Genomic DNA, 57,671 nt, shown 5'->3' with positions numbered 1-57,671 from the left:
TATTACTCTTATCGTCTACGCGTTCTTAGGAAGAAGCTTCGGCGCTAACAATATTGATGCGAAGAGCATCGATCAAACGTTACAAGTATTGCAACAAAACTTTGTTATCTCACCTTTCCTACTCATTATACCCGTAGTCGTTATGGTATTGGTCGCTAAAAAAGTCCCTGCCATACCAGCGATTCTCGTCGGTATTATTTTAGGATTTTTATCACAAGTCTTTATTCAAGGTGGTTCTGTATCAGCATCTGTCGGTGCACTCCAAGCTGGATTTGTTATAGACACTGGAAACAAACTAGTAGACGAACTATTTAACCGCGGTGGCTTAGATTCGATGATGAATACAGTCTCTATGACAATTGTCGCTATGACTTTCGGAGGAGTATTAGAACATACAGGTATTCTTCGCTCAATTGTAAATCAGATTTTAAAGTTAGCGAAATCAGCAAAAGGGCTTATCGCTTCTACTATCGCATCTTGTTTTGCAACAAACCTTACTTGCTCTGAACAATATATTTCAATTGTTGTCCCTTCAAGAATGTACGCAAATGCATACACAGAAAAAGGACTACATTCAAAAAACTTATCCAGAGCATTAGAAGATGGCGGAACATTAACTTCTGTCTTCGTTCCTTGGAATACGTGCGGTGTATTTATTCTCGCTACACTTGGCGTAGGTGCATTTGAATATGCCCCTTATGCTATTTTGAATTTCATCGTACCTATTATCTCAATCATTTATGGTATAACAGACTTCACAATTGTAAAACTATCAGACATTGAAAAAGCAGAACTACTAAAGAAACAAAAAGCTCAACTAGAAGCTTAAAAATAGCGGTAAATTCAGTTCATATAGTGCGCGAGGTCGCCCTTGTTGATAGGGCATTTCCTCGCCGCAAATATGAGCATACCCGTAATCAACTAATTTCTTTAACAACCTTTCTGTCGATCTTCGAGTCACTTGTAAGTACTCAGAAAGATCAGCTGCTGTAAACTTCAATGACGGGTGCGATTGACTAAATTGAATGATTTTTGACAAGTTGGCCGGACTAAGCTTTGTTTCCTTCGCTATTTTCATTAGTTCCGGATTATCATTTTTCAAACTTTGTACTCTCTGTTCTTTCGGGAACGGACCAAACAAATCTTTATCACTTGTTAGTATATAAAAACAACGATCTATTGGATTGTTCTTTGCAAAACTTTGAGCAATTTTTGCATTTTGCTCCGCTTCTTTCACGGTTTTCCCATAACCAAATCCAATAGCTATCGTTCCTTCTACGCTCGCAAACAAGTTATCTATCGCATTTGTTTTAATAATTGATTCGATATCACCACGAGTTGTATACAAAATGCATGTCATTTCATCCACTTGTTTAAATGAACCACGTAGTTCTTTTGAAATGACATCTAGTTTTTCAAGCAAACTCGTTCGTAATTCTAAGGAAGAAATAATACAAGCACCAACAGTAGCTGAATAGCTTTTTGCTAACTCAGCTTTTATTTTTGCATCTTTTAGCCCATGTATAATGGATTGTGTTGGATCAATCATACGCTCTGAAGGAACACCTATTTTTTGAAGCTCGTCGTAAACAGCGTGAATACTAGTTAAAGCTAAATGAGCCTCTCCAGATTGATATTTAGCTACATGAAAATCGATAACTCTATTTATCTCATCTTTACTCCACAGCATATTTTCATAATCCAACACTTGCGGGCTTTCTTTTATACCGATATCATGGAACACATTTGTAATAAACGAGCGGTCTACTAAATCGATGGAAATGTTATGTGGTTGAATACTTTGATGATACATGATAGAAAGAATTGAAGATGCGACAGTTGTCTCGTCTTGCTGTAAGTATGTACTTGGAATTCGTAATTGTTCTCTTATTTCTTTTGCCATATAATAAGGTAAAGCACCTGAGAAAAAGATGACATCACAAGGCTTTAAACACTTTAATAGTTCAGAAGATTCCGCCGGATGAAGGTAAATATATGGATCAATTTCTATTCCTTCTAATTTTTGAGCAATAGGAAAAAGGTTCTCCATAAACTCCTTTGAACCGACAACTGCAATTTTTATCATCATTTTCTCTAACTCCTTATCATTAATTAACGACTATTTAACGTCAACTATATCAAATGTATAAAACTATTGTAAACAGGAAGGGGTTTCTATTCAATGAAAATTACAGCTATTCATCTTTACGCAATTCGTTTACCGCTTCGCAATCCGTTTGTTATTAGTTATGGCTCTTATTCTGATATGCCCTCTATTATCGTCAAAATGGAAACGGATGAAGGTATTATCGGTTACGGTGAAGGCGTTGCTGATGATCACGTCACAGGTGAATCATGGGAAAGTACTTTCCATACTTTAAAACATACGCTAACCCCTGCTCTAATCGGGCAAAATCCAATGAATATCGAAAAAATACACGACATGATGGACAATACAATTTACGGTGTTCCAACAGCGAAAGCCGCAATTGATATTGCTTGTTTTGATATAATGGGCAAAAAACTAAATCAACCTGTATATCAATTAATTGGCGGGCGCTACCATGAAGAATTCCCTGTCACTCACGTTTTAAGTATTGCCGATCCAGAAAACATGGCTGAAGAAGCTGCTTCTATGATTCAAAAAGGTTACCAATCTTTCAAAATGAAAGTTGGTACAAATGTAAAAGAAGATGTAAAACGTATTGAAGCTGTACGAGAACGTGTAGGAAATGACATCGCTATTCGCGTTGATGTAAACCAAGGCTGGAAAAATAGCGCAAACACATTAACAGCACTACGTTCATTAGGACATTTAAACATTGACTGGATTGAACAACCTGTTATCGCGGACGATATTGATGCCATGGCTCATATTCGTTCTAAAACAGACCTCCCGCTTATGATTGATGAAGGATTAAAAAGTTCTCGTGAAATGCGCCAAATTATTAAATTAGAAGCTGCTGATAAAGTAAATATAAAACTAATGAAATGCGGCGGCATATATCCAGCTGTAAAGCTCGCTCATCAAGCTGAAATGGCCGGCATTGAATGCCAAGTAGGATCAATGGTCGAATCATCTGTTGCCTCTTCCGCAGGATTCCATGTCGCCTTCTCAAAGAAAATCATTACGAGCGTAGAGCTAACAGGACCATTAAAATTCACAAAAGACATTGGAAACTTACATTACGATGTACCATTCATTCGCTTAAACGAAAAGCCGGGACTCGGCATTGAAATAAACGAAGATACATTACAAGAACTAACCGTCTTTCAAGACGTTGTACGCTAAAGGAGGACTATCATATGACGGTTCTATACGAAGGAACATTAAAACAAAATAACGAATCATTTCACGTTGCATTACTATCACTAGAGCACATCAAACAAATTTTATCACTACAAAACATCGTAGTTGAAGCACTAGAAGATAAAAGTCGTTTACAACCACTCTCACAAGAAGAATTTCAATACATTCTAGAAGGAAACGGCATGATGATTGGTGCTTTTATCGAAAACGAACTCATCGCATTTCGCGCTCTACTCGTCCCTCCTATCGATGATGAACATTTAGGGCTCGATATTGGTTTGCCAGAAAGTGAGCTACACCGCGTCATCTATCAAGAAATCTCAAACGTTCATCCGAACTGCCGAGGAAATGGGATGCAAAAAATATTAGCAAACGTCATCATGGACGAATTACAAAAAGAAGATAGCAAATATGATTATGTATGCTGCACCGTTGCTCCTTTTAACATCCCGAGTTTGAAGGATAAGTTTGCGCAAGGGATGGAGATTGCTGCGCTAAAGGAGAAGTATGGTGGTAGTCTGCGGTATGTTTTTATGAAGAAATTGCGCGGAGATAAAGAAAGCGATTGGACGGATATTCAAAGTATTCTAATGAGTGATGCTAGTGGACAGCAGGCTTTGCTTTCGGAGGGGTATCTTGGGTATGAGATGGAGAAAACAGCAGATACTTTCATTGTGAAGTTTGGGCGATAATCTATATACTCGAAAAGAGGAGATGTCTGCTGTGACCTCTTTTCTTTTCGATTTGTTGAACAATCCTGTAGTAAATGAAATTATATCAACGATTTTTCGAATATATCTATCATAACTTACAATATATCAACGATTTTTAAAATATATCTATCAAAACTCACAATATATCAACGATTCGACAAGAAATATCGATTTACAGACAAAAATCGATATCCCTTCCTAAACCGTCATCTTCCAACTAGATAACGCTAACCAATTCTCCATTTCTTTATAATCAGGCATTATCTTCCCGACAAGACGCCAAAAAGAGCGATCATGATTTAAATGAACCATATGACACATTTCATGAACGACTACATAGTCAATTACTCGCTGTGGTGCCATTGCTAGCTTCCAATTGAATGTTAGTTGTAAATTCGAATCGCAAGTACCCCAAGTACGACTACTATCTGTAATACGAATAGAACGTGGTTTTGTTTTGAAATTACTTTGATGCGCTTTAATACTCTTCTCTACTAAAGATTTACACTGCTTATAGTAAAATCGTTTTAAAGCTTGTTGTATTTTCTCATCCTTAAGCTCTTTCACATAAATATGTAACTTATCCCCTTCAAAAATCGCATTGTCTTGCTCAATGCTTGCATCTTGGGAAATCTGTATCGGATACGTACTTCCTAAATATAGAAAGCCCTCTCCTTGATCATAGTCCTTTTCCTGTGGTCCAAGCGCTCTCTCCTGCATTTCCTTACGTGTTGCCTGAATCCAATCCCACTTCTCCTCTAGCAACTGGACTAAGTATTCAACAGGTGTTCCTTTCGGAGCTTGCACTTCCACATTTCCATACGAATCCACAAAAAGACGCACGGACTTTTTCTTCTTATAAGTTATATGAAAATTAATTGTCTCACCTAAATATGTATGTACCATTTCATCACCTAGCATAGTATTTTTACAAATAAAAAAGAGTAGGATACGAACGTCCTACTCTACCTATTATATCATTTACTGCTTTAGCAAGCTTATTATCCTCTATACTTTACACCTAATCCCTTAATGAAATTCCTTGCGTATCTATCGCCGCACTCTTTGTAATTTTTATGGCCTTTCTTTCTTAATAGAGCGCCTAACTCTCCTTTTGTTACCGTAACGCCTACGCTATCTAATATATCAAGTACATCCTCACTCGTTAAAGATAGTGCGATTTTCATTTTCTTTAGAAGAAGGTTATTGGCACTCTCCTTGCTCTGTACAGGTGCAGGCTGCCCTGGTTTCGGATCTTGCTTTCCTCTTTTTAAAGTAATAAATCCATTTAAAAATGCCTCTAACATCATCATATCGCATGTTTTTACGTACTCATCTTCAGCTACCTCATCATTTTCAGCTTCATGCTGAGGAGCTCTCTTTATTTTGGTAAGCATATCAACTACGTCTTCTTTCGTTACTTCTACGCCACCTAGTTTAAAGATTTCTACCATATCTATATCTCTTATATCTAAAGCGTATCGTACTCTTTTTAATATATCGTTGTTGCTCATTGCCATTGGGTTTCCTCCTGAAATGTTGATTATTTATTCAGCGGTTAAAGTTTATGCTATAACCTACTTTAAATTATCATGTTTAATCTAACCTTTTAGTTATTGTCCGCTAAATTAATACTTTAACATTTTAAAGATATGTTTTATAGTCTTACCCGAACTTTTCTCTATCATTGTATCTACAGCGCTCTTACATGTTTTTTATATGCCTATAAAAAGATTTCTCTCTTAACATTAACTAAAAGAAAAAAAACAGTGTTTTGATTTCTCAAATACACTGTTCTTTTCCAGCTCTGCACTTATTTTCAACTCACTCATGTCATGCACTACATATGAAATGATTTAACTGCTTAAAAGTTAAACCGTCTCACTATCCTGAGCCACACCAACACTATCCTCAAACTTATCCAACAAAGCACGCACCTCATCAGTCGATTTCGTACTCATCAATTGATTTCTCAATTCAGCAGCTCCAGGGAAGCCTTTTACATAAATTTTGAAGAAGCGGTGAAGCCCTGTGATTGAGCGTGGCAGTACTTCTGCATATTGATCTTGAAGATCAAGTTGTAGTCTTAAAAGATCTAGGTGCTCTTTACTGCTATGCTCTCTTGGCTCTTTTTCAAAAGCAAATGGATTTTTGAAGATGCCTCGTCCGATCATTACGCCATCAATACCGTATTTTTCAGCAAGTTCCAGCCCCATTTTACGATCAAGGATGTCTCCATTGATTGTTATTAACGTATTTGGTGCGATACGGTCACGTAATTTTTTTATTTCCGGAATTAGTTCCCAATGCGCATCTACTTGGCTCATTTCCTCTCTTGTACGTAAGTGAATAGAAAGGTTTGCAATATCTTGTTTGAAAATGTGCGTTAACCAATCTTCCCATTCGCTTAACTCTTTAAAGCCAAGTCTTGTTTTTACGCTGACAGGTAGTCCACCCGCTTTTGCTGCTTGGATAAGTTCTGCTGCAACGTCTGGACGTAGAATAAGGCCACTACCTTTTCCTCTTGATGCTACGTTTGGTACAGGGCAACCCATATTAATATCGATGCCTTTAAATCCTAACTCTGCCATACCAATACTCATTTGACGGAAATATTCAGGATTATCTCCCCAAATATGCGCCACGATTGGTTGTTCATCTTCTGTAAAAATTAAACGGCCACGTACACTTTTCATACCCTCTGGATGACAATAGCTATCCGAGTTTGTGAACTCCGTGAAGAATACGTCTGGGCGACCAGCTTCACTTACTACGTGACGGAACACAACGTCTGTCACATCTTCCATTGGTGCAAGTACGAAAAATGGTCGTGGTAATTCACGCCAAAAATTATCTATCATTTCAAATTCAAATCCTCTCACTATGAATACAATTTCAAAATCTCAATTTATAATTTGTGAAAATCAGCAATATTTATTTTAACTAAAATCGCTTATGAATGGTATTTTTGTAAACCAAAAAGCAGGTGGTATAGATTTCCCCTATATCAACTGCTTTCCTATTATACCAACTTAAGCCAAGCCACACACTCCACATGCGTCGTATGCGGGAACATATCAACAGGCTGTACTTCCTGCGTTTTATATCCGCCTTCTTCTAGTACTTTTAAATCACGTGCTAATGTTGCTGGGTTACACGATACGTATACGACGCGGTTTGGCTTCATGTCGATGATTGTATTTAGTAATGCTTCGTCACAGCCTTTACGCGGTGGGTCTACGACCATTGTGTCGGCGATTACGCCTTCTTTGTACCATTTTGGAATGACTACTTCTGCTTCTCCTACGCCAAATTCAGCGTTTGTCATGTTGTTTAGTGCTGCGTTTCGGTTTGCGTCTTCGATTGCTTCTGGGACGATTTCAACGCCGTACACTTTTTTCGCTTTTTGCGCTAGGAATAACGAGATTGATCCGATTCCGCAATAGGCATCGATTACTGTTTCGTTACCATTTAATTTTGCGTATTCTAACGTTTTATCGTAAAGCACTTTCGTTTGCTCTGGGTTTACTTGATAGAATGAACGTGCTGAAATCGCAAATTTAATGTCACCGATAAAGTCATAAATATATTCTGATCCGTATAATACTGTCGTTTTGTCTCCGAAAATTACGTTTGTACGCTTCGTATTTACGTTTTGAACGATTGATTTTACTTCTGGGAATTTCGCTGCAATTTCTTCAATGATTGCTTTTTTGTTCGGCAATTCTGCTGTACGCGTAATGAAGACAAGCATAATTTCCCCTGTTACTTGTCCGTAACGAGCCATTACGTGACGAAGTGTTCCTTTGTTACGCTCTTCGTTGTACGCAGTGATACCGTGCTTTTCACAAATACGTTTTACTTCTTGGATTAATGTATCGTTTTCTTCTGCCTGAATTAAGCATGATTCCATATTAATGATGTCATGCGTTCCTTGGCGATAAAAACCAGCTACAAGTCCGCCTTCACGTTCTCCGATTGGTACTTGTGCTTTATTACGGTATACCCACGGATTTTGCATGCCAAGTACAGGATGAACAGGAACATCAGCTAGTCCTCCAATGCGTTGCATAACGTCACGTACTTGCTTTTCTTTCGCCTGTAATTGTCCCTCATATGATAAGTGCTGAAGCTGACAACCGCCGCACTGATTATATACTGGGCATTCAGCATCTTTACGATATGGACTTTCTGTATGAAGCTTCATTAAACGACCAAATGCGAAGTTTTTCTTCACTTTAATAATTTTAATTTGCGCTTCTTCACCTGGTAATCCGTTTTTAACGAAAATAGGATAGCCCTTTACTTTCGCAACACCGGCACCATCATGTGTTAAATCTTCAAATACTACATCTATAAACTCGTTTTTCTCAACTGGTGGCGTCATTTTAGTACTCATTTTCCGACCTCTCTTTTTCATAACACTGCGTTACATTTTATCATACTTATATGGTCTTTTTCTATTGGAAGAAAAAAAGCTATTGACGATACTTCTCTGTTAATGTTACGCTACTACTAATTTAATACGGACGATGTTACCTCATATATACTTGATAATATGGATCGAGAGTTTCTACCCGGCAACCTTAAATTGCTGGACTATGGGGAAAACTAATGAATATTAGCCTATGCGCAAAAAAGGACTCATATTGATTAGCTTTCTCTCATAGATGAAAGTGAATCCATATGGGTCTTTTTTTATTTTTATTTTTCTAAAAGGTCAGACATCTTACGTATGACATAAAACCTCGTTCTTTTATTTTTAGTAATATAACGAGCGTTTTATGTACAAACTTTATACGAACTTCTGAAAGGGGCAACTACATGCAATATGTAATGAGCATTATCGGTATTCTTGCCGTGTTAGGTTTATGTTTTGCTTTGTCAAACAACAAAAGTAAAATCAACTTCCGTGCAATTGCAATTATGATTGGTTTCCAAATTTTAATCGGTTGGTTTATGTTTGCTACAAAGATTGGTCAACAAATCATTATTTTCATTAGTAAAGTTTTCAACAAACTAATTAAACTTGGTACGACAGGTGTCGATTTTCTCTTTAATGGAATTCACAGAGATTTTGTCTTTTTCTTAAACGTATTATTAATTATCGTATTTTTCTCAGCACTACTTTCAATCTTTAGTTATTTAGGTGTTTTACCATTCATCGTTCGCGTTGTCGGCGGTGCTATTTCAAAAATTACTGGTTTACCACGTGTTGAGTCATTCCACGCAGTAAACTCTGTATTCTTCGGTTCAAGTGAAGCGTTAATCGTTATTAAAAACGATTTACAGCATTTCAATAAAAATCGTATGTTTATCATTTGTTGTTCTGCGATGAGCTCCGTTTCTGCTTCTGTTACAGCATCATACGTAATGATGTTAGATGCAAAATACGTACTGGCAGCTCTTCCGCTAAACTTATTCTCAAGCTTAATCGTTTGTTCGTTATTAACACCAGTTGATACGAAGAAAGAAGATGAAGTGATTCAGAAATTTGATAGAACTCTATTCGGAGACAGCTTTATCGGCGCAATGATTAACGGTGCGCTTGATGGTTTAAAAGTAGCTGGTATCGTTGCCGCATTAATGATCGCCTTTATCGGTGTGATGGAAGTTGTAAACTACGTAATTAGTGCAGCTTCAGGCGCAATGGGACATGCTGTTACTTTACAACAAATATTCGGTTACGTACTTTCTCCATTCGCATTCTTAATGGGTATTCCAACTCAAGATATTATCCCAGCTGGTGGTATTATGGGTACGAAGATTGTTTTAAATGAGTTTGTAGCAATCCTTGATTTAAAAGACACAGCTACAACATTAGCTCCACGTACAGTTGGAATCGTTACAGTATTCTTAATTAGCTTCGCAAGTATTAGCCAAATTGGTGCAATCGTTGGTACAATCCGTGCCCTTTCTGAAAAACAAGGAAGCGTTGTTTCTAAATTTGGTTGGAAAATGCTATTTGCATCAACACTTGCTTCTATTTTATCTGCGACAATCGCTGGATTGTTTATTTAATAAAAAATCACCTTACTTTAACAAGTAAGGTGATTTTTTTGATTCTTTATGAAATCGAGTGAAATTCAACTGCTTCTTCTGTATTGATAATCCTATCTTTATATATACCTTTTATTGAAATGTAAATGATAGATTTGTTTATGTTTTTTAACTTTCCTAATGAAAAATGATAAAGTAATCCATCGCTTTTTAAAGTCCACATCTTCCCACTCCATGGACCAGTAGCTTTTTGTTCATCCGACGCCTTTATTTCACCTTCATATTCGCATTCTCCTAAAGGAGTTTTAATTATATTCTTCTCTGTATCAATTCGAATATTTTTAATTAGCTTCAAATTTTCATCAGAGAGAATTTGAATTTCATGATCTTTCTGTTTAAAAAAGAGTTTTCCGTCTTTGGTATTTACATATTCTGCATTATTCATTTTATCTATCATAAAATCATATTCTTCTTTTGTAATACCTAAGTTTTGATGATAAGGAAACGTTTTTTTCGGTATAATTTCTTCTTCGGCATACTTCAAATACCAATCTAAATTATTTGTAATACTATTGCTCATTTTATTTCCGATTTTCTCTAATTTCTCTTTTATCTCATAAGGAAATTCTAGTGTCATAATATCCGCCGTCACTTCCGCATTCATAAGATGCGATGGAATATACTCTTCCACGCTATTCGCTTTACTCACTTCACTTTGACAACCAACTATAAATAGCGATATGAAAAAGATATATATTATTTTTTTATATTTCATTTCTATTCTCCACTCCATACATTATTCTTACTTAGTTTTATAGCGGTTTTCATTATAGTATAAAATCTTTATATTTTAATTAAATACATATCCTTATGCAAAATTGCATATTAATATGTCTTCTTCTTACTTTAAAATTAGCTTAAATAACTTTCCAAATTATACAAATAATAAGCGTTAAATGTTATAATTTGTAAAAAACATTGGAGGACCTTATGAAAATTCACGCCCTTTTCGATTTCTTACATTTACTAGTCTTAACGCTGAAAAGCTATTATGTATGGGGAATGCCTATCTATGTCTTCATTATTCCTCTTATCTTTGTAGTCGGTTATATTATTATTAATTCTAATAAGAAACAAAAAAATACATCTATTCAAAGTCACTAATCTATTACCTTAATAGCCTCCTAAAAATCATATTCCCCTCATTTTCTTCAAATGATATGATGAACAAGGGTATATCCCCACCACTCTTATAGCGGTGGGGATTTTAATGTCAATATGCAACATACTACACAATAGAAGGTGATTTTTATGAGAAAATACGCAGCAATTGCTTTATGTACGTCTGCCATTCTAGCAGGCTGCAATACTAGCAATGTAAGCCAAGAACCTAAAAAAGAGAAAAAGGTTCAAGAAGTAGCTATACAAAAAGAGACTCTACAAGAACAAGGTAAAATTTCTTATACTCCCATCACACACGAATCTACAAACACAAGTATTCATATTACAGACTTAAAAGATTCTTTAAATGAAGTGCAATATAAAATTTGGCGCACAGCTGATGGAAAGGAACGTGCTAAATCTTTTTCTTCTAAAGAAAAGGAGAAACAATTTACAATTCCTTTTGACATAAAAGAATTTGAAGGAAAACGCGGTGAGTTCCAAATTGAAGCAACAGGAATGAAAGAAGATGGGAAAACAATCCCGCTTACGAAATCTACTATTACTTTCGAACAAAAGGTTCCTGTTCTTATGTATCACGCAATCGATGATTATCATGGTCAAGGTATTAAAGACTTATTCGTATCACCAGCTAACTTTGAAGCACAAATGAAACATTTAAAAGACAATGGTTATACGCTTTTAACGTTTGAACGCTGGGGCGATATAAATAAAGTAAATAAGCCGATTTTCGTTACATTTGATGACGGTATGAAAAATAATATGAATGCATTTCGCGTTTTACAAAAGCTAAAAGATGATACTTTTAAACCGGCTGCAACAGAATATATGATTGTTGATAACGTTGATGTAGAAGGAGCATTGTCTACTTCTGAAATAAAAGAAATGGTTGATTCCGGCATTTTCTCGGTGCAATCTCATACTGCAACACATGCAGACTTACCGAAAATTACAAACTATGAGGAAGAGTTAAAAGGTTCAAAAGAAAAACTAGAAAAAATAACAGGTAAGCCTGTTATCGCGATTGCTTATCCATTCGGTCATGTAGATGATAAGGTTGTTACAGAAACGAAGAAGTATTATCAATTTGCGACGACGACAAAGCCTGGGCAATTCATTACGAAGGGTGAACCTGATGAATTGTTAAAGATGAAGCGCGTTCGTATACACCATACAACGACTGTAGAGCAGTTTGCTTCTTCAATTAAGTAAATATAAGGGCTCAATACATTTTGAGCTCTCTTTTTACTTTATATTTATATATATTTTTAGAATTTTCTTGTATTATATATAGTAAGAAATCTTTCAAATTAAAGGAGATTATACATATGTCATTTGAACAAACGTTAGAGAAATATGCTGCTCTTGCAGTTAATGTTGGTGTTAATATTCAACCTGGACAAACTTTATCAATTAGTGCACCTCTTGAAGCTGTACAATTTGTACGCCTCGTTACAGAAAAAGCATATAAATCTGGTGCAAAACACGTATATGTAGATTGGAATGATGAGACGTTAACACGCTTAAAGTTCGATCTAGCTCCTGAAGAAGCTTTCGCTGAATTTCCATCTTGGAAAGCACATGCTCGTGAAGAATTAGCAAAAGAAGGCGCTGCATTTATGTCTATCTATGCAGAAAACCCTGATTTATTAAAAGGTGTAGAAGCATCGCGTATTGCAACAGCTCATAAAGTAGCTGGAGAAGCGATGAAAGTATACCGTGATTACGTACAAGCCGATAAAGTAAGTTGGTGTGTCATTTCTGTTCCTACGAAAGAATGGGCTGCGAAAGTATTCCCTGACGTAGCGCCAGAAGAACAAGAAGCAAAGTTATGGGATGCTATTTTCAAAGCTACTCGTGCTGATTTAGAAAATCCTGTAGAAGCATGGAAAGAACATGATGAAACATTACATACAAAAGTAGATTACTTAAACGAAAAGCATTATAAAGCTCTTCACTATACAGGTCCTGGAACAGATTTAACAATCGAACTTCCAGAAAAACATGTATGGGCTGGTGCTGGTAGCTTAAATGAAAAGAACGTACCATTTATGGCTAATATTCCAACTGAAGAAGTATTTACAATGCCACTTAAAACAGGTGTAAACGGCCAAGTTTCTAGTACAAAACCGTTAGTATTTGCAGGTAATATTATCGATAATTTCACGTTAACATTTGAAAACGGGCGTATCGTAGACTATAAAGCTGAAGCTGGTGAAGAAGCTTTAAAACATTTAGTAGAAACAGATGAAGGTTCTCACTTCTTAGGAGAAGTAGCTTTAGTGCCTCATGACTCACCAATTTCAAACACAAATGTTTTATTCTACAATACACTATTTGACGAAAATGCATCTTGCCACCTTGCAATCGGAAATGCTTATGCATTTAACTTAGTTGGCGGAAAAACAATGTCTAAAGAAGAACTTGCTGAAAACGGCGCAAACGCTAGTATCACACACAACGACTTCATGATTGGATCAGCTGAGCTTGATATTGACGGTATTACTGCTGATGGCAGACATGAGCCTATCTTCCGTAAAGGTAACTGGGCGTTTTAAATTTATTACCATAAAGAAACACATTGGATAATCCAATGTGTTTCTTTATTTATTTGGTTTCAATTCAAATTTTATCGTTCTATTTTCATGCGTAAACTCCGGTCTATACGTAGCGATATACGTATTTTCTTTCGCTACGTCAAATAGCATGATATCTTGAATTTTTTCATCTGGTGCTAACTTTTTACTAATAAAGCTATCAGGGTTATTATATTCTTTAAATCTTGTACCTTTCTTATCGGTAATCTCAAATTCATAAAATGCAAAAGGTATTTCCTTTTTACTATTATTTTCTACTTTGAAAATAATCCCCAAAATCTCCTCTTTCTTTTTATTCTCATCATAATCCGGATATCCTAATTTAACTGAATCGATAGTTACTTGCAAACCATCTACGTCTACTGTCTCCCCTATTTTATACACTTTATCTTGAACATCTTCTTGTTTACTTTCATTACTATCTTTAGTCTCAGTGCAAGCACTTAAACTAAAAGCTATGCCAAAAATTAAAACAATTTGACTTACCTTTTTTAACATACTCTTTCCTCCACATAAGACAATATTTCATATGTATCATAACAAAACGCTTTACTCTTTCTTGTCATATTTTGTCGTATTAATTGCTAACTGCACAAATAGAAAAAAGCTATCTTCTACAAAAGATAGCTTTCATGATGCCGATGAAACCTTAAGTCCAATGACACCCAAAACAATAAAAAGAATACAAAATGCTTGAAATAAACTAATATGCTCTTTAAAAAAGTACACACTAATGATTGTAATAAGTAATGTTCCAACGCCAGACCAAATAGCATAAGCAATACTTAAATGAATCTTTTTCACAACGATGGCGAACACGCTGAAACAAATTCCATAAAACACGAAAATCAGTACACTTGGAACGAGCTTTGTTAAACCATTTGATAGTTTCATCGCAATTGTTCCAGCTACTTCAAAAATAATTGTAACAAGTAATAATAGCCAATATACCATACTAGAATCTCCTTCTCTGTTACCTTATAGAGATTCTAGTATACTACTTATAGTCCCAATGAAATATATTTAATTTCTAAATATTCCTCGATGCCGAAATGGCCTCCTTCACGACCGATACCACTTTCTTTAAATCCACCAAATGGTGCTTGTGCAACTGATGGAAGACCATCGTTTAGACCGATAATACCGTACTCTAACGCTTCACTAATTTGGAATGCTTGGCTAATGTCTTTCGTGAAAATATACGCAGCTAAACCGTATGGTGTATTGTTTGCACGTTCGATTACTTCATCAACTGTTTTAAATTTCGTAACTGGTGCCACTGGCCCAAATGTTTCTTCATTCATACAAAGCATCGTATCATTTGCCAACCCAATTACAGTCGGTTGAATGAAATGTCCCTCTAACTCTACGACCTTTTGACCACCATATAAAACTGTTCCACCTTTTTGAATAGCATCTTCAATATGTTCTTGTACTTTTGAAACTGCATTCTCATCAATAAGTGGCCCGACAGTCGTTCCGTCACCGAAACCGTCTCCTACTTTCAACTGCCCTACTGCCTTTTGGAACTTCTCTACAAATACTTCGTATACTTCTTCTTGAACGAATACTCGGTTTGTACATATACACGTTTGTCCTGCATTACGGAATTTCGAACCAATCACCGCTTCTACTGCTTTATCTAAATCTGCATCATTCATTACGATAAACGGAGCGTGTCCCCCTAACTCAAGCGAAACTTTTTTCATCGTTTGCGCCGCACTAGCCATTAACTCTTTCCCGATTTCCGTTGACCCTGTAAAGGACACTTTTCGAACGCGACCATCTTCCATCCATGTATCAGCAATTGCTTTTGCACTACCTGTTACGATATTGATTACGCCCTTTGGAATATCTGCTTCATGGGCTAATTCAGCTAATTTCAATGCAGTTAATGGCGTTTGACTTGCCGGTTTCACAACGGCTGTACAGCCTGCTGCAAGCGCTGGGGCTACCTTTCTCGTAATCATAGCAGCTGGGAAGTTCCAAGGTGTAATAGCTGCCATAACGCCAACTGGTTGCTTCATAACTAAAATGCGCTTATTCGGATGAGCAGCAGGAATCATTTCACCATATACGCGTTTCCCCTCTTCTGCATACCATTCAACAAAACTGTTTGCATAATTTACTTCACCAAGCGCTTCTGCAAACGGCTTTCCTTGTTCCTTCGTCATAATCGCTGCGATCTCTTCTTTATTTTCATCAATAAGCGTAAACCACTTTTTTAACTTCGTGGCACGATCTGCTGCCGTTAACTTAGACCACGTTTTAAAAGCTTCATGTGCAGCATCAACAGCTTGCTTTGCCTCTGTTACTCCGCCTTTTGGTACAGTTGCAAATATTTCCTTCGTCGCAGGATTATTTACTTCAATTTGTTCTTGTAGTGTAATCCACTCACCATTTATATACATCGCCTTTTTATCTATACTTACGAAAGTCGCCTTTTTATCCAATGTTTTCTTCCTCCTCTATGAACTTCTTAATTTTTCTAGTAGCAGCAGATTGACTAATTTGCAAAAACTCAGCCACTTTATAACTTGATCCATACGTTTTATACGCTTTAAGAATTATATTTCTCTCTACCTCTTCCAGCATTTTATAAAGGCTTTGCCCCGATTGTTCAACTGCAGCCTCTTGCATAGAGAGTGGCAAATCCTCTACCGTTACAACATCATCAACAGTAATAACAATTCTCTCAATTACATTCTCTATTTCTCTATTGTTCCCTTCCCACGGATATCCAACAAACATTTGTAACGTACTCGGCGCTAGTTTCACATCACGTCCGTACTTTTTATTAAAGTGCTGCAAGTAATGATAAATAAGCGGCAAAATATCTTCTGTTCTTTCCCTAAGCGGGGGAATTGCAATTGGAATGACATTCAAACGATAGTATAAATCTTTCCGAAATGTTCCTTGTTTCACCATCTCGCTTAAATCTCTATTTGTTGCCGCCACAATTCGAACATCCACTTTTTTTAATTCTCTTCCGCCTATAGGACGAAATGTTTTTTCTTGCAATACTTGCAAAAGCTTCGCTTGAATTTCAAGCGGCATTTCACCGATTTCATCTAAAAAAAGAGTTCCTTTATGCGCGGATTCTAATAGTCCCTTTTTCCCTTCACGATTCGCACCTGTAAAAGATCCACCTGAATATCCAAAAAGCTCCGATTCAATTAAATTAGTTGGCAATGCCGCACAATTAATTTCATAGAAACTTTCATACTTACGGTGACTCACTTCATGTAAATGGCGTACTAATCGACTTTTCCCTACTCCAGTCTCGCCTAAAACGAGAACAGTACTATCCACTACAGATACTTTTTTGATTGTATCGACTATTTTTTGCATAGCTAGACTTTTAAAAATAAGTCCTTCATGCTCATATGTTTCTCTTAATTCTTTTTTATATGTTTTTAGCTGATTATCCATTTCCTCTACCTTTTGACGTAATTGATAGAGTTCAGTAAGGTCGCGAGAATAACTAATCACTCTTCTTAAATTTCCCTCATCATCAAAAACAGGCCTTGTACGAACGTGTAAATACTCTCCTGATTTTGTAGTTTGAACGAGTTCAATTGGCCTCTTTTTTTCAATCACTTCTAATGTCGCTGATGGATAAAAGATTCCATCCTTTTGTAGTTCTTTTACATGCTTACCAACTAACTCTTCTGCAGCTAGTTGGTAGTGCCTTTCACATGTACTATTTACACGTACAACGATCCCTTGCTCATCTGTAACAAAAATTTCGTCAAACGCATATTCAAATACATCTTTTAAATCCATTAACACTCGTTCCTTTTCTGCAACCATCCTAGCCACCCCTAACTTCAAATCCATCGATCCACTTCACTACCTTTATTATAAAGTGAATTTTCTGCATTTAACATAGAGTCAGCTAGAATGTTTGCTATTTATACTTCAGTTTTTAAACGCGAGCGATGTTTGTTTGCTCATAGCAAGCTTGCAACGATTCTTCAATTATTGTTAAACCTTCTTCAAGTTGCTCATCTGTAATAACTAAAGGCATTAACACACGGATAACATTTCCATATGTCCCTGCTGATAATAACAGTAACCCACGCTTATTTGCTTCTGCACATAGATTAGCCGTTAACGTTTTGTCAGGTGCTTTCGTCTTACGATCTTGAACGACCTCAAATGCACACATTGCGCCTAACCCACGCACATCACCGATGCAATGATATTTATTTTTCATCTCTTCGAATCGGTTCATTACGACTTTTCCTAATTCTATCGCTCTATCATTTAATTTCTCATTTTCTATTACATCGAGAACAGCTAATGCAGCCGCACATCCTAATGGACTTCCTGCATACGTTCCACCAAGTTCACCTGGTGCAGACTCATTCATAATTTCTTTACGTCCAATGACACCACTTATCGGTACACCAGCACCTAATGATTTAGACACTGTAATTAAATCTGGAACGACATCATAGTGATCAATTGCAAAATATTTTCCTGTACGACTAAAGCCTGTTTGTATTTCATCCGCTACAAATAAGATGCCGTTCTCTGAACAAATGCGGCGTACTTCTTGAACAAATTTCTTACTTGGGACGATAAATCCACCTTCCCCTTGAACAGGTTCCATTACAACAGCTGCAATTGTTTCTGGTGCTACTTCCGATATGAAGAAGTTCTTAAACTCTTCAATAATAAAATCATCATACTGCTCTTCCGTTAATCCCTCTGGGCGACGGTATTCGTATGGAAATGGCGCTTTATATACTTCTGGAGCAAAGGGACCAAACCCAAATTTATATGGCTTCACTTTACTTGTCATCGTCATTGTCATTAATGTACGCCCGTGGAAACCTTTAGAAAATGCGATAATACCAGGTCTCTTCGTATATTTACGAGCGATTTTCACCGCGTTCTCAACTGCTTCTGCACCACTATTTAAAAACAGGACTTGCTTATCGAAACTTCCTGGTGCCAATGCCGCAAGCTTTTCTGCTAATTCAATATATGGCTCATACATCATGACGTTAAATCCAGTATGAATGTATTGATCGACTTGTTTATGGAGCGCTTCTTTAACCTTTGGATGACAATGCCCTACGTTAATTGTCCCGATTGCTCCTGCAAAATCAATGTACTGATTGCCATCAACATCTGTTACAAGAGCACCATTGGCAGATTGTACAAACGTTGGGATGCCGTTACTTACTCCTTTTGGTACTATATTTTGACGGCGTTCTAATAAAGATGCCGCTTTCGGTCCTGGAATTTGTTCATTTACTTTAGCAAATTTTTTTGTGTTCATTGCGTACCCCATCCTTTTCTTTACATTGTTTTCTCTTTTTATTGCAAAATATATGCCAACTTTCTTTTCTAGCATTTATCCTATATTCTTTGTATCCAGGCATAAAAAATAAGTCTATAAAGACTCATTAAGAGTCTTTATAGACTTATTTTCCTTACACATTAGACTTTTCTTTCTCCCAGAAAAACTCACCCGATTGAGAAATAAACTCTCCAACAGAATCTAACACTAAATCAGCAAGTGGTTCTAATGTTGGACGGTCTCCTGTACCAGATAGCACCCCAATTGCATAGCAATCGCCATTTTTAGCTAAATGTAAATCAGTTGGCGTATCTCCAACAACCGCAACCTCACATGATTCTAAATTAAATTTCTCACAAAACACTTCTATAATCTTTTTATCTGGTTTTTGCGCAGGGAATGTATCCGAGGCTATAATATAATCAAAAAAGTTCTCCAACTTATATTGTTTTAAAAATAATTCTGTTGGTGCGAAATCATCCGCCGTGACAACCCCTAATATAAATCCTTTATCTTTTAATGCCTGTAACACTTTCGGTAAGTCTGCTGTCATTTTCATATGCGAACGATGCTCATACATAAGGGAAAATAACTTCTCACTTACCCACTGATGCATCTCTTCTTCTCTAGCAGACTCAATATAATTACAAAGCCCCTTCGCTACATCAAGGCTTGTTCCAGCAGCTATTGCACTCCTTGGATTAACAAATGCTCCCTCTACACCAATCTCTTCTAATAAGGTCTGCCGCATTGTACTTGGTAAATGATATAAACTTATACATTCAGCTACAAGTTCTTCAGCTACTTTTATCCATATTGAATGAAAATCCATTAATGTCCCATCTTTATCAAATAATATCGCCTTTACCTTCTCCATAGCACCCTACCTCTCATTTCTTATCTCTTCCAGTGTATCAATAAAGTATGGATGTAAAATAAAAGAATTGTAAAAATACCATAAAAATCAAACTAACTCCCAATTTACAATTCATTTTAACAAAGTAAAAAAGGATGCCCTTACAGGGCATCCTCTTGATGTTCAGGAACAAATAGTTCTAAACAATGATATATATTTTCGAATTCCATCGGTGCATCTCCACCATACTCACCATCTAAATTAATCATTAGTTTATCTGGTGAATGTACTTTAATTCGGTTCGCTTGTGTATATAACACTTTTGGATTATTAATATGTTCACCACGTTGTGCTTGTGTTGCTGCTTTAATTAAATCAGCGATAGAACCTTTTTTCAGTACTAATAGGTCAAATAACCCATCGTTAATAGATGCATACGGTGCTACCTTTTCAAATCCACCTACTGAACGAGTATTCGTAATTAAAAACATCGTAATTTCTTCTTGTAGTAACTTTCCATCATACTCAATTTCAACATATGTCGGATGCAATGATGGTAACATCTCGATACCTTTTAGGTAATAAGCAAGCTGCCCTAATACTGTCTTTAACTTACTCGGTACTTCGTATGTTAATTCTGTAATACGACCGCCACCAGCGATGTTAATAAAATATGTATCGTTCGCTCTACCAAGGTCTAATGGCACTGTTTTTCCTTCGCAAATAATATCTGCTGCCTCTTCAATAGAACGAGGTACACCAATTGCACGTGCAAAGTCATTTGTCGTTCCAACTGGAATAATTCCAAATTTCGGACGGAATTCATGCCCAACTAAACCGTTTACTACTTCATTTAATGTACCGTCGCCACCAGCCGCAATAACAACATCAAACTTACGATCCGCAGCTTGCCTCGCCGCCACAGTAGCGTCTCCAGGACCCGTTGTCGCATGACAAGATGTCTCATAGCCAGCTTGTTCTAATTTTTGTAATACTTCTGGTAAGCTCTTCTTAAATAGCTCACGCCCAGAAGTAGGATTATAAATAATTCTTGCTCGCTTCATCATTTATTAGCACAGGAAATTTCTTTATGTATCGAAAAAGAACATACTGAACTTCTATTCAGTATTCCCATGCCTACCTCCTCTCATCTTGCTATCCTTCTTTTATCCCGCTCAAACAGGCAGTAAGAACCCGATTCGTGTAGTCCATCAAAAGTAAATATTCATTTCAATGGTTTTTTATTTGACTCCAAAATTTATCCCGCTATTTGCGGGCAGTAAATGCCCGATTGGTGAGGGCTAATAATCAGCTTTGGATGAACCTCCCACTGATTAAAGTTTCACTTTATTTCTATCCATTCTTCCATAAAAATTTACATATAACGAATAATAACTATCTATTATTTCATGAGATGAAAAAAACCTCTATGTTTAGATTTATCATTATTCCCACCTTTTTGCAACTATCATACCATAGTTGCTATACAAACATTTTTCCACTTTTGACAGTTAATCAAACGTTTGTTTAAACGATTTTGTCTCATTTAAACAAACGTTTGATTAACCTAGAAAAACACCCATGTACGGGTGTTTTTCTGCTTAATCTTTAAAAGTCATTACTATTATCGCTTATTAATCTCTTCAAGTAAGATTTTGTTAACAAGCGGTGGATTTGCTTGTCCTTTTGTAGCTTTCATAATTTGACCAACTAAGAAGCCAATTGCACGGTCTTTACCGTTTTTAAAGTCTTCGATAGATTGCTCATTATTATCAAGAATTTCTGTTACAACTTTACGAAGTGTACCCTCGTCAGAAATTTGAACAAGACCTTTCGCTTTAACGATTTCTTCTGGGTCTCCACCTTTTTCAATTAATTCATTAAATACTTTCTTCGCGATTTTAGAAGAAATTGTACCTTTTTCAATTAATTGAACCATTTTAGATAAACCAGCAGGCGTTAATGCAACGTCTTTTAATTCTTTTTGTTGTTTGTTTAAGTATGCAAGTACTTCACCCATTAACCAGTTCGATGTTAATTTCGCATCAGCACCGTCTGCAACAGTTGCTTCAAAGAAATCAGACATCTCTTTCGTTAATGTTAACACGTGTGCATCATAAGCTGGTAAGCCTAGTTCTGCAACGTAGCGAGCTTTACGTGCATCTGGAAGTTCTGGAATAGAAGCTCGAACTGCTTCTTTCCACTCATCATCAATGTAAAGTTCAACTAAGTCTGGCTCCGGGAAGTAACGGTAATCGTCAGATCCTTCTTTCACACGCATTAAGATTGTTTTCTTCGTTGCTTCATCATAACGACGTGTTTCTTGTTGGATGATACCACCAGATAACAGTTCTTTTTCTTGGCGCACTTGCTCGTGCTCAAGACCTTTTTGTACGTAAGTGAATGAGTTTAAGTTTTTCAGTTCCGCTTTTGTACCGAACTTCTCTTGTCCAACTGGACGAAGAGAAATGTTCGCATCACAACGTAAGGAACCTTCTTCCATCTTACAATCAGATACACCAGTGTATTGAATGATTGATTTTAACTTCTCTAAGTATGCATATGCTTCTTCTGGCGTACGCATATCTGGCTCAGATACGATCTCGATTAAAGGCATACCTTGACGGTTGTAGTCTACTAATGAACCATCAGCTGTATGCGTTGATTTACCAGCATCTTCTTCTAAATGAAGACGTGTAATACCGATACGTTTCTTTTTACCGTCTACTTCGATTTCAATCCAACCATTTTCACCAATTGGCTTATCAAATTGAGAGATTTGGTAAGCTTTCGGGTTATCTGGATAGAAATAGTTTTTACGGTCAAACTTCGTTTCCGTTGCGATGTCACAGTTTAATGCCATTGCAGCTTTCATCGCAAAGTTAACTGCTTCTTTATTTAAAGTAGGAAGTACCCCTGGGTATCCTAAGTCAATTACACTTGTTTGTGTATTTGGCTCCGCTCCGAATTCTGTTGGACTCGCAGAGAAAATTTTCGAATTTGTTTTTAACTCAACGTGAACCTCTAAACCAATAATTGTTTCTAAATTCATCTATGCTCGCCTCCTTACAGACTTGCTTTTTTTGTATGATAGTCTGTTGCTTGCTCAAACGCATGTGCAACGCGGTAAATTGTCGCTTCATCGAAGTGTTTACCAATGATTTGTAGACCAAGTGGCATGTTGTTAGCACCGAATCCACATGGAACTGAAATCGCTGGAACACCAGCTAAGTTTACTGGGATTGTTAAAATGTCATTTGCATACATTGTCATTGGATCGTCAACTTTTTCTCCCACTTTAAATGCCGGAGTTGGTGTTGTTGGTCCAATAATAACATCATAGTTAGCAAATACGTTTTCAAAGTCGTTCTTAATTAATGTACGTACTTGTTGTGCTTTTTTGTAATATGCATCATAGTAACCAGAGCTAAGAGCAAATGTACCAAGCATAATACGACGTTTAACTTCATCACCGAAACCTTCACTACGTGTGTTTTTGTAAAGATCTAATAAGTTATTTACATTATCAGAACGAACACCGTAACGCACGCCATCAAAGCGTGAAAGGTTAGCAGATGCTTCAGAAGAAGATAGTAAGTAATACGTTGCTAGAGCGTATTTAGAGTGTGGAAGAGATACTTCCTCCCAAGTTGCGCCCATACCTTCTAATACTTTTAAAGCAGCTAGTACTGACTCACGAGCTTCTTCGCCAACACCTTCGCCTAAGTATTCTTTCGGTACAGCAATGCGTAAACCTTTAACATCGCCTGTTAAACCAGCTAAATAGTTTCCAACTTCAACATTTGCAGAAGTTGCATCCATGCGGTCAATACCTGAAATAGCTTGTAATAAGTATGCATTGTCTTCTACTGTACGTGTAATCGGTCCGATTTGGTCAAGTGAAGATGCGAATGCTACTAATCCGTAACGAGATACGCGTCCGTAAGTTGGTTTTAAACCTACAACACCGCAATATGCAGCTGGCTGACGGATAGAACCACCCGTATCAGAACCTAGAGAGAATAGTACTTCTCCTGCTGCTACAGCTGCTGCAGAACCACCACTAGATCCGCCTGGAACGTAATCTAAGTTCCATGGGTTTTTCGTAGCGTAGAATCCTGAGTTTTCATTTGAAGAACCCATTGCGAACTCGTCCATGTTTAATTTACCGATTGTAATTGTGTCAGCAGCTTTTAGCTTTTGCACAACTGTCGCATCATAAATTGGATCGAAGTTTGCTAACATTTTGCTCGCACAAGTTGTACGAAGACCGTTAGTTACAATGTTATCTTTTACACCAATTGGCATACCGAATAATAAACCATTATCTTCAGCGCCGATTTTTGCATCTAATTCTTTCGCTTTTGCGCGTGCATTTTCTTCATCTAATGTAAGAAAGGCTTTTACGTTATCTTCAACATCCGCAATACGTTTGTAAGATTCTTCTACTAAATCCGTAACGGAAATTTCTTTGTTGTTTAACTTCTTATGTAACTCTGATACTGAATGATCAAATAATGACATCGAAATTCCCCTCCTCTATTCTAATACTGCTGGAACACGGATTTGATTATCCTTGTGATCCGGTGCATTTTTTAATACTTCTTCAACTGGTAAACCTTTTTCTGGTACATCTTCACGCATAACATTTTTCATAGTTAATACATGAGTTGTTGGTTTTACATCTGTTGTATCTAATTCATTTAACTGTTCTGCAAATGTAACAATTGCATCTAGTTGTTTTTGAAATTTTTCTGCTTCTTGATCAGTAATTGCAAGACGTGCTAAATGTGCTACGTGCTTTACATTCTCAACGGAAATTCTTGACACGGCTAGGCCACCTCCATAATATATCGTTCAATCTACAATACTATTGATGATACCAAATTTTCAGTACTTCAAGCAAGTCAACACAGAGTACTTACGCCATTTTTACATAAAAAAAGAAAGGCAAATGCCTTTCTTTACAATTTACTCTTTATCTAACGGTTTATTTTTTGGAAATCTCTCGTTATCTTCTTCATTATCACGAATTGTTTTTTGTAATACAAAACAAGACATCGTTAAAAATAATGTTCCAATTAAATAGTATCCTTTTACACTAAGCGTTTCATCTAACGTATAAATCCCAATTAGCATACCTGAAAGCGCACAAACAAATGAAGTCCATGCTAAAAATGTGAACGCTTGCGTATTACGTCTTCTCATCGTTCTCCCCCTCGTTAGCTGTATACCCATTATAGATAAGTATATTTACCATGATGGATTTTTATGTAAATTCTAGTTTTATATTTATAAATCTATCATAAAAGAATACTATTTTAAAGAAAGTTTTCTGTCTAATCTGAAAAAATAATTAAAATCATTGACAATTTTTTCTATTCTACATAAAATAAAAATAAATATTACGAACCTCGAAATATACGGGAGTGGAATTAATTGTTGCAATATGAACATTTTTTAGACTTACTGCTAGATAACGCCAAGAAACTTTTCTATCCTGAAGAATGGGTAAGCCTAGATTTAACACTTTCTAAAACAGAAGTATTTTGTTTACTTTGGATGGAACGAAATACAGATATTACAATGACGAAAATTGCTGACCTTCTTGATATACCGATGAGTACAACGACGGGCGTTGTAAATCGCCTTGTAAAAAAGGGATATATTGAGCGCTACCGTGATGAAAACGACCGACGTATTGTATTAATTCGGTTAACAGAAAACGGCGTAATGCTCGTTCAAGAAGTAAAACAAAATGCAGCCCACTACTTTAGCTTAGTGACAGAAGCATTGTCAGAAGAAGAAAAAGCATTCTTACTACAAATCTTCCAAAAGATTATGAATCACATTGCTACGTCACAGCAAAAAACAGAAGAAAAAGTTTCTACACCTAAAATGAAAAACATTCCGATTGAATAAAACCCTATCTGGGTTTTTATTCAATCATTTACTTCGACACTCGTAATATTCGATATTCGAAACAAAGGAGATATGAATGATGAGAATTATTTTGTATACAGGTAAAGGCGGCGTAGGAAAAACTAGCATTTCAGCAGCAACAGCAATTCAAAGCGCAAAACAAGGATTAAAAACTTTAGTCATGAGTACAGATCCCGCTCATAGTTTAGGAGATTCATTTGGTATAAAGCTATCTTCTGAGCCATTAGAAATTCGTGAAAATTTGTGGGCACAAGAAATTAATACGATTTATGAGATGGAAAAAGGATGGGGAAAATTACAGAAATATATTACACTACTCTTCACTTCCAAAGCAGCCGATGATATTACAACAGAAGAATTAACGATGTTTCCTGGTATGGAAGATTTAATTAGCTTACTTCGCGTACTCGATTATTATAAACAAAACACATATGATGTTATCATTATTGATTGTGCTCCAACAGGAGAAACATTAGCAATGCTAAGCTTTCCAGACATGCTCGGCTGGTGGATGGAAAAATTGTTTCCTATTAAAAGAAAAGTTTTAAAAGTCGTTCGTCCTGTAGCTCAACCACTCCTTGGTGTCCCTCTTCCAACCGATGATATTATGGACGAATTAACAAATACACTTGAACAGCTCGGAGAAATGAGAGATATTTTATCAAACCGAGAAGTAACAAGTATCCGCATCGTTGTAAATCCTGAAAAAATGGTCATTAAAGAAGCTCAGCGTAGCTTTACTTATTTAAATTTATACGATTATAACGTAGATGCCATTATGATTAATCGCGTCATCCCTAACACTGTCACCGATCCTTATTTTCAGGCATGGAAAGATACACAGAAGAAATATAAAACATTAATTCAAGATAGTTTTCAACCCCTTCCTATTTACGAAGCTCCAATGTTTGAACAAGAAGTTGTTGGTTTGTCTATGTTAGAACGTGTAGGAGATTCTTTATTTAAAACTGATCATTCCCCTACAGAAGTGAAATTTAACGGGCGCACTCAATATGTAAAAAAGGATGGCGATGAATATATTTTCGTTCTGTCCATTCCCTTCTCAAACAAAAGTGAACTTTCCTTAAATCAAAAAGGTGATGAACTTATTATTCGAGCGGGTTCTGTTAAACGGAACATCACGTTACCAAAAACATTAACACACCTTTCTATTCAAGGGGCAAAATTTGAAGAAGATATACTAAACATTCGGTTTGGAGGTGTAGTGCATGCATGAGGAACTACTACGAAGGGTAATTCGTACAAAAGTAAAAGTCGGGATGCATATATTAGAAGAGCTACCTAATCCAATCCAGCAATCAGCTAAGCAAATATTAAATATTTTGCAAGAGGAGCTAGCTGCTTATCCGAAAGAACGAGATCATCATGAAGTTAATTTAAAAAATATCATAATTGAATAACTATCTCTGTATAGAGGGCCTTTTTTAGGCTTTCTATACTTTATTGGAGTGATGTAAGTTGATGAAAAAGCATTCCACTACTATACTCTGGATCATTCCCTTATTATTTTTCATTCATAACCTTGAAGAAGCTTTCCAAATGCCACAATATCTTGCTAATCAATTTTCAATCCGTCTTATAACTAGCCAACAATTTTTCATTGCCATTTCCGTATTAACAATCTTTGTATTACTTATCGTCTTTCTATATCAACTTAACTTCTTGTCTTCTATATGCTGGATTATTTTTATACAAGGGGCTATCTTCTTTAACTCTGTTCAACATATTATTTTGTTTTTCATTTATCGCTCCTATAACCCCGGCGTCATATCAGCATTTTTCATTACTCTCTTTTCTATTTTCTTTTTTTTATCAAAAAAACACTTAATTCATCAAAAGCAATTCGTAATTACAATCCTTTTCAGCTTATTTTCTTATCCCATTATAATTTGGATCACCTTACTGTTCGCTAGCTATTTTCATTCATAAAAAAAGACCAGGAAAACTCCTGGTCCATTACTCTACTTAACAAACATTGGATTCTACGTTATACAGAATTGGAAGGTACAGAATTAGGGTTTGTTTGTTAAGCAGATTATATGTTGAACGAACTAACAGCGGAGGGGTTCCTTCTGCTAGCCCGTTAAACCCAATCATTATTTTACGATTTTTTCAAGCTCCTCAAGTGAAAGATCTACTGAAATTGAACCATCATTTGTTTCTTTCTTAATTGCATCTGTTACTTCTTTTGAATGGTATAATTCAATTACTTTTTTCAGTGTTGGATCATCTTTATCTTTCGTACGAGCTGCGAAAATATTAATATAAGGCTTCGCATTTTCATTCTTTGGATCTTCTAAGAAAATAGGATCCTTCGCTGGATCTAATCCAGCTTGACCAGCAACACCGTTATTAATAACTGATGCCGCTACATCTTTTAACACACGAGGTGTTTGCTGTGCGATAACCGGTGTAATTTTTAATTTCTTCGGATTTTCAGCAATACCACTTGGATCTCCAAATAGACCAAAATCCTTTTTCAGCTTTAATAATCCAGCTGCATCAAGAAGTTTTAATGCACGTGCTTGGTTCGTTGGATCGTTTGGAATTGCAATTTCTGAACCATCTGGGATTTCATTTGATTTCTTATATTTTTCAGAGTATAAACCCATTGGTGCAATTTGTGTTGTACCAACAGCTGTAATATCTAACTTATGTTCCTTTTTAAATTGCTCTAAGAACGCAATATGCTGGAATGAGTTTAGTTCAATATCTCCATCAGCTAACGCTTTATTTGGCGTTGTGTAATCGGAGAACTCCACCAGTTTAATCTTAATCCCTTCTTTTTCAGCTTTTTTCTTCAAAATTTCCCAAGCGTCTCCATCCGTTCCAGTTACACCGACGCGAACTACTTTTTCTTTCGCTCCTGCACCCGTGTCTCCACTTGAGCAGCCGCTTAATGCTGAGACTCCTACAATCGCTGATAATGCAAATGCTAAAATTTTCTTCATTTTCTTTTCCTCTCTTCCTTTTTATGATCTGCGTAACAAGACTTTCGCAAAGTAATTCCCTAAATTTTGAGCTATCTGTACGAGAATAATAAGTAACACGACCGTTACGAACATAACTGATGTATCAAAACGTTGATAACCATATGTCATTGCTAAATCACCAAGACCGCCACCACCGACAAGCCCAGCAACTGCAGAAAATTCAATTAAACCAACTGTCATAAATGTGACACCTAAGATTAATGGTGCTAACGCTTCTGGTACAAGGATTTCAAAAACAATTCTAATTGGCGAGGCGCCCATTGCTTGCGCTGCTTCAATTACTCCTTTCGGAACGGAAACAAGGTTTGTTTCAACCATTCTAGCAATACCAATTGATGCGACTAACGTCATCGGGAAAATTGCTGCTGCTGTTCCAATCGTCGTTCCGATAACACTTCTCGTTAGTGGACTTAACGCTACTAAAAAGATAATGAATGGTACCGGACGAATTGTATTAATTATGATGTTAAGAATAGAAAAGACCCATTTATTTTCTAAAAAGTTTCCTTTTCTCGTTACATATAAAAGTAAACCTAGCGGTATACCAAGAATTGTAGCAAATATAAGGGTTACAATTACCATTAAGAGGGTATCCCCCGTCGCATCTAGTATGCGCGGCCAAAATATACTCCAATCAACTCGCATGAGCTTCTACCTCCTTCAGCTGCACTTGCAGTCTTAGATGTTGTAATGCTTTTTGAATTTCCCTCTGCTCCCCTTGCAACTCTACAAGAAGATTTCCAAATAGCACATTTTGAAGTTCAATAATATTTCCGTACAGTACATTTACATCGACGTTATAGTTTTTTGCGATATATGATAGTACCGGCTGTCCTGTCTCCTCACCAGTAAATGTTAGACGATAAATTTGACCACCATTTTGAATTTTCGCTACAACACTTTCCGGTAAATGATCATTAATGACAGAACGTACAAAGTTTTGAGTCGTCTTTGTTTTTGGTTGCGTGAAAACATCAAACAGTTTTCCTTCTTCAATAACTTTTCCCTTCTCCATTACAGCTACACGGTGACAAATTTCTTTCACAACATGCATTTCATGTGTAATAAGAAGAATTGTTAAATTGTATTCTCTATTTACTTTCTTTAATAAGTTTAGAATTTCTGTCGTTGTTTCTGGATCTAAGGCTGATGTTGCCTCATCACATATAAGAATATCTGGCGATGTCGCAAGTGCTCTAGCAATGCCCACACGTTGCTTTTGTCCACCTGATAGCTGCTCTGGGTAATAGTTTGCTTTATCTTCTAACCCTACAAACTTCAGCAGTTCATTTACTCTTTCTTTTATCTCATTCTTTGGTACTTTCGCTAACTTTAATGGATAAGCAATATTTCCAAATACTGTTCTTGAATTAAATAAATTAAAACTTTGAAAGATCATTCCGATTCTTTGTCTTAGTTTACGTAATTCTTTCGTCGATAATGATGTAATATCTTTATCATCTATTGAAATCGTTCCTGCCGTCGGTCTCTCTAACATATTTACTAGGCGTAATAACGTACTCTTTCCAGCACCACTAAAACCGATAATGCCAAAAATTTCGCCTTTCTCAACTGATAATGTTACATCCTCTACCGCATGAACAGATTGCCCAGCTGATTCATACACTTTACTTACATTGTTAAAAGAAATCATTTTTTCCCCTCCTATATGCTGTAAAAACTTGAAGTAGAGCTTTCGAGGTAAAATAAAAAGTGCTCTCCTTCTTATCAACCATAAAGATAAGAAGGAGAGCACTTATATGTACTCGTTCACATCTTCTCATCTTCCAAGCCTTTATATGGCTTGCTGGAGTTAGCACGGTATTAAAAAAACCCGTTGCTGAGGTATCGTAGGGCCAGTCCCTCCACCTCTCTGGATAAGAATGTATCGATTTAATTGTCGTTTAATTAATTCTCATTATAGAACTCAGAATAATAAGAGTCAATACATTTTTTAGAAAAATATTAATTATTCCTTTATTAAAATTTTCAGATGAAAATTCATGAGAAAATAGTAACTTTCAAGGTTATTTAAAATTCTTCTTCCTCATATTTTTAAACAGGAGAATCTTCTCTACGAATTGAATAAATTTATTTGAATATGAAACTCGGAGGAAGATAAATATATGAAAACAGCTCTTTTACTCATCGATATTCAAAACGATTATTTTCCAAATGGAAAGATGGAATTGCGTAATCCAGTAGAAGCAAGCGAATATGCTAATCAGTTATTACAACACTTTAGAACAAACAGCGAACCTATTTTTCATATCCAACACGTAGCTATAAAAGATGACGCTACTTTTTTCCTACCTAATACAGAAGGTGTACATATTCACGAAAGCGTACGTCCACTTAGAGAAGAAACAGTTATAGTCAAACATTATCCAAATAGCTTCCGAGAAACTAATCTTCTAGAGCAATTAAAACGTTTAAATATTGAACATGTCGTTGTATGCGGGATGATGACTCATATGTGTATCGATGCTACAGTAAGGGCTGCATTCGATTTTGGCTTTCAATGTACCGTTATACATGATGCTTGTGCTACAAAAGACCTGTCTTTTAAGAACGCTACTATACCAGCTGTTTACATTCACAATACAATTTTAGCTAGTTTAAATGGCGTATATGCAAATGTAATAAGCACGCAAGAATTTTTAGCTACATAAAAAAACACTCCTTTCAGTGAGCAAAACCGAAAGGAGTGTTCCTTGTCGAACCATAGATTTTCTTTCAAATTGTATTATACAGGAAATTCTCAAAATGAATACTAAAAAATATGACTAATAAGTCAACTTTTCTCATCATTTTATTTCTGTTCACATGTTTATCCCGCTATTAATAGGTTTTAGCTCATTCCCTTCGAACGATGGTAATATATAGGATTTCAATTTTAAAAGGAGCTCTTCACATTCTGTGAAGAGCTCCTCTACTATTTCTTATAAAGTTTCAGAAGTAGTTTTTGCTTGCATGTGAAGTGCTAAGTAATCAGGTCCACCAGCTTTAGAGTCTGTACCAGACATGTTAAAGCCACCGAATGGTTGGTAACCTACGATTGCACCAGTACATCCACGGTTGAAGTATAAGTTACCAACGTGGAAGTCTTCGCGTGCTTTTTCAATATGGTCACGGTTGTTAGTAATAACAGCACCTGTTAAACCGTATTCCGTATTATTTGCAATTGCAAGTGCATGATCGAAGTCTTTCGCTTTACAGAATGCTACTACTGGTCCGAAGATTTCTTCTTTCATTAAGCGAGCATCTTCTGCAACGTCAGCAACGATTGTTGGTTGGATGAACCAGCCTTTAGAATCGTCTCCTTCGCCACCTGCTAAGATTCTACCTTCTTCTTTACCAATTGCAACATAGCTCATTACTTTATCGAATGCAGCTTGGTCATTAACAGGACCCATGTTTGTACCTAATACTGCTGGGTTAGCAACTGTTAATTCTTTTGTTAATTCAACAGCACGATTTAATACATGATCATATACATCTTCATGGATTACTGCACGAGAACATGCAGAACATTTTTGTCCTGAGAATCCGAATGCTGATGCAACGATAGACTTAGCTGCTAATTCAAGATCTGCTTCTTTATCAACAACGATTGTATCTTTACCGCCCATTTCAGCGATAACGCGTTTTAACCAAATTTGTCCTGGGTTTACTTTCGCTGCACGCTCATAGATGCGGATACCTACATCACGAGATCCCGTGAAGCTTACGAAACGTGTACGAGGATGATCTACTAAGTAGTCACCAACTTCAGAACCGTTACCTGGAACGAAGTTTACTACGCCAGCTGGTAAGCCAGCTTCTTCTAATACTTCCATAAATTTCGCTGCTACTACAGGAGTTGTACTAGCTGGTTTTAGTAATACTGTGTTACCAGAAACTAAAGCAGCTGTTGTCATACCTGCCATAATTGCGAATGGGAAGTTCCAAGGAGAAATGATAACACCTACTCCTAATGGAATGTAAGAGAAACGATTATATTCAATTGGACGGCTTTCTACTGGAATACCGTCTTTTAATTTTAACATTTGACGACCATAATATTCCATAAAATCGATTGCTTCTGCTGTATCAGCATCTGCCTCATTCCATGGCTTACCTGCTTCTTTTACAAGAATAGCAGAGAATTCATGTTTTCTGCGACGAACGATTGCTGCAGCACGGAATAAAATATCTGCACGCATTTCTGGCTTTGATTTTCTCCAAGTTTGGAATGTTTCATCCGCTACTTGCATTGCTTTTTCAGCTAACTCACGGCTTGCTTTTGAAACACGACCAACAAGTTCCTCTTTATTTGCAGGGTTTACAGAAACAATTTTGTCTTCTGTAGTGATTTTTTCTCCCCCAATAATTAATGGATAGTCTTGTCCAAGATAAGATTCTACTTTCTTTAAACCTTCTTCAAACGCTAATTTGTTAGCCTCCACTGAAAAATCTGTAAATGGCTCATGTTTGTATGCTACTACCATTTTTTTTAGCCTCCCCTTAGAAAAACGTTTACATTTTACAACATTATTCTACACGATAATTTAGATTTATTCAAATATTCCTAGACTTATATTTTAAAAATTAATAAATTTTTAAAATATAATAAAAAAAAGAGATTCATACATGCGTATGAATCTACAAAATATGAGTATATTCCAAAACATTTTTCCCGATCAATAATATAGTAACTAATAAAAATAAAGTCCTTACATATCCAACACCTTTTTGAACCGCAAACTTCGATCCAAAATAAGCACCTAAGATCATTGATAATCCCATGATAATACCGTATTCAAAATGAATTATATCTAAAAATAAAAAAGTAATTAAAGATACAATATTACTAACAAAGTTCAAAAGTTTTCCAGATGCTGCCGCTTGAATAAAATCCAGGCCAATTAATAAAAATGCAAAAATTAAAAACGACCCTGTCCCTGGTCCAAAAAATCCATCATAAAATCCTATCATTAAAATAGCAAAGAAAAATATTAATGTTTTTCTTTGCGTCATCTTCTTATAGGTAGACACACTTCCCCAATTCTTTTTTGCAATAATATAAATAGCAATAAATACCAACATTACAAGTACTAATGGGCGTAAAATATCCGGTGGAATAAATTTTACTACTAAAGCACCTGCAACAGCTCCAACAATAGTTAACGGGATTAACTTTCCTACAATTTTAAAATCAACTTTTCCTGATCGAATGAAATACATCGCACTCGTAAACGTCCCCATTGTTGCCGCTAATTTATTCGTTGCAATTGCCGAAGCTGGCGATAAGCCAACAAACATAAGTGCAGGAAGCGAAATTAACCCTCCTCCTCCAACAACGGAATCAATAAAAGCTGCTAAAAAACCGAATGCAATTAATAAAATAATGACTTGAAAACTTAATTCTTCCATGAGCTTTACCCCTTACCCCTATTTTTTACAACATTTTAAATTATAACAAAATTACATAAGAAAAAAAGCTGTTCCATAGAGGAACAGCCTTCATATTTAATCTAAAATCTTCACAAGTGGTTCATCTTGTTTTGCTTCACGTATAATAATAGCTTCTGGGCGTTCTACAGATTTAATCGTTACTTGTACTTTCATATAATTCGGGAAGTATTCCATAACAAGCCCTGCCACATATTGTGTAAAACCAACTATTTCAGCTTTTCCATTAAACTGGACAGGAATATCAAGCTTCATTTCTCTTAATTCATCATCTCTATACATACCAGTACCAATAACAGCTGTATAATCGCCTTGGAAATAATCGCTTAGTTTTGCCTTAAAGTTGGATACTCTTGCAAGGTCTTCACGTTTATTATCTGTTTTCGCTTGCTCTGATGGGAACAAATAATATTTTTCATTAATTTGTTTCCAATCTTCAACCGTTTCACTACCTTTTTCGGCATTTGCATAAGAAACAAAATTACCTGGCACGAGAGAAGACTTTGGAGCTTGGCGATAAATCGCAAATGTTATTGGAATATTTTTGGTTTCAGGTTCTTTTTGATGTATGACTTTCAAAATTTCTTGCGCCATTTTTTTCCCTTCAGCTAACATCTTTTCATCCGGGATTGCAGCTTCACGTGGATAACCATGCTCTTCGTTAAAATATTGAACAGAATTCATCGCTAATCCAACTACCATACCAACGCGTTCCTCGTCGTTATCGCCTTTTTTCACATAATAATCATGCTCTAAAATATTCGAAATATATATTGGATTTTTTTTATTTTTCACTTCTAGTGATTCGGATCCTGTTCCTAATGCAGGGTTTAATCCTATATTAGGAAATTTAACTGCATCTTTTTTTAATTTGTCCTCTAGTTCCTTTTGTTCAGCATCTGTACGTTTTCTTTTAACAAGCATCTGTATAGTTTGAGTATCTAGAGCTTTTCCGCCTTTTAAAAAATTATCTTTCGTACTAAATGATTCTTTTGCAATTCGCATTAACCCTGTTTCAAATTCATCTATATCAAGACGACTATTTAACCCTTGCACGACTAAACCACGTGCCTTTCCACCATCAAATGGAATAGTCGTCTTATAATATTCATCCGAAATAGCGTATTTTGGAACAACTGATTGTTCTTTTGCTTTCCCCGATTTCTCAGCCACTTTTTCATCTTTGTCGGCACCTGCACTACACCCACTTACAAGTAGGCCAAGGCTTAATACCGCTAATGCTATTTTTTTCATGGTAAGTTTGCACCTCTTACTTATTTAGCTCTTGTAAGAACCTCTCTTCATTCCAAACCTCAACATTATGTTTCTCCGCTTGTGCTAATTTCGAACCAGCCGCTTCACCTGCAACAACTAAATCCGTACTCTTACTAACACTTCCCGTTACTTTTCCACCTAATGCCTCAATCTTCTTCTTCGCTTCACTTCGTCCCATAACTTCTAACTTACCTGTTAAAACAACCGTTTTTCCTGCGAAGTAAGATTCAACATTTTGTAAATCTGCAATTTTTATACCTTTGTATTTCATATTCACGCCATACTCTTTAAACTGCTGTAATAACTCTAATACATCTTCATTATCAAAATATGTCACAACAGATTGAGCCATTTTTTCGCCAATTTCATTAATTGCTTTTAGTTCTTCTTCCGTTGCTTTTACAAGCTCATCCATCGTTTCAAAGTGCTCTGCAAATGTACGTGCTGCTTTCGCTCCAACGTGGCGAATTCCAAGACCAAATAATAATCGCTCTAACGAGTTTTCTTTAGAATTTTCAATTGCTTGTATTAAGTTTGTTGCTGATTTTTCACCAAAACGTTCTAACTGTAATAATTGCTCTTTCGTCAATGCATATAAATCAGCAAATGTACGAATGTAATCAGCATCAAAGAGTTGTGTAATGACACGTTCCCCAAGTCCATCAATATTCATTGCATTTCTTGAAACGAAATGGATTAACCCTTCTCGAATTTGAGCAGGACAAGTTGGATTTATACAACGAAGTGCTACTTCTTCTTCTAAACGAACAAGTTCACTCTCACATGCTGGACAATGAGTTGGCATGCGGTATTCTTCTTCCTCACCAGTACGCTTATCAAAAATAACGTTCACAACTTCAGGAATAATATCTCCAGCCTTCTTCACAACAACGTAGTCACCAATTCGAATGTCTTTTTCACGAATTAAATCTTCGTTATGTAAAGAAGCACGACGAACAATCGTACCAGCAACTCTCACTGGCTCTAGTTCTGCAGTCGGTGTTACAACTCCTGTTCGGCCAACACTTAATTCAATGCCTGTTAATCTCGTTACAACTTCTTCAGCCGGGAATTTATAAGCAATCGCCCATCTTGGACTCTTCGCTGTAGTTCCTAGACTTTCTTGAAGGGCAACATCATCTACTTTTATAACGATTCCATCAATCTCATAATCAAGATGCGGACGTTTTTCTTGCCATTCTTCTACATAAGCTATAACTTCTTCAATTGTTTCACATGTACGGCGATTTGGATTTGTCTTAAATCCAAGTTCACCTAAGAAATCAAGCGATTCACTATGTGATGGAATTGTTTTTTCTTCTACATTCGCAAGACCATACACAAACATAGATAAGTTACGCTTCGCTGCAATTTTCGGATCAAGTTGACGTATTGAACCTGCTGCTGCATTACGCGGATTCGCAAATACATCTTCTCCATTTTGCTCTTTTTCTTCATTTAGTTTAACGAATGAACGCTTCGGCATATAAGCTTCGCCTCGTGCTTCTAACGTTACTTCTTCATTTAAACGAAGTGGGATAGCTTTAATCGTTTTTAAATTTTGAGTAATATCTTCACCCGTTACACCATCACCACGTGTCGCCCCTTGAATGAAGCGTCCTTTTTCATAATGAAGCGAAACGGCAAGCCCGTCAATTTTTAATTCACATATATATCTTACATTCGCACCATCAATTCCTTGACGTACTCTTCTGTCGAAATCACGTAAATCTCCTTCGTTAAATGCATTTCCTAAACTTAACATTGGTGACTTATGTGTTACTTTTTCAAATATATCAAGAACAGTCCCCCCAACGCGAACGGAGGGAGAATCTTCACTCATAAACTCTGGGTTCTCTGCTTCTAATTTTATAAGCTCCTGCATATTACGGTCATATTCCGCATCAGAAACAGAAGGATTGTCTAATACGTGATATTGATAGTTAAATGTATTTAATAAATCACGCAGTTCTTCAATACGTTTTTTTGCTATCTCTTTTGACATATCCTCATTCCTTTCTATTGTTTCGTCACAGGTGCAAATTTTGCTAACAAACGTTTAACACCAATTGGGCTTGGGAATGCAATATCTAATTCTTTTGCATCACCTTCACCTTTTACACTTACAACTGTACCGACTCCCCATTTTTGGTGGGAAGCTTTATCTCCTACTGCCCAGCCAATTTGTTCGCCGCCTGTCGTCTTAGCTGCAGGGCGCGCGAAAGCTGAACGAGAGCGTGTTGTCGTTGTGATTGTCGTTTTGCCGCTACTTGCCGTTCTGCCTTTTGCACCAAACGATGTTTCACGCTTTGGCGCTGTTTCATTTAATGATTCCACTAGTTCTGTCGGGATTTCTGTAATGAATCGAGACGCAGCGTTCATACTTGTTCTACCAAATAATGTACGCATTTGCGCGTTAGATAAATATAGCTCTTCTTCTGCACGAGTAATACCTACATAAGCAAGACGACGTTCTTCTTGCATTTCATCCTCTTCCATAAGAGAACGAGTATGAGGGAATATCCCTTCCTCTAAGCCAACAATAAAGACAACCGGGAACTCTAATCCTTTCGCTGAGTGCATCGTCATTAAAATAACTTCTTCACCAGCAGTTGGGTCTTCATCTACACGATCAATATCAGCAACAAGTGCTAAATCTGTTAAGAATGCAACAAGGCTCTTATCTTCGCTTTGAGATTCAAATGTTTGCGTAACAGATAAGAACTCGTCTAAGTTTTCTAAACGACCTTCCGCTTCTAAAGAACGTTCATTTTTCAACATATCGCGATAGCCTGTTTTTTCAATAACTTCTTCTACTAATTCTGTAACAGATAAATACTCTTGCATATTTACCCAGTTATTTAATAAATTCGCAAATTCTTTTACTGCCTTTGTAATTTTTGCACTTACTCCAACATGCTCAATTTCATCAAATACAGCAGTTAATGAAATTCCGTTTTGCACACCGTAATTAATAATTTTATCGATAGAAGTCGCACCAATACCACGCTTTGGCATGTTAATAATACGTGCAAAACTAATTTCATCATCTGGATTACCGATTAAACGTAAGTACGCCAAAATATCTTTAATCTCTTTACGATCGTAGAACTTCGTACCCCCGACAATTTTGTACGGAATGTTAGATTTAAGGAAAATCTCCTCGACCATACGAGACTGAGCATTCGTACGATATAACACTGCAAAATCAGTATATTTTCGTTTCCCCATTTGAATATCGTCACGAATTTTTTTCGCAACAAAATACGCTTCGTCCTTTTCAGTTGCAGCACGATAATACGAGATTTTACTTCCAACTTGATTGTCTGTCCATAATTTCTTCGGCTTACGATTCGTATTTTTTTCAATAACAGCATTCGCTGCATTTAAAATATTTTGTGACGAACGATAGTTTTGTTCTAACAAAATTACTTGTGCATTCTCATAGTCTTTTTCGAACGACAAAATGTTAGAAATATCTGCACCACGCCAGCGATAAATAGACTGGTCAGAGTCACCTACAACGCAAAGATTTTTAAAACGCGCTGCCAAATGTTTAACAAGAAGATATTGCGCTTTGTTCGTATCTTGATACTCATCAACGTGAATATATTGGAACTTACGCTGATAAAACTCTAATACTTCTGGAACACGTTCAAATAACTGAATCGTGGTCATAATTAAATCATCAAAGTCTAATGAATTATTTTTCAAAAGACGTTTTTGATACTCTGTGTATACATCGCTCGTTAATTTTTCATATGGATCAGCCATTGTAATTTTTTTTGCATATTTATCCGCAGATAACAGTTCATTTTTCGCATTACTAATACCCGCTAAAATAGAGCGCGGCTCAAATTTCTTCGGATCAATATTGCGCTCTTTCATAATTTTTTTGACTACAGTTAGCTGATCACCTGAATCTAAGATTGTAAAGTTACGATTAATACCAATACGATCGATATCGCGTCGTAAAATACGTACACACATAGAGTGAAACGTCGAAATCCAAATATCTTCTGCTTCTGGTCCGACAAGTGTATCAATACGCTCACGCATTTCACGAGCTGCTTTATTTGTGAAGGTAATAGCTAGTACATTCCATGGTGCTACACCTTTTTCACCAAGTAAATACGCAATACGATGTGTTAACACACGTGTCTTACCACTACCTGCACCTGCCATTAATAGAAGTGGTCCATTCGTTGTTTGTACTGCTTTTTGTTGCTGTGGATTTAAACCGTTTAATAACTTATCTGTCATACTCATATACGCCTGCACCTACTCTCCTTTTACTGCTTTAACTGTTTTTAACGCCGATTTTATATCATCATAAATAATATTTCCAACAACTACTGTATCAGCATATTGTGCCATTTCTTTCGCCTGTTCTGCATTAGAAATACCACCGCCATAATATAACTTAGCTTGTTTCAATTCTGCTTTTACATTTTTAACAAGTTCAACATCTCCATACGTACCGCTATATTCTAAATAAAATATCGGTAAACGTAATAGCTTGTCTGCTAAACGAGCATATGCAATAACGTCATCTTCTGTTACATCACATTTCGCTTCTGTAAGCTGGGCTACTTTCGCTTCTGGATTTAAAACACAATACCCTTCCATAAAAATTTCGTCCCAGTCCATAATATCCCCAAATTCTTTCAATGCCTCATGATGAACACCTGTTACCCATTCTACTTTTCGGCTATTTAAAACACTTGGGATGTAATAAAAATCAAATCCTGGTGTAATTGCTTCTACATCAGAAACCTCTAATACACAAGGAACTGCATATCTACGAATGCTAACTAGCATGTGTAATACGTTATCAATTGTAACTCCATCACTTCCGCCTACAATAACCGCATCAGTTCCAGACTCACAAATCATTTCTAAATGTTCATCGCTTAACTCCTTATTTGGATCAAGCTTAAATACATGTTTCCATCCGGAAATATCGTACATGAAAACACCCTTCCTTTTCTCTAGTTATATATATTTCTGTTCAAAATAACAGTTTATTTTCATCATTATTGTTTTAACTTCATCTTAAATATTTGTTTAAAACGGAGAATTAAGTTTGGAATTACCTCTTCCATATTTTTTAAACTAGAGGATTTAATTTTGAAGTTCCTTTTATGCATTCTTTCATTATAACAAAAAAAGTTACTTACACACACGCACATTCCAACATCTTTTTCCACGTCAAATGTTGGATTACATATCCCAAAAATCAAACGGGATACTAATAAAAGAAATAGTATTATCTATTTCAACTTTCATAAAAAGGAGTGTTTTTCTAATGAAGCAAAATATCGGGACAATAAACGCTCTAATTCGAATTACACTTGGGCTCGTCCTCTTCGGATGTAGTGCAACTAAACTTGTACGCAAGCCGTGGTGCACTTGGTCTAACATTTTTCTATGGATTGGTGCAATGAAAGTTGCAGAAGGAATTGTTCGTTTCTGCCCTGTTGTTGAAATGTGGAAATTCGGAAAATACATGAACATGGGGGCATTTAAAATGCCTAGCATGAATTTTGCTGAAAAAGGACATGCTAAAGAAGAAGTGAATCAAACTTCCACTCATGACAAGCCAGAGTCAAAAGGAAGTTATGACGCTTCTGACAAAGAGATTGAGTCAGCGATTGAAGATATAATCCTGGCAAAACCGCTTTGAATCATTTGTCACGATGTAAGATGCTCTCAAAGGGACTTAGCTGCTGCAGTGGGCGGTTAAGTCTTCTTTATTTTACCATAAAACAGAACGTATATTCTCTTTTTGAACCTTAAAATGTATATAAAAGATATCAACCAATAAAATTCAGAAAATTAGATGCATACCTCTTGCTTAAAATGATATAAAAGTGATATCATTTTTATATCAGGAGGCGATCATATGAAAGAAAAACAAGTATTTTATGTAAATGGTTTTCTCGGTATTATTGGAATTTTGATTTTAGCTGCTATCGGTGTATTTTTCCTTGCACAAGAAATTTTCATAGGAGCGGCACTAACTATTATATTAGCCGCAGTTCTCGCTACAGGTATCGGTATTGTTCAACCGAATCAAGCAAAGGTTATTACGTTCTTCGGTAATTATTTAGGAACAATTCGTCAAAACGGTTTATTTTTAACGATTCCGTTCGCATTCCGTCAAACTGTATCTTTACGTGTTGAAAACTTTAACAGTAAAAAATTAAAAGTAAATGACGTTGATGGAAATCCAATTGAAATTGCAGCTGTTATCGTATATAAAGTTGTTGATTCTGCAAAAGCAATGTTTGGTGTTGAACATTATGATCGATTTGTAGAAATTCAAAGCGAAACGGCAATCCGCCATGTTGCAACAAAATATCCTTATGACAATTTCCAAGATAAAACCTGCGTTACGTTACGCGGAAATACTGAAGAAATCTCTGAAGAATTAAAACGTGAGTTAGAGGCGCGTCTTGAAATTGCTGGTGTAGAAGTATTAGAAACTCGTTTAACGCACTTAGCTTACGCAACAGAAATTGCCCATGCAATGCTACAACGCCAGCAAGCAAAAGCAGTATTAGCTGCTAGAAAAGAAATTGTTGAAGGTGCTGTGAAGATGGCGAAAGATTCCATCCATATGTTAGATGAAGAAGGCGTACTAGAACTCGATGACGAGCGTAAAGCAAATATGGTAAACAACTTATTAGTTGCCATCGTTTCAGATAAAGGTGCGCAGCCAGTTATTAATACAGGAAGCCTATACTAAGGGCTATAAGTAATTATGGCTAAAAAGAAAAGCTTTCCATTACGTATTGATCCTGAATTACACGCAGTCATCGAAAAATGGGCAAATGATGAATTTCGTAGCGTCAATGCACACATCGAGTATTTACTTCGAGAAATGGCAAAGCAAAAAGGGAAATTAAAAAAAGATAAAGATGCATAAAAAATCCCGCTGATTCCTCAGCGGGATTTTTACATATTAACTTTTCGTCATCTCATGCCCAATTGCACGATATCCTATATCACTTCGATAAAATAGACCATCACTCTCAATTTTACCGATTTCTTTATATACTTTATCTTTTGCTTCTTGTAAACTATTTGCCTTACAAGCAACAAATAATACACGGCCACCGTTCGTTACAAAGTCCCCATGTTTCATTGCTGTACCTGCATGGAAAACAATCACATCTTGCAGTGCATCTAGTCCGCTAATAATATCACCTTTTTTATATGCTTCTGGATATCCTTTAGAAGCAAGTACAACACCGATTACCGCTTCTTCTGACCATTGTAACGTTAGTTCACTTTCATCTAATACAGCGTTACATACATCAACTAAATCGTTTTCTAATCGAGGTAATACAACTTCTGTTTCAGGATCACCGAAGCGTGCATTAAATTCAATTACCTTCGGACCATCATTTGTTAAAATAAGACCTGCGTATAAAATACCTGTAAACGAACGGTTTTCTTCAATCATCGCCTTAGCAGTTGGATGCAATACGGTTTGAATCGCTTCTTGAACTGCTGATTCTGGAATTTGTGGTACTGGAGAATATGCACCCATTCCACCCGTATTTGGACCTTTATCACCATCAAAAGCTCTTTTATGATCTTGGGCGATTACCATTGGATGTACAGTTGTTCCATTCACGAATGCCATTAATGAAAATTCTTGTCCATCTAAAAACTCTTCAATAACAACCTTCTTACTTGCCGCGCCGAATTTCACATCTTGCAGCATTTCTTTCACAGCTTGTAATGCCTCTTCAAGCGACATCGCTACCGTTACACCTTTACCAGCAGCTAGGCCGTCAGCTTTAATAACGATTGGTGCACCAACTTTTTGAATGTACTGTACTGCTTCTTCATAATCTGTAAAAGTTTCGTACGCCGCAGTTGGAATATCATACTTTTTCATAAGCTCTTTTGTAAAAGCTTTACTACCTTCAATAACAGCAGCCGCTTTATTCGGACCAAATACGCGAAGTCCCTCTTCTTTAAAACGATCAACAATTCCATTCATAAGCGGAATTTCTGGTCCAACGAAAGTTAACTCAACATTATTCTCTTTTGCAAATAAAACTAATGCATCAAAATCATTTTCATCAATATCAACTGGTGTTGCAACATCTCTCATACCTTCATTACCTGGTGCTACATATACCTTTTCTACTTTTTCAGATTGTGCAAACTTCCAAGCTAAAGCATGCTCACGCCCACCGCGGCCAATTACTAAAACATTCATATTTCATCCCCCAATAATTAAATAAGTACAAACTAGAAGCTATGCTCCTAGTTTGCTTTTTCATATCAATAAAAGGTTATCTCGACCGGACTTTTTAAACATCCATATCAATAAAGGTTTAAAAAGGAGGATTAAGAGAACCGAGCAGGTCTAGGCGCATTTGCCAGGAGGACACGGAGTGTAGCTTTCCTACATGAGTACCGCACTGGCGATGCAACGACGACATGCGAAGGTTATCTTAACCGGACTTTTTAAACATCCTCTATTAGTGTTTGAAATGACGTACGCCAGTGAACACCATAGCAATCCCATAAGTATCTGCCACTTTAATAGAATCTTCATCACGGATTGATCCGCCCGGTTGAATGATTGCTGTAATTCCTGCTTTTGCTGCTTCTTCTAATGTATCTGGCATTGGGAAGAAAGCATCAGATGCAAGCGCGCTACCTTGTGCTTTTTCACCAGCTTGTGTAATTGCGATTTTTGCAGAACCTACACGGTTCATCTGTCCCGCACCGACACCAATTGTCATGTCATCTTTCGCTAAAACAATTGCGTTTGATTTCACATGTTTTACAACTTTCCAAGCTAGTTTTAAATCTTTCCATTCTTGCTCTGAAGGTTCACGTTTCGTTGGAATTAAAATTGTACTTTCATCTAATGATAACGTATCTTCCTCTTGAACGAGAAGTCCACCTTGTACAGAAGTTAGTTTTTTGCTTGCACTTGTCGCTTTTTCAATATTTATAGTTAATAAACGTAAGTTCTTCTTACTTTGCAACACTTCTAAAGCTTCTTGCGAGAACGAAGGTGCGATAACAATTTCTAAGAAAATTTCATGTAACTTTTCTGCTGTAGCTTTATCAATTTCACGATTTGCTGCAATAATACCGCCGAAGATTGATACTGGATCTGCTTCATAAGCACGAGTATATGCTTCGTGAATATTAGTTCCTACTCCAACACCACATGGATTCATATGCTTTACTGCTACTACTGCTGGTTCTGTAAATTCTTTTACGATGCTAAGCGCTGCGTCTGCATCATTAATATTGTTATACGATAATTCCTTACCGTGTAATTGTTCTGCGTATGCAACAGAAGACGTTGCTGCGAATGGCGCTTTATAGAAAGTTGCTTTTTGATGTGGGTTCTCGCCATAGCGTAAGTCTTGCTTTTTCTCAAATGTCACAGTTAATGTTTCTGGACTTTCTTCACCCATTTGCTCTGTTAAGTAGTTAGAAATTAACGCATCATACGCTGCTGTATGACGGAATACTTTCGCTGCTAGTTTACGTTTTGTTTCCTCTGCTACTTCACCGTTCTCTTTCAGTTCTGCTAACACAATATCATAATCTACTGGATCTACAATTACCGATACGAATTTATGATTTTTCGCAGCAGAGCGAATCATTGTTGGGCCACCGATATCAATATTTTCAATTGCATCAGCAAATGTTACATCAGGCTTAGCGATTGTTTCTTTAAATGGGTATAAGTTAACAACAACAAAGTCAATTGGCTCTATACCTAACTCATTCATTTGTGTTACATGTGTTTCATTATCACGAACTGCTAATAGACCACCATGAATATTTGGATGTAATGTTTTCACACGGCCATCCATAATTTCAGGGAAACCAGTTACTTCAGAAATGCCGATTACTTGTAAGCCATTTTCTTCTAGTAACTTTTTCGTACCACCTGTTGAAATAACTTCAATCCCTTGTTCTAGTAACCCTTTAACAAATTCTACTACTCCTGTTTTATCTGAAACACTTACTAATGCACGCTTTTTCATTTATCCTTCACCCCTGGTTGTATGTTAGTTAACAGTTGATTCTTTCACAGACTGAACAATTTGATTCACTGTATTTACGTATAATTTATGTTCAACTTGTTGAATTTTCTTTTGTAAGCTTTCTCTCGTATCCCCTTCAGAAACAACCACTGCTTCTTGTGCAATAATTGGCCCTGTATCCATACCTGCATCTACATAATGAATTGTTACTCCAGTTACTTTCACACCTGCTTCTAACGCTTGACCGACAGCATCTTTACCCGGAAAGCTCGGTAGTAATGATGGATGAATATTAATAATCTTCCCGCCGTATGCTTCTAGTAACGTCGGCCCGATTAAACGCATATATCCAGCTAAAATAACATAATCAATTTCATATTCTTCTAGCTTCTTTAATATCTCTTTTTCAAACGCTTCTTTTGACTCATATGCTTTCGCTGAAAAAGCAAAACACGGAATATGATGATAATTTGCCCGTCCAACAGCTCGTGCTTCTGGTTTATCACATACTAATAAACTAATTTCTGCATCCAATCTTTTTTCTTCTACCGCATTAACGAGAGATTGAAAGTTAGATCCACTTCCAGAAGCAAAAACTGCTAATCTACTCATAGTGCTGTGCCCCCATTAAAAGTAACGCCAGCTCCTTGTATAGTACGTCCAATAATACGAGCCATTTCTCCTTGCTCTTCAAGAAGACGAACAACATCTTTTGCATCTTCTTCCTTCACTGCTACTACCATACCAATACCCATGTTAAAAATATTGAACATTTCTTTCTCTTCCAGTTTTCCAACCTCTTGAAGCAAACTAAAGATCGGCTGAATTTCCCAAGATCCTAGTTCAATCTCAGCACCGATTCCTTCTGGCAACATGCGTGGAATATTTTCAATAAATCCACCACCTGTAATATGCGCCATACCGTATACTTCATGTTTCTTCAATAGTTCTAAAATAGGTTTGACATAAATTTTCGTTGGTTTTAATAATTCTTCACCAAGAGGTAGTTCTAAGCGGCCATAAATACGCTCTAAAGATAGTTCCCCATCTTCTAATAACACTTTTCGTACTAAAGAGTAACCATTGCTATGAATACCGCTAGATGCTAAGCCAATTAGCACGTGACCAGCTTCAATCTTTTCACCTGTTACAATTTTCTTTTTATCAACAATCCCAACTGTAAAACCAGCTAAATCATATTCTTCCGTAGAATACATTCCTGGCATTTCAGCTGTTTCTCCACCGATTAATGCACAACCAGCTTGGCGACAGCCCTCTGATATACCTTTGACGATGTTTTCAATTTTACTAGGTTCAGCTTTACCACAAGCAATATAATCAAGGAAGAAAAGCGGCTCTGCTCCTTGGACAACAATATCATTTACACACATTGCTACTGCATCAATACCAATTGTGTCATGTTTATCTGCCATAAAAGCGAGCATCAATTTCGTTCCCACGCCATCTGTTCCAGATACTAATACAGGTTCTTCTAATGCAAATTTTGATAGATCAAACATACCTCCAAAACCGCCTAAACCGCCTAGTACTTCTTTTCTCATAGTTGTTTGTACGTGTTTTTTCATGCGAGATACCGCTTCATATCCAGCTTCAATATCTACTCCTGCTTGCTTATATGCATTCGCCATCGTTATTTACACCTCGTCTTTTAATTTCTCCCCATCCAGGGCGGGCTATTTTAAGAAAGGATCTAGCTCCTACATCAAAAGAAATAGAAGCTTTTCTCACTTTTCTTATTTCATGCTTTCTAAAAGCTCTTGCTCATAATCATAAAGAGCTGTTGGATAGTCCCCATTAAAGTAAGCCATGCATAGGCCGCCATATTTCCCTTCATATGGACGTCCAATTGCATCTACTAATCCATCTTCACTTAAAAATGTTAAAGAATCTGCTCCGATCATTTCACGGATTTCTTCTACTGTATGATTTGCTGCAATTAATTCTTTTCTCGTTTGAATATCAATGCCATAGAAACATGGATATTTCAGAGGTGGTGAAGCAATTCTTACGTGAACTTCTGTCGCTCCAGCCTCACGAAGCATACGAACAATTCGTTTACTTGTCGTTCCTCTTACGATAGAGTCATCAATCATAACAACTCGTTTCCCTTCAACTACACCTCTTACTGCGGAAAGCTTCATCTTAACCCCTTGCTCGCGCAGTTCTTGAGAAGGTTGAATAAACGTACGTCCAACGTAACGATTTTTAATTAATCCTAACTCATATGGAATACCTGTCGCCTCCGCATAGCCAATCGCAGCTGAAATACTAGAGTCTGGTACACCAGTAACAACATCTGCTTCAATAGGAGCTTCTGCCGCTAAACGTTTCCCCATATTCTTACGTGCTGCATGGACGTTAACACCAGCAATATTAGAATCTGGTCGTGCAAAGTAAATATATTCCATACTACAAATTGCATGTTCTACATCGTTTGTGAAACGATCTACGTGAATTCCTTCATCATTAATGATAAGTAATTCACCCGGTTCTACATCGCGAATGTATGTTGCACCTACTACATCAAAAGCACATGTTTCAGATGCTACAACGTAAGCATCCCCCATCTTTCCAATTGAAAGCGGACGGAACCCATTCGAATCTAATGCAACGATCATTTCATTTCCAGTTAGTAAAAGATACGCAAACGCACCTTTCACTTTGTTTAAAGCTTCTTTTACACTTTCAATTAAAGAATCTTTTGTACTACGTTTAATAAGATGTAAAAGTACTTCTGTATCTGAACTAGTTTGAAAAATACTGCCCTCTGCTTCTAATTCACGACGAAGCATTTTTGCGTTAATTAAATTTCCGTTATGAGCTAACGCCATACTATGATCGGAAAAACGGAACAACAATGGTTGAACGTTAGCAACTTCACTTCCACCAGCTGTTGCATATCGTACATGTCCGATCGCTGATTTTCCATTTAATCCTTCTAGCTCACCTCTTGAAAACACTTCTGATATTAAACCTAACCCCTTGTGACCGACGATTTTTTCCCCATTATTTACGACAATGCCTGCGCCTTCTTGCCCACGGTGCTGTAAACTGTGCAATCCGTAGTATGAAACTTGTGCTGCATTTTCATGCCCCCAAATTCCGAAAACGCCACATTCTTCGTTTAACCCCTTTATTTCAGCAAGCATGGGATTGCCCCTTTCCAAGCCTTTCTCATTTCATCTACATTTGCTGTAAGTAATACTTCATTTTCTTCATTATGAATTGTTACTTCATTTGTACTTGTTACTTCTCCAACTTGGATTGCTTCTACCGCTTTTTCAAACGCCTCTTTATTTTCACGTTTTACAGTTATCACGAAGCGTGACTGTGATTCAGCGAATAATGCTGCTGTTGCTTCTCCATCTAATTTCACAGTAGCACCTAAGCCTTTAGCACCAATTGCACTTTCTGAAATCGCAACTGCTAAACCACCTTCAGCAACATCATGTGCAGATTGAACAAGACCAGCTTGAATTGCTTCTAATACTTGTTTTTGGCGTTTTAATTCTACATCTAAATCGATACTTGGTGATTGACCGAAAATTTTGCCGTGAATCATTTTCTGTAATTCACTTCCGCCAAACTCAGCTTTCGTCTCACCAATTACATACACTAAATCACCAGCTTGCTTAAACTCTTGTGTTGTTACATGTTTTAAGTCATGCACAAGTCCGACCATCCCAACAGTTGGTGTTGGATATACAGCTTCACCACTACGCTCGTTATACATCGATACGTTTCCGCCGATAACTGGTGTTTGTAATGTGCGACAAGCTTCACTCATACCGTCTACTGATTTCTCAATCTGCCAGAAGATTTCTGGTTTTTCTGGGTTACCGAAGTTTAAGCAATCTGTAATTGCAAGTGGCTCTCCGCCAGAACATACGATATTACGCGCTGCCTCTGCTACTGCAATTTTACCGCCCATCTCTGGGTCTAGATAAATGTAGCGAGAGTTACAATCTGTCGTCATTGCTAATCCTTTTTCTGTACCGCGTACACGTACAACTGCAGCATCTGAACCTGGCGTAACAACTGTGCTTGTGCGAACTTGGTAATCGTATTGATCGTATACCCACTCTTTACTTGCAATTGTTGGTTGCTGTAATAAAGCGAATAACGTTTCTTTATAATTTTCTACTTTTGGCGTTTCCATTTTCATTGCTTGGAATTCAGCAAAGTATGCTGCTTCTTTTGATGGCTTATGATAAATTGGTGCTTCTTCTGCTAAAGCATCTGCTGGAACTTCAGCTACCTTTTCACCTTTATGGAATAAACGAAGCATTTTATCTTCTGTTACTTTCCCCATCGTAACCGCTGCAAGACCATACTTCTCAAATAAATCTACTATTTCTTGTTCTCTACCTTTTTTCACGACAATTAACATACGCTCTTGTGATTCAGATAGCATCATTTCATATGGTGTCATTCCTGTTTCACGCTGTGGTACATCATCTAAGTACATTTCAATACCCATTCCTGCTTTACTTGCCATTTCTGCAGATGATGATGTTAAACCAGCCGCACCCATATCTTGAATTCCAACAAGTGCATCGGATTGAATTAATTCTAAACACGCTTCAATAAGAAGCTTTTCCATAAATGGATCCCCTACTTGAACCGCTGGACGTTTCGCTTCTGAGCTTTCAGATAGTTCTTCCGACGCGAATGTTGCACCGTGAATACCGTCACGACCAGTTGATGCTCCTACGTACATTACTGTGTTACCAGCACCGTGCGCTTGCCCTTTTTTAATGTCTTCGTGGTTAATCAAACCTACGCACATTGCATTTACAAGTGGATTTCCTTCATAACATGGATCAAATTGTACTTCGCCGCCAACAGTCGGAATACCGATGCAGTTACCGTATCCTGCAATTCCTGCTACTACTTCTTCGAATAAATATTTCACACGTGGTGACTGTAATTCACCGAAACGAAGTGAGTTTAATAGAGCTACCGGGCGTGCTCCCATAGAGAATACGTCACGAATAATACCACCAACACCTGTTGCAGCTCCTTGATATGGTTCAATAGCTGAAGGATGGTTATGACTTTCCATTTTAAATACAACTGCTTGATTATCACCGATATCTACAATTCCAGCACCTTCTCCAGGTCCTTGCAGAACGCGCTCACCTGTAGTTGGAAACTTACGAAGAACTGGTTTTGAATTTTTATAACTACAATGTTCAGACCACATTACAGAGAATAACCCTGTTTCTGTATAATTTGGCAGACGACCTAAAATCTTTTCAACCATGGCAAACTCTTCGTCTGTTAGCCCCATTTCCGCATATATACGCTCTTCTTTAATTTGTGTTGGATTTGGTTCAAGCATTAACGACATATGTTTCCCTCCACTGTTTTAAGATAGATTGAAAGACTTTTAACCCTTCAGCACCGCCAAGTAATTCATCTACAGCACGCTCTGGGTGCGGCATCATACCAAGTACATTTCCTTTTTCATTTACAATACCAGCAATATCTGAAACGCTACCGTTAGGGTTTTCTACGTAACGGAATGCGATTTGATTGTTCTCTTCTAATTGTTTAAGAGTCGCTTCATCACAATAGTAATTCCCCTCACCATGCGCGATTGGAATATTAATTATTTCATCTTTTTCATATTGTGATGTAAACATCGTTTCATTATTTTCAACACGTAACTGAACAGTGCGACACATAAATTTTAAGTTTTCGTTTCTTATTAACGCTCCTGGTAGTAATCCTGATTCAACAAGAATCTGGAATCCATTACATACACCTAAAATCGGCTTTCCTTGCTCAGCAGCTTTTTGCACTGCTTTCATTGCATTAGCAAAGCGAGAGATAGCACCGCAGCGTAAGTAGTCACCATAAGAAAATCCACCTGGTAGTAGAATTGCATCATATTCATCTAAATTCTCTGTATCGTGCCAAACGTAATCTACTTCTTCGCCAAGCTCATCTTTAATTGCATGGAACATATCGACATCACAGTTCGAACCCGGAAATACTATTACGGCAAATTTCACTGTGCGACAACCTCCTCAACTTCATAACGGAAGTCTTCCATTACAACGTTCGCTAATAGTTTTTCACACATTTCTTTTACCTTGCTATCTAAATCAGATACAGATTTATCAATTGTTAGTTCCATGTACTTTCCGATTCGAACGTCTTGTACTTCTGTGAATGAAAGACTATGAAGTGCTCCTTTTACTGCTGTTCCTTGTGGATCTAATACGCTTTCTCTTAATGTTACATATACCTTAACTTTATACATGTGAAATTCCCCCTAAACGTTTTAAAATCTCTTCATAAGCATCTGTTAAATTTCCAAGATCACGACGGAATACATCTTTATCAAACTTTTCATTGCTCGTTTCATCCCATAAACGGCAAGTATCTGGTGAAATTTCATCCGCTAAAATGATTTCTCCTTCTTCCGTTACACCAAACTCTAATTTGAAATCTACTAATCTTACACGACAGCTTGCGAAATGATCAATCAACACTTGATTGATTTGTAGAGCCATATCTCGTAATACACTTACTTGCTCTGGCGATGCAACGTTTAATACACGAATATGATCTTCCGTTACAAGCGGATCTCCTAAATCATCATCTTTGAAGTAAAATTCTACGATTGGTTCTGCAAGTACAGTTCCCTCTTCCATTCCTAATCGTTTTGAAAGACTTCCTGCAATTACATTTCTTGTGACAACTTCTAAAGGAATAATACTCACTTTTTTAACAAGTTGTTCTGTTTCAGATAACTTCTCAACAAAATGTGTTTTAATTCCCACTTCTTGTAACTTTCTGAACAATAAAGTTGTAATTTCATTGTTCAAACGACCTTTTCCTGTAATCGTCTCTTTTTTCTCCCCATTGAAAGCAGTCGCACTATCTTTGTACTCTACCCAAACCATATCTGCTGATTCTGTACGATAAATTCTTTTTGCCTTACCTTCATACAGCAATTCTAGCTTTTGCATTTCGCAAGCCCCCTGTAGTTTGAAAAATGTGAATAATATTTTTATAAAGAATGGCACAGAATGACTCTATTCTGTGCCATATGAAATTTTACGCTTCGTTTAATCCAAGGCGTTCAAAGATTGTATCAACGTGTTGCATATGATGCTCATAGTTGAAGCATTCATTAATTTCTTCTTGTGTTAACTTGCTTGTAATACGCTCATCAGCTTCTACAAGCTCTTTAAATTGTACTTGTGTTTCCCAAGCTTCCATCGCTTTAGGCTGTACGATATCATAAGCTTCTTCACGTACCATACCTTTGTCGATTAGTGTAAGCATTACGCGCTGAGAATAAATTAAGCCGTATGTTCTTGTCATATTACGTTTCATATTCTCTGGGTATACAGTTAAGTTTTTAACGATATTACCAAAGCGATTTAACATGTAATTTAATGCGATTGTAGCATCTGGTAAAATTACGCGTTCTGCCGAAGAGTGAGAAATGTCACGCTCATGCCATAATGGAACATTTTCGTAAGCTGTCATCATATAACCGCGGATAACACGAGCTAAACCAGTCATATTTTCAGAACCAATTGGATTACGTTTATGTGGCATTGCAGAAGAACCCTTTTGACCTTTTGCGAAAGCTTCTTCAACTTCACGTGTTTCACTCTTTTGTAAACCACGAATCTCAACTGCCATCTTTTCGATAGATGTTGCAATTAGTGCAAGTGTTGACATGTAGTGTGCGTGACGATCACGTTGCAATGTTTGTGTTGAAATTGGTGCTGCTTCTAATCCTAAATTTTCACAAACATATTTTTCTACGAATGGATCGATATTTGCATATGTACCAACCGCACCAGATAGTTTACCAACACGAACTGTATCAGCAGCTTGTTTGAAACGCTCTACGTTACGTTTCATCTCTTCATACCAAAGACCAAGTTTTAAACCAAATGTCGTTGGTTCTGCATGAACACCGTGTGTTCTTCCCATCATGATTGTGTATTTATGCTCTTTCGCTTTGTTAGCTAAAATGCTTACAAAGTTCTCTAAGTCTTTTAATATAATTTCATTCGCTTGTTTTAAGATGTAAGATAATGCTGTATCTACTACATCTGTAGATGTTAAACCGTAATGAACCCATTTACGTTCTTCGCCTAATGCTGGCGTTTCTGATACAGCACGAGTGAATGCAACTACGTCATGACGTGTTTCTTTTTCAATTTCATAAATACGATCAATATCAAATGATGCATGTTCACGAATTTTTTTAACATCTTCTTTTGGAATATCGCCAAGCTCAGCCCATGCTTCACAAGCTAAAATCTCAACTTCTAACCACGCTTTAAATTTGTTCTCTTCCGTCCAAATCGCACCCATTTCAGGGCGTGTATAACGACTAATCATCTTTTTCCCTCCAACAGTTGTTCTTGATGGTCCCAAATATGCAAACTCTTCGCTTTTTCTAGAGCGACTTCAATATTATCATTTAAAATATTAACATGCCCCATTTTTCGCTGTGCTTTTGCTTCTTCTTTTCCATACAAGTGTAAATAGCACCCGGTTAATCTATTCACTTGTCTTAGGACCCCTTCTATATGTTCGCCTAAAATGTTTACCATGACAACTGGTTTTAACAAATTTGTTTCTCCTAGAGGTAAATTACAGATTGCTCGAATATGTTGACCAAATTGACTCGTTTCACATGCATCCTGTGTATAGTGTCCTGAATTGTGAGGTCTTGGCGCTAATTCATTAATATAAATCTCACCATTATCTGTAGCAAACATCTCTACAGCTAGTGTTCCCACAAGTTCTAATTCATCCGCAAGTACCTTTGCATACGCAATTGCTTTTTGAGAAAGCTCTTCTGTAATGCGAGCTGGAACGATAGATTCATGTAAAATGTTATTTACATGAATATTTTCTGCTACTGGAAACACTTTTGTTTCACCACTTACACTACGAATCACAATAACTGATACTTCTTTTTCAAAAGGCACCCATTTCTCTAAAATACATTCTGCTTTATCCACAAGATTTCTTGCTGCCTCAACATCAGCTTCACTTCTTAAAACAACTTGCCCTTTCCCATCATATCCACCTGTCGTCGTTTTTAAGACGGAAGGGAATGATAACCCAGCAATTGCTTCTGTAAGCTGATCTTGATTTTGAACCAATCTATACGTTGCTACTGGTAACCCAGCCTTCTCAATCGCATTCTTTTCTGTAAAACGATTTTGCGTTGTATTTAACAACTGACTACCTTGTGGTAAGTACGCATGTTTTTCAAGCCATTGTAAACATCTATAATCAATATTCTCAAATTCATATGTGACAACATCACTTATCTCTGCTAAATGCTGAATTGCTTTTAAATCATCATATGGTGCAACAATTTCAATATCAGCAACTTGTGCACATGGCGAATGCTTTGTAGGATCTAAAACAGCAATTTTATATCCCATCTCCTTAGCTGCCAATGCCATCATTCTTCCTAGCTGGCCGCCTCCAATAATACCGATTGTTTTTCCAGGTAAAATGATTCTCGTCATACTAGCTCACTACCTTCACGCACATCTTTTTCAATCGCTTCTCGTCTCAATTCTAATGCATCATGTATATCATCATGAAATGATCCAAGTATTTGTGCAGCAAGTAATCCAGCATTCGTTGAACCGGCTTTACCAATTGCAACAGTTGCAACTGGAACACCTCCTGGCATTTGGGCGATGGATAATAATGAATCTAAGCCGTTTAATGCTTTTGATTGAACTGGAACTCCAATTACAGGAAGATTTGTCTTCGCTGCAACCATTCCTGGTAAATGTGCTGCTCCACCAGCTCCAGCAATAATAACTTTCAATCCACGTTCACGAGCCGTCTCTGCATATTCAAACATATAATCCGGAGTCCGATGAGCGGATACAACTTTTTTCTCATACGGTATATTTAATTTATCTAAAATGTCACAAGCATATTTCATTGTTTCCCAGTCTGACGTACTTCCCATTATGACTCCAACTAGTGATTTCATATTAGAATCCCCCCGATTCAAATAAAAAAAGCCTGAAATAGAACAGTTTCTCTTTTACTATGAGAGAAAGCGCTCTACTCAGGCATACGTATCCCTTGTGAATAGAAAAATACCGAGTGACTTTCCCTCATAGTCTAACGAATAACGGTCGTTAGGTAGAGACTTGCAGGCCATATCCCCGCGATTATATGAGGTCTTATATTATTGTTTCTATGGCTATATTAACAATATTTCATAAACAATGTCAATAAATAATCGAATGTTTTTTTATTAGCAGTCAATAACGTTCGTGTTTTAGTTATATTCAAAAGAAGAATTGCAACTATATACAAGAAGAAAAGGGAATTAGAATATATATTTCTAGAGATCTATTTTATGTATTTATCGTTTAAATAGCACTTCAGTATGTTTTTAATCAAAATATATATACTCTTGTATTATTATAACGATTTAATTTCTAAGGAGGATAACTGTTAAAGAAAGAACTATGCTATTATCCTATTTATTTTTCTCTATTGCAGGAATTTCTGTAATTATTAAATATTTATTTATAGCATCTCATTATTTAAAATATATACTTATGATAGAAATAATGTGTCCTATTTTAAGTATTACTTTAGCGACATTAGGAAAATTAGGAACACAAAAAATCATTACTATTATTTTAAAGAGTCTCTACTTTATTCTTTTTTCGTCTGTAGCTTTATTAAATTTACGGATTATAGCATTCGGTAAATAAAAATAAACACAAAAAAACCTAAGTCAAAATAACTTAGGTTCTTGCTTGGCGACGTCCTACTCTCACAGGGACAAGGTCCCAACTACCATCGGCGCTAGAGAGCTTAACTTCCGTGTTCGGTATGGGAACGGGTGTGACCTCTCTGCCATCATCACCAAACTATGAAGGCATATTCCTTCAAAACTAGATAACATTTGCTACATATTATATGGTTAAGTCCTCGATCTATTAGTATTCGTCAGCTCCACATGTCACCATGCTTCCACCTCGAACCTATCAACCTGATCATCTTTCAGGGATCTTACTAGCTTACGCTATGGGAAATCTCATCTTGAGGGGGGCTTCATGCTTAGATGCTTTCAGCACTTATCCCTTCCGCACATAGCTACCCAGCTATGCCCTTGGCAGAACAACTGGTACACCAGCGGTGCGTCCATCCCGGTCCTCTCGTACTAAGGACAGCTCCTCTCAAATTTCCTACGCCCACGACGGATAGGGACCGAACTGTCTCACGACGTTCTGAACCCAGCTCGCGTACCGCTTTAATGGGCGAACAGCCCAACCCTTGGGACCGACTACAGCCCCAGGATGCGATGAGCCGACATCGAGGTGCCAAACCTCCCCGTCGATGTGGACTCTTGGGGGAGATAAGCCTGTTATCCCCGGGGTAGCTTTTATCCGTTGAGCGATGGCCCTTCCATGCGGAACCACCGGATCACTAAGCCCGACTTTCGTCCCTGCTCGACTTGTAGGTCTCGCAGTCAAGCTCCCTTATGCCTTTGCACTCTACGAATGATTTCCAACCATTCTGAGGGAACCTTTGGGCGCCTCCGTTACACTTTAGGAGGCGACCGCCCCAGTCAAACTGCCCACCTGACACTGTCTCCCGGGTCGATAAGACCCGTAGGTTAGAATTTCAATACAGTCAGGGCGGTATCCCACCAGCGCCTCCACCGAAGCTAGCGCTCCGGTTTCAATGGCTCCCGCCTATCCTGTACAAACTGTACCAAAATTCAATATCAGGCTACAGTAAAGCTCCACGGGGTCTTTCCGTCCTGTCGCGGGTAACCTGCATCTTCACAGGTACTATAATTTCACCGAGTCTCTGGTTGAGACAGTGCCCAAATCGTTACACCTTTCGTGCGGGTCGGAACTTACCCGACAAGGAATTTCGCTACCTTAGGACCGTTATAGTTACGGCCGC

General features: G+C 37.0%; 54 protein-coding genes, 2 rRNA genes and 3 riboswitches (2 of these 59 running past the window's edge). Of the genes, 16 read left to right on the top strand and 40 right to left on the bottom strand.

Annotated elements, in window-relative coordinates:
- A protein-coding gene (gene nhaC, locus NST90_RS01910; protein WP_025710046.1) for a Na+/H+ antiporter NhaC crosses the window boundary here: on the top strand, window positions 1-829 show its 3' portion. It extends 593 nt beyond the left edge of the window; the window shows 829 of its 1,422 coding nt (coding positions 594-1,422); its start codon lies beyond the left edge, outside the window; it ends in the stop codon at window positions 827-829.
- Here nhaC and NST90_RS01905 read toward each other — a convergent pair.
- Complete coding sequence (locus tag NST90_RS01905) at window positions 818-2,089, bottom strand: hypothetical protein (protein ID WP_000972811.1); 1,272 nt, start codon at window positions 2,087-2,089, stop codon at window positions 818-820. The two genes, nhaC and NST90_RS01905, sit on opposite strands and share 12 nt — an antisense overlap.
- Window positions 2,090-2,182: 93 nt before the next feature.
- On the opposite strand from NST90_RS01905, the gene NST90_RS01900 reads away from it, so the two are divergent.
- Both NST90_RS01900 and NST90_RS01895 read left to right on the top strand, forming a co-directional pair.
- Entirely contained in the window at window positions 2,183-3,292 is a 1,110-nt protein-coding gene (locus NST90_RS01900) for a dipeptide epimerase (protein ID WP_000704493.1), read from the top strand.
- A 14-nt stretch (window positions 3,293-3,306) separates the two neighbouring features.
- Window positions 3,307-4,002: a hypothetical protein gene (locus NST90_RS01895; RefSeq protein ID WP_025710047.1), complete on the top strand. Its 696-nt coding sequence runs from the start codon at window positions 3,307-3,309 to the stop codon at window positions 4,000-4,002.
- A 219-nt stretch (window positions 4,003-4,221) separates the two neighbouring features.
- Here NST90_RS01895 and NST90_RS01890 read toward each other — a convergent pair whose 3' ends face one another.
- From NST90_RS01890 to rlmD, 4 genes are all read right to left on the bottom strand, one after another.
- Window positions 4,222-4,929, bottom strand: coding sequence for a SprT family zinc-dependent metalloprotease (locus tag NST90_RS01890; RefSeq protein ID WP_000233742.1), 708 nt, complete (start codon window positions 4,927-4,929; stop codon window positions 4,222-4,224).
- Between the two features lie 95 nt (window positions 4,930-5,024).
- Window positions 5,025-5,543: a DUF1456 family protein gene (locus tag NST90_RS01885; protein WP_025710048.1), complete on the bottom strand. Its 519-nt coding sequence runs from the start codon at window positions 5,541-5,543 to the stop codon at window positions 5,025-5,027.
- Between the two features lie 351 nt (window positions 5,544-5,894).
- Window positions 5,895-6,884, bottom strand: a complete 990-nt coding sequence (locus tag NST90_RS01880; protein WP_000566700.1) for a tRNA-dihydrouridine synthase — start codon at window positions 6,882-6,884, stop codon at window positions 5,895-5,897.
- Window positions 6,885-7,045: 161 nt separating this feature from the next.
- Complete coding sequence (rlmD, locus tag NST90_RS01875) at window positions 7,046-8,422, bottom strand: 23S rRNA (uracil(1939)-C(5))-methyltransferase RlmD (protein WP_000105017.1); 1,377 nt, start codon at window positions 8,420-8,422, stop codon at window positions 7,046-7,048.
- A 121-nt stretch (window positions 8,423-8,543) separates the two neighbouring features.
- Window positions 8,544-8,645: riboswitch (purine riboswitch) on the top strand.
- 202 nt (window positions 8,646-8,847) lie between these two features.
- Between rlmD and NST90_RS01870 the strand changes: the two genes are divergently transcribed.
- Complete coding sequence (locus NST90_RS01870) at window positions 8,848-10,044, top strand: nucleoside transporter C-terminal domain-containing protein (RefSeq protein WP_001200491.1); 1,197 nt, start codon at window positions 8,848-8,850, stop codon at window positions 10,042-10,044.
- A 46-nt stretch (window positions 10,045-10,090) separates the two neighbouring features.
- Here the strand turns inward: NST90_RS01870 and NST90_RS01865 are convergent, their stop codons facing one another.
- Window positions 10,091-10,798: a hypothetical protein gene (locus tag NST90_RS01865; protein WP_000875599.1), complete on the bottom strand. Its 708-nt coding sequence runs from the start codon at window positions 10,796-10,798 to the stop codon at window positions 10,091-10,093.
- Window positions 10,799-11,013: 215 nt separating this feature from the next.
- On the opposite strand from NST90_RS01865, the gene NST90_RS01860 reads away from it, so the two are divergent.
- From NST90_RS01860 to NST90_RS01850, 3 genes are all read left to right on the top strand, one after another.
- Window positions 11,014-11,187 carry a hypothetical protein gene (locus NST90_RS01860; RefSeq protein WP_000690673.1) on the top strand — a complete coding sequence of 58 codons (174 nt, stop codon included), beginning with the start codon at window positions 11,014-11,016 and terminating at the stop codon, window positions 11,185-11,187.
- A 147-nt stretch (window positions 11,188-11,334) separates the two neighbouring features.
- A complete protein-coding gene (locus NST90_RS01855; RefSeq protein ID WP_001233735.1) occupies window positions 11,335-12,417 on the top strand; it encodes a polysaccharide deacetylase family protein in 1,083 nt (360 codons plus the stop codon).
- Between the two features lie 116 nt (window positions 12,418-12,533).
- A complete protein-coding gene (locus NST90_RS01850) occupies window positions 12,534-13,763 on the top strand; it encodes an aminopeptidase (protein ID WP_000007349.1) in 1,230 nt (409 codons plus the stop codon).
- A 45-nt stretch (window positions 13,764-13,808) separates the two neighbouring features.
- Here NST90_RS01850 and NST90_RS01845 read toward each other — a convergent pair whose 3' ends face one another.
- From NST90_RS01845 to NST90_RS01795, 11 genes are all read right to left on the bottom strand, one after another.
- On the bottom strand, window positions 13,809-14,300 hold the full coding sequence (locus NST90_RS01845; protein ID WP_000915109.1) for a DUF4352 domain-containing protein: 492 nt from the start codon (window positions 14,298-14,300) through the stop codon (window positions 13,809-13,811).
- A 132-nt stretch (window positions 14,301-14,432) separates the two neighbouring features.
- On the bottom strand, window positions 14,433-14,756 hold the full coding sequence (locus tag NST90_RS01840; RefSeq protein WP_000263262.1) for a multidrug efflux SMR transporter: 324 nt from the start codon (window positions 14,754-14,756) through the stop codon (window positions 14,433-14,435).
- A 47-nt stretch (window positions 14,757-14,803) separates the two neighbouring features.
- Window positions 14,804-16,255: an NADP-dependent succinate-semialdehyde dehydrogenase gene (gabD, locus tag NST90_RS01835; RefSeq protein ID WP_000358136.1), complete on the bottom strand. Its 1,452-nt coding sequence runs from the start codon at window positions 16,253-16,255 to the stop codon at window positions 14,804-14,806.
- On the bottom strand, window positions 16,248-17,615 hold the full coding sequence (locus NST90_RS01830; protein ID WP_000225146.1) for a sigma 54-interacting transcriptional regulator: 1,368 nt from the start codon (window positions 17,613-17,615) through the stop codon (window positions 16,248-16,250). The genes gabD and NST90_RS01830 overlap by 8 nt, the downstream gene beginning before the upstream one ends.
- Window positions 17,616-17,730: 115 nt before the next feature.
- Window positions 17,731-19,095, bottom strand: a complete 1,365-nt coding sequence (gene gabT / locus NST90_RS01825; protein WP_001093017.1) for a 4-aminobutyrate--2-oxoglutarate transaminase — start codon at window positions 19,093-19,095, stop codon at window positions 17,731-17,733.
- Window positions 19,096-19,249: 154 nt separating this feature from the next.
- Window positions 19,250-19,993, bottom strand: a complete 744-nt coding sequence (locus tag NST90_RS01820; protein WP_000416672.1) for an HAD family hydrolase — start codon at window positions 19,991-19,993, stop codon at window positions 19,250-19,252.
- 140 nt (window positions 19,994-20,133) lie between these two features.
- The gene (locus NST90_RS01815; protein ID WP_000977679.1) at window positions 20,134-21,039 is read right to left on the bottom strand and encodes a diacylglycerol kinase; all 906 of its coding nucleotides are present in this window, start codon (window positions 21,037-21,039) and stop codon (window positions 20,134-20,136) included.
- A gap of 557 nt (window positions 21,040-21,596) precedes the next feature.
- Window positions 21,597-23,024, bottom strand: coding sequence for an Asp-tRNA(Asn)/Glu-tRNA(Gln) amidotransferase subunit GatB (gene gatB, locus NST90_RS01810; RefSeq protein WP_001047673.1), 1,428 nt, complete (start codon window positions 23,022-23,024; stop codon window positions 21,597-21,599).
- A gap of 14 nt (window positions 23,025-23,038) precedes the next feature.
- Window positions 23,039-24,496 (bottom strand): Asp-tRNA(Asn)/Glu-tRNA(Gln) amidotransferase subunit GatA, encoded by a 1,458-nt coding sequence (gatA, locus tag NST90_RS01805; RefSeq protein WP_000051441.1) that lies wholly within the window; start codon window positions 24,494-24,496, stop codon window positions 23,039-23,041.
- 15 nt (window positions 24,497-24,511) lie between these two features.
- Window positions 24,512-24,802 carry an Asp-tRNA(Asn)/Glu-tRNA(Gln) amidotransferase subunit GatC gene (gatC, locus tag NST90_RS01800; protein WP_000086999.1) on the bottom strand — a complete coding sequence of 97 codons (291 nt, stop codon included), beginning with the start codon at window positions 24,800-24,802 and terminating at the stop codon, window positions 24,512-24,514.
- Between the two features lie 141 nt (window positions 24,803-24,943).
- Window positions 24,944-25,180, bottom strand: a complete 237-nt coding sequence (locus NST90_RS01795) for a YiaA/YiaB family inner membrane protein (RefSeq protein ID WP_001254393.1) — start codon at window positions 25,178-25,180, stop codon at window positions 24,944-24,946.
- A gap of 231 nt (window positions 25,181-25,411) precedes the next feature.
- On the opposite strand from NST90_RS01795, the gene NST90_RS01790 reads away from it, so the two are divergent.
- The 4 genes from NST90_RS01790 (at window position 25,412) to NST90_RS01775 (ending at window position 27,865) form a co-directional block, all read left to right on the top strand.
- Window positions 25,412-25,894, top strand: coding sequence for a MarR family transcriptional regulator (locus NST90_RS01790; protein WP_000942482.1), 483 nt, complete (start codon window positions 25,412-25,414; stop codon window positions 25,892-25,894).
- A 76-nt stretch (window positions 25,895-25,970) separates the two neighbouring features.
- Entirely contained in the window at window positions 25,971-27,152 is a 1,182-nt protein-coding gene (locus NST90_RS01785) for an ArsA family ATPase (RefSeq protein ID WP_002023162.1), read from the top strand.
- Window positions 27,145-27,336, top strand: coding sequence for a DUF3926 domain-containing protein (locus NST90_RS01780; protein ID WP_000544106.1), 192 nt, complete (start codon window positions 27,145-27,147; stop codon window positions 27,334-27,336). The genes NST90_RS01785 and NST90_RS01780 overlap by 8 nt, the downstream gene beginning before the upstream one ends.
- Window positions 27,337-27,397: 61 nt before the next feature.
- Window positions 27,398-27,865, top strand: a complete 468-nt coding sequence (locus NST90_RS01775; RefSeq protein WP_012593137.1) for an HXXEE domain-containing protein — start codon at window positions 27,398-27,400, stop codon at window positions 27,863-27,865.
- A 167-nt stretch (window positions 27,866-28,032) separates the two neighbouring features.
- Here the strand turns inward: NST90_RS01775 and NST90_RS01770 are convergent, their stop codons facing one another.
- Genes NST90_RS01770 through NST90_RS01760 form a run of 3 tightly spaced genes read right to left on the bottom strand, consistent with a single transcriptional unit; the run spans window position 28,033 to window position 30,583 of the window.
- The gene (locus NST90_RS01770; protein WP_000721599.1) at window positions 28,033-28,887 is read right to left on the bottom strand and encodes a MetQ/NlpA family ABC transporter substrate-binding protein; all 855 of its coding nucleotides are present in this window, start codon (window positions 28,885-28,887) and stop codon (window positions 28,033-28,035) included.
- 21 nt (window positions 28,888-28,908) lie between these two features.
- Complete coding sequence (locus NST90_RS01765) at window positions 28,909-29,574, bottom strand: methionine ABC transporter permease (protein ID WP_001261865.1); 666 nt, start codon at window positions 29,572-29,574, stop codon at window positions 28,909-28,911.
- Window positions 29,564-30,583 (bottom strand): methionine ABC transporter ATP-binding protein, encoded by a 1,020-nt coding sequence (locus NST90_RS01760; RefSeq protein ID WP_283748311.1) that lies wholly within the window; start codon window positions 30,581-30,583, stop codon window positions 29,564-29,566. The genes NST90_RS01765 and NST90_RS01760 overlap by 11 nt, the downstream gene beginning before the upstream one ends.
- Before the next feature lie 123 nt (window positions 30,584-30,706).
- Window positions 30,707-30,813: riboswitch (SAM riboswitch) on the bottom strand.
- A gap of 242 nt (window positions 30,814-31,055) precedes the next feature.
- Between NST90_RS01760 and NST90_RS01755 the strand changes: the two genes are divergently transcribed.
- Entirely contained in the window at window positions 31,056-31,601 is a 546-nt protein-coding gene (locus NST90_RS01755) for a cysteine hydrolase family protein (protein WP_000844891.1), read from the top strand.
- 270 nt (window positions 31,602-31,871) lie between these two features.
- Here the strand turns inward: NST90_RS01755 and pruA are convergent, their stop codons facing one another.
- From pruA to NST90_RS01725, 6 genes are all read right to left on the bottom strand, one after another.
- On the bottom strand, window positions 31,872-33,419 hold the full coding sequence (pruA, locus tag NST90_RS01750; protein WP_000259555.1) for an L-glutamate gamma-semialdehyde dehydrogenase: 1,548 nt from the start codon (window positions 33,417-33,419) through the stop codon (window positions 31,872-31,874).
- A gap of 154 nt (window positions 33,420-33,573) precedes the next feature.
- The gene (locus NST90_RS01745) at window positions 33,574-34,344 is read right to left on the bottom strand and encodes a TSUP family transporter (protein WP_000391974.1); all 771 of its coding nucleotides are present in this window, start codon (window positions 34,342-34,344) and stop codon (window positions 33,574-33,576) included.
- Between the two features lie 96 nt (window positions 34,345-34,440).
- Window positions 34,441-35,637: a CamS family sex pheromone protein gene (locus NST90_RS01740; RefSeq protein ID WP_000717026.1), complete on the bottom strand. Its 1,197-nt coding sequence runs from the start codon at window positions 35,635-35,637 to the stop codon at window positions 34,441-34,443.
- A gap of 16 nt (window positions 35,638-35,653) precedes the next feature.
- Window positions 35,654-37,663 (bottom strand): NAD-dependent DNA ligase LigA, encoded by a 2,010-nt coding sequence (gene ligA / locus NST90_RS01735; protein ID WP_000031449.1) that lies wholly within the window; start codon window positions 37,661-37,663, stop codon window positions 35,654-35,656.
- Between the two features lie 14 nt (window positions 37,664-37,677).
- Window positions 37,678-39,927 (bottom strand): DNA helicase PcrA, encoded by a 2,250-nt coding sequence (gene pcrA, locus NST90_RS01730; protein ID WP_033695235.1) that lies wholly within the window; start codon window positions 39,925-39,927, stop codon window positions 37,678-37,680.
- A 12-nt stretch (window positions 39,928-39,939) separates the two neighbouring features.
- Entirely contained in the window at window positions 39,940-40,629 is a 690-nt protein-coding gene (locus NST90_RS01725) for a heptaprenylglyceryl phosphate synthase (protein WP_000272103.1), read from the bottom strand.
- A gap of 337 nt (window positions 40,630-40,966) precedes the next feature.
- On the opposite strand from NST90_RS01725, the gene NST90_RS01720 reads away from it, so the two are divergent.
- The 3 genes from NST90_RS01720 (at window position 40,967) to NST90_RS01710 (ending at window position 42,589) form a co-directional block, all read left to right on the top strand.
- Window positions 40,967-41,344 carry a DUF2892 domain-containing protein gene (locus tag NST90_RS01720; RefSeq protein WP_000812345.1) on the top strand — a complete coding sequence of 126 codons (378 nt, stop codon included), beginning with the start codon at window positions 40,967-40,969 and terminating at the stop codon, window positions 41,342-41,344.
- Between the two features lie 219 nt (window positions 41,345-41,563).
- Window positions 41,564-42,409, top strand: a complete 846-nt coding sequence (locus NST90_RS01715; RefSeq protein WP_283748312.1) for an SPFH domain-containing protein — start codon at window positions 41,564-41,566, stop codon at window positions 42,407-42,409.
- A gap of 15 nt (window positions 42,410-42,424) precedes the next feature.
- The gene (locus NST90_RS01710; RefSeq protein ID WP_001085171.1) at window positions 42,425-42,589 is read left to right on the top strand and encodes a toxin-antitoxin system HicB family antitoxin; all 165 of its coding nucleotides are present in this window, start codon (window positions 42,425-42,427) and stop codon (window positions 42,587-42,589) included.
- A gap of 36 nt (window positions 42,590-42,625) precedes the next feature.
- On the opposite strand, the gene purD is transcribed toward NST90_RS01710, so the two are convergent.
- The 12 genes from purD to purE form a co-directional block, all read right to left on the bottom strand.
- A complete protein-coding gene (purD, locus tag NST90_RS01705) occupies window positions 42,626-43,897 on the bottom strand; it encodes a phosphoribosylamine--glycine ligase (RefSeq protein WP_001101971.1) in 1,272 nt (423 codons plus the stop codon).
- Window positions 43,898-44,162: 265 nt separating this feature from the next.
- Window positions 44,163-45,698, bottom strand: a complete 1,536-nt coding sequence (gene purH / locus NST90_RS01700; RefSeq protein ID WP_212126038.1) for a bifunctional phosphoribosylaminoimidazolecarboxamide formyltransferase/IMP cyclohydrolase — start codon at window positions 45,696-45,698, stop codon at window positions 44,163-44,165.
- A gap of 24 nt (window positions 45,699-45,722) precedes the next feature.
- Window positions 45,723-46,310, bottom strand: coding sequence for a phosphoribosylglycinamide formyltransferase (gene purN, locus NST90_RS01695; protein WP_000088589.1), 588 nt, complete (start codon window positions 46,308-46,310; stop codon window positions 45,723-45,725).
- Window positions 46,307-47,347 (bottom strand): phosphoribosylformylglycinamidine cyclo-ligase, encoded by a 1,041-nt coding sequence (gene purM / locus NST90_RS01690; RefSeq protein ID WP_001262439.1) that lies wholly within the window; start codon window positions 47,345-47,347, stop codon window positions 46,307-46,309. Before purM ends, purN begins: the two co-directional genes overlap by 4 nt.
- Before the next feature lie 105 nt (window positions 47,348-47,452).
- The gene (gene purF, locus NST90_RS01685; RefSeq protein ID WP_000879035.1) at window positions 47,453-48,868 is read right to left on the bottom strand and encodes an amidophosphoribosyltransferase; all 1,416 of its coding nucleotides are present in this window, start codon (window positions 48,866-48,868) and stop codon (window positions 47,453-47,455) included.
- Window positions 48,853-51,072 carry a phosphoribosylformylglycinamidine synthase II gene (gene purL, locus NST90_RS01680; protein ID WP_000055562.1) on the bottom strand — a complete coding sequence of 740 codons (2,220 nt, stop codon included), beginning with the start codon at window positions 51,070-51,072 and terminating at the stop codon, window positions 48,853-48,855. Before purL ends, purF begins: the two co-directional genes overlap by 16 nt.
- Window positions 51,056-51,739 (bottom strand): phosphoribosylformylglycinamidine synthase subunit PurQ, encoded by a 684-nt coding sequence (gene purQ, locus NST90_RS01675; RefSeq protein ID WP_000666774.1) that lies wholly within the window; start codon window positions 51,737-51,739, stop codon window positions 51,056-51,058. Before purQ ends, purL begins: the two co-directional genes overlap by 17 nt.
- Window positions 51,736-51,990: a phosphoribosylformylglycinamidine synthase subunit PurS gene (gene purS, locus NST90_RS01670; RefSeq protein WP_000278823.1), complete on the bottom strand. Its 255-nt coding sequence runs from the start codon at window positions 51,988-51,990 to the stop codon at window positions 51,736-51,738. The genes purQ and purS overlap by 4 nt, the downstream gene beginning before the upstream one ends.
- The gene (gene purC / locus NST90_RS01665; protein WP_001170544.1) at window positions 51,983-52,702 is read right to left on the bottom strand and encodes a phosphoribosylaminoimidazolesuccinocarboxamide synthase; all 720 of its coding nucleotides are present in this window, start codon (window positions 52,700-52,702) and stop codon (window positions 51,983-51,985) included. Before purC ends, purS begins: the two co-directional genes overlap by 8 nt.
- A gap of 88 nt (window positions 52,703-52,790) precedes the next feature.
- Entirely contained in the window at window positions 52,791-54,098 is a 1,308-nt protein-coding gene (gene purB / locus NST90_RS01660; RefSeq protein ID WP_000625682.1) for an adenylosuccinate lyase, read from the bottom strand.
- Entirely contained in the window at window positions 54,095-55,246 is a 1,152-nt protein-coding gene (purK, locus tag NST90_RS01655) for a 5-(carboxyamino)imidazole ribonucleotide synthase (protein WP_000196774.1), read from the bottom strand. Before purK ends, purB begins: the two co-directional genes overlap by 4 nt.
- Window positions 55,243-55,728, bottom strand: coding sequence for a 5-(carboxyamino)imidazole ribonucleotide mutase (gene purE, locus NST90_RS01650; RefSeq protein WP_283748313.1), 486 nt, complete (start codon window positions 55,726-55,728; stop codon window positions 55,243-55,245). The genes purK and purE overlap by 4 nt, the downstream gene beginning before the upstream one ends.
- Window positions 55,729-55,838: 110 nt before the next feature.
- A riboswitch (purine riboswitch) is annotated at window positions 55,839-55,940 on the bottom strand.
- A gap of 275 nt (window positions 55,941-56,215) precedes the next feature.
- Here purE and NST90_RS01645 point away from each other — a divergent pair.
- Entirely contained in the window at window positions 56,216-56,467 is a 252-nt protein-coding gene (locus NST90_RS01645; protein WP_000927495.1) for a hypothetical protein, read from the top strand.
- A 43-nt stretch (window positions 56,468-56,510) separates the two neighbouring features.
- Here the strand turns inward: NST90_RS01645 and rrf are convergent.
- Both rrf and NST90_RS01635 read right to left on the bottom strand, forming a co-directional pair.
- Window positions 56,511-56,626: ribosomal RNA gene (gene rrf, locus NST90_RS01640) — 5S ribosomal RNA — on the bottom strand.
- Between the two features lie 49 nt (window positions 56,627-56,675).
- Window positions 56,676-57,671 (bottom strand): 23S ribosomal RNA (locus NST90_RS01635); it runs 1,926 nt beyond the window's last position.

Origin of the sequence: Bacillus sp. FSL E2-8900, from assembly GCF_037966225.1 — a bacterium.
GTDB lineage: Bacteria > Bacillota > Bacilli > Bacillales > Bacillaceae_G > Bacillus_A > Bacillus_A cereus.
Note: the sequence above shows the minus strand (reverse complement) of the source record. Positions and strands in the feature narration are given on the sequence as shown.

Coding starts and splice junctions, on each gene's coding strand:
- NST90_RS01905 (WP_000972811.1), bottom strand. CDS start 2,089: ATGATGATAAAAATTGCAGTTGTCGGTTCAAAGGAGTTTATGGAGAAC.
- NST90_RS01900 (WP_000704493.1), top strand. CDS start 2,183: ATGAAAATTACAGCTATTCATCTTTACGCAATTCGTTTACCGCTTCGC.
- NST90_RS01895 (WP_025710047.1), top strand. CDS start 3,307: ATGACGGTTCTATACGAAGGAACATTAAAACAAAATAACGAATCATTT.
- NST90_RS01890 (WP_000233742.1), bottom strand. CDS start 4,929: ATGGTACATACATATTTAGGTGAGACAATTAATTTTCATATAACTTAT.
- NST90_RS01885 (WP_025710048.1), bottom strand. CDS start 5,543: ATGGCAATGAGCAACAACGATATATTAAAAAGAGTACGATACGCTTTA.
- NST90_RS01880 (WP_000566700.1), bottom strand. CDS start 6,884: ATGATAGATAATTTTTGGCGTGAATTACCACGACCATTTTTCGTACTT.
- rlmD (WP_000105017.1), bottom strand. CDS start 8,422: ATGAGTACTAAAATGACGCCACCAGTTGAGAAAAACGAGTTTATAGAT.
- NST90_RS01870 (WP_001200491.1), top strand. CDS start 8,848: ATGCAATATGTAATGAGCATTATCGGTATTCTTGCCGTGTTAGGTTTA.
- NST90_RS01865 (WP_000875599.1), bottom strand. CDS start 10,798: ATGAAATATAAAAAAATAATATATATCTTTTTCATATCGCTATTTATA.
- NST90_RS01860 (WP_000690673.1), top strand. CDS start 11,014: ATGAAAATTCACGCCCTTTTCGATTTCTTACATTTACTAGTCTTAACG.
- NST90_RS01855 (WP_001233735.1), top strand. CDS start 11,335: ATGAGAAAATACGCAGCAATTGCTTTATGTACGTCTGCCATTCTAGCA.
- NST90_RS01850 (WP_000007349.1), top strand. CDS start 12,534: ATGTCATTTGAACAAACGTTAGAGAAATATGCTGCTCTTGCAGTTAAT.
- NST90_RS01845 (WP_000915109.1), bottom strand. CDS start 14,300: ATGTTAAAAAAGGTAAGTCAAATTGTTTTAATTTTTGGCATAGCTTTT.
- NST90_RS01840 (WP_000263262.1), bottom strand. CDS start 14,756: ATGGTATATTGGCTATTATTACTTGTTACAATTATTTTTGAAGTAGCT.
- NST90_RS01830 (WP_000225146.1), bottom strand. CDS start 17,615: ATGGTTGCAGAAAAGGAACGAGTGTTAATGGATTTAAAAGATGTATTT.
- gabT (WP_001093017.1), bottom strand. CDS start 19,095: ATGAACACAAAAAAATTTGCTAAAGTAAATGAACAAATTCCAGGACCG.
- NST90_RS01820 (WP_000416672.1), bottom strand. CDS start 19,993: ATGGAGAAGGTAAAGGCGATATTATTTGATAAAGATGGGACATTAATG.
- NST90_RS01815 (WP_000977679.1), bottom strand. CDS start 21,039: ATGATGAAGCGAGCAAGAATTATTTATAATCCTACTTCTGGGCGTGAG.
- gatB (WP_001047673.1), bottom strand. CDS start 23,024: ATGAATTTAGAAACAATTATTGGTTTAGAGGTTCACGTTGAGTTAAAA.
- gatA (WP_000051441.1), bottom strand. CDS start 24,496: ATGTCATTATTTGATCATTCAGTATCAGAGTTACATAAGAAGTTAAAC.
- NST90_RS01795 (WP_001254393.1), bottom strand. CDS start 25,180: ATGAGAAGACGTAATACGCAAGCGTTCACATTTTTAGCATGGACTTCA.
- NST90_RS01785 (WP_002023162.1), top strand. CDS start 25,971: ATGATGAGAATTATTTTGTATACAGGTAAAGGCGGCGTAGGAAAAACT.
- NST90_RS01780 (WP_000544106.1), top strand. CDS start 27,145: ATGCATGAGGAACTACTACGAAGGGTAATTCGTACAAAAGTAAAAGTC.
- NST90_RS01775 (WP_012593137.1), top strand. CDS start 27,398: ATGAAAAAGCATTCCACTACTATACTCTGGATCATTCCCTTATTATTT.
- NST90_RS01770 (WP_000721599.1), bottom strand. CDS start 28,887: ATGAAGAAAATTTTAGCATTTGCATTATCAGCGATTGTAGGAGTCTCA.
- NST90_RS01765 (WP_001261865.1), bottom strand. CDS start 29,574: ATGCGAGTTGATTGGAGTATATTTTGGCCGCGCATACTAGATGCGACG.
- NST90_RS01760 (WP_283748311.1), bottom strand. CDS start 30,583: ATGATTTCTTTTAACAATGTAAGTAAAGTGTATGAATCAGCTGGGCAA.
- NST90_RS01755 (WP_000844891.1), top strand. CDS start 31,056: ATGAAAACAGCTCTTTTACTCATCGATATTCAAAACGATTATTTTCCA.
- pruA (WP_000259555.1), bottom strand. CDS start 33,419: ATGGTAGTAGCATACAAACATGAGCCATTTACAGATTTTTCAGTGGAG.
- NST90_RS01745 (WP_000391974.1), bottom strand. CDS start 34,344: ATGGAAGAATTAAGTTTTCAAGTCATTATTTTATTAATTGCATTCGGT.
- NST90_RS01740 (WP_000717026.1), bottom strand. CDS start 35,637: ATGAAAAAAATAGCATTAGCGGTATTAAGCCTTGGCCTACTTGTAAGT.
- ligA (WP_000031449.1), bottom strand. CDS start 37,663: ATGTCAAAAGAGATAGCAAAAAAACGTATTGAAGAACTGCGTGATTTA.
- pcrA (WP_033695235.1), bottom strand. CDS start 39,927: ATGAGTATGACAGATAAGTTATTAAACGGTTTAAATCCACAGCAACAA.
- NST90_RS01725 (WP_000272103.1), bottom strand. CDS start 40,629: ATGTACGATATTTCCGGATGGAAACATGTATTTAAGCTTGATCCAAAT.
- NST90_RS01720 (WP_000812345.1), top strand. CDS start 40,967: ATGAAGCAAAATATCGGGACAATAAACGCTCTAATTCGAATTACACTT.
- NST90_RS01715 (WP_283748312.1), top strand. CDS start 41,564: ATGAAAGAAAAACAAGTATTTTATGTAAATGGTTTTCTCGGTATTATT.
- NST90_RS01710 (WP_001085171.1), top strand. CDS start 42,425: ATGGCTAAAAAGAAAAGCTTTCCATTACGTATTGATCCTGAATTACAC.
- purD (WP_001101971.1), bottom strand. CDS start 43,897: ATGAATGTTTTAGTAATTGGCCGCGGTGGGCGTGAGCATGCTTTAGCT.
- purH (WP_212126038.1), bottom strand. CDS start 45,698: ATGAAAAAGCGTGCATTAGTAAGTGTTTCAGATAAAACAGGAGTAGTA.
- purN (WP_000088589.1), bottom strand. CDS start 46,310: ATGAGTAGATTAGCAGTTTTTGCTTCTGGAAGTGGATCTAACTTTCAA.
- purM (WP_001262439.1), bottom strand. CDS start 47,347: ATGGCGAATGCATATAAGCAAGCAGGAGTAGATATTGAAGCTGGATAT.
- purF (WP_000879035.1), bottom strand. CDS start 48,868: ATGCTTGCTGAAATAAAGGGGTTAAACGAAGAATGTGGCGTTTTCGGA.
- purL (WP_000055562.1), bottom strand. CDS start 51,072: ATGTCGTTAATGCTTGAACCAAATCCAACACAAATTAAAGAAGAGCGT.
- purS (WP_000278823.1), bottom strand. CDS start 51,990: ATGTATAAAGTTAAGGTATATGTAACATTAAGAGAAAGCGTATTAGAT.
- purC (WP_001170544.1), bottom strand. CDS start 52,702: ATGCAAAAGCTAGAATTGCTGTATGAAGGTAAGGCAAAAAGAATTTAT.
- purB (WP_000625682.1), bottom strand. CDS start 54,098: ATGATTAGTCGTTATACACGCCCTGAAATGGGTGCGATTTGGACGGAA.
- purK (WP_000196774.1), bottom strand. CDS start 55,246: ATGACGAGAATCATTTTACCTGGAAAAACAATCGGTATTATTGGAGGC.
- purE (WP_283748313.1), bottom strand. CDS start 55,728: ATGAAATCACTAGTTGGAGTCATAATGGGAAGTACGTCAGACTGGGAA.
- NST90_RS01645 (WP_000927495.1), top strand. CDS start 56,216: ATGCTATTATCCTATTTATTTTTCTCTATTGCAGGAATTTCTGTAATT.